Annotated in this window: 48 protein-coding genes and 1 pseudogene (2 of these 49 only partly in view); 33 read left to right on the forward strand and 16 right to left on the reverse strand. The window is 73.0% G+C overall.

Annotated features, from left to right (window positions below; genetic code table 11):
- Together ACZ7FF_RS01260 and ACZ7FF_RS01265 are read right to left on the reverse strand one after the other, a co-directional pair.
- Nucleotides 1-1,804: the 5' portion of an amylo-alpha-1,6-glucosidase gene (locus tag ACZ7FF_RS01260; RefSeq protein WP_470808463.1), read on the reverse strand. The gene continues 134 nt to the left of window position 1, outside the view; only the first 1,804 of its 1,938 coding nucleotides appear in the window; the start codon lies at nt 1,802-1,804; the stop codon falls past the left edge of the window.
- Nucleotides 1,801-3,264, reverse strand: a complete 1,464-nt coding sequence (locus tag ACZ7FF_RS01265; RefSeq protein ID WP_470808465.1) for an MGH1-like glycoside hydrolase domain-containing protein — start codon at nt 3,262-3,264, stop codon at nt 1,801-1,803. The genes ACZ7FF_RS01260 and ACZ7FF_RS01265 overlap by 4 nt, the downstream gene beginning before the upstream one ends.
- Nucleotides 3,265-3,393: 129 nt before the next feature.
- Between ACZ7FF_RS01265 and ACZ7FF_RS01270 the strand changes: the two genes are divergently transcribed.
- Both ACZ7FF_RS01270 and ppdK read left to right on the forward strand, forming a co-directional pair.
- Complete coding sequence (locus ACZ7FF_RS01270) at nt 3,394-4,614, forward strand: ROK family transcriptional regulator (RefSeq protein ID WP_470808466.1); 1,221 nt, start codon at nt 3,394-3,396, stop codon at nt 4,612-4,614.
- 406 nt (nt 4,615-5,020) lie between these two features.
- Entirely contained in the window at nt 5,021-7,741 is a 2,721-nt protein-coding gene (gene ppdK / locus ACZ7FF_RS01275; protein ID WP_470808468.1) for a pyruvate, phosphate dikinase, read from the forward strand.
- Nucleotides 7,742-7,873: 132 nt separating this feature from the next.
- Here ppdK and ACZ7FF_RS01280 read toward each other — a convergent pair whose 3' ends face one another.
- Both ACZ7FF_RS01280 and ACZ7FF_RS01285 read right to left on the reverse strand, forming a co-directional pair.
- Complete coding sequence (locus ACZ7FF_RS01280; protein WP_470808469.1) at nt 7,874-8,431, reverse strand: DUF3291 domain-containing protein; 558 nt, start codon at nt 8,429-8,431, stop codon at nt 7,874-7,876.
- A gap of 193 nt (nt 8,432-8,624) precedes the next feature.
- The gene (locus tag ACZ7FF_RS01285) at nt 8,625-9,407 is read right to left on the reverse strand and encodes a polysaccharide deacetylase family protein (protein ID WP_470808470.1); all 783 of its coding nucleotides are present in this window, start codon (nt 9,405-9,407) and stop codon (nt 8,625-8,627) included.
- A 189-nt stretch (nt 9,408-9,596) separates the two neighbouring features.
- Here ACZ7FF_RS01285 and ACZ7FF_RS01290 point away from each other — a divergent pair, with 189 nt between their 5' ends.
- From ACZ7FF_RS01290 to ACZ7FF_RS01305, 4 genes are all read left to right on the forward strand, one after another.
- Nucleotides 9,597-10,520: an oxidoreductase gene (locus tag ACZ7FF_RS01290; protein ID WP_470808472.1), complete on the forward strand. Its 924-nt coding sequence runs from the start codon at nt 9,597-9,599 to the stop codon at nt 10,518-10,520.
- Nucleotides 10,521-10,643: 123 nt separating this feature from the next.
- Nucleotides 10,644-11,900, forward strand: a complete 1,257-nt coding sequence (locus ACZ7FF_RS01295; RefSeq protein WP_470808474.1) for an ABC transporter substrate-binding protein — start codon at nt 10,644-10,646, stop codon at nt 11,898-11,900.
- A 7-nt stretch (nt 11,901-11,907) separates the two neighbouring features.
- Nucleotides 11,908-12,810 (forward strand): carbohydrate ABC transporter permease, encoded by a 903-nt coding sequence (locus ACZ7FF_RS01300; protein ID WP_470808476.1) that lies wholly within the window; start codon nt 11,908-11,910, stop codon nt 12,808-12,810.
- Nucleotides 12,803-13,636, forward strand: coding sequence for a carbohydrate ABC transporter permease (locus ACZ7FF_RS01305; RefSeq protein ID WP_470808478.1), 834 nt, complete (start codon nt 12,803-12,805; stop codon nt 13,634-13,636). Before ACZ7FF_RS01300 ends, ACZ7FF_RS01305 begins: the two co-directional genes overlap by 8 nt.
- 12 nt (nt 13,637-13,648) lie before the next feature.
- Here the strand turns inward: ACZ7FF_RS01305 and nirD are convergent, their stop codons facing one another.
- Genes nirD through ACZ7FF_RS01320 form a run of 3 tightly spaced genes read right to left on the reverse strand, consistent with a single transcriptional unit; the run spans nt 13,649 to nt 17,838 of the window.
- The gene (gene nirD, locus ACZ7FF_RS01310) at nt 13,649-14,017 is read right to left on the reverse strand and encodes a nitrite reductase small subunit NirD (protein WP_470808480.1); all 369 of its coding nucleotides are present in this window, start codon (nt 14,015-14,017) and stop codon (nt 13,649-13,651) included.
- Nucleotides 14,014-16,623 carry a nitrite reductase large subunit NirB gene (gene nirB, locus ACZ7FF_RS01315; protein ID WP_470808481.1) on the reverse strand — a complete coding sequence of 870 codons (2,610 nt, stop codon included), beginning with the start codon at nt 16,621-16,623 and terminating at the stop codon, nt 14,014-14,016. The genes nirD and nirB overlap by 4 nt, the downstream gene beginning before the upstream one ends.
- A complete protein-coding gene (locus tag ACZ7FF_RS01320) occupies nt 16,624-17,838 on the reverse strand; it encodes an NAD(P)/FAD-dependent oxidoreductase (protein WP_470808483.1) in 1,215 nt (404 codons plus the stop codon).
- Between the two features lie 161 nt (nt 17,839-17,999).
- Here ACZ7FF_RS01320 and ACZ7FF_RS01325 point away from each other — a divergent pair, with 161 nt between their 5' ends.
- Nucleotides 18,000-18,782, forward strand: a complete 783-nt coding sequence (locus ACZ7FF_RS01325; RefSeq protein ID WP_470808485.1) for a sulfite exporter TauE/SafE family protein — start codon at nt 18,000-18,002, stop codon at nt 18,780-18,782.
- Nucleotides 18,783-18,804: 22 nt separating this feature from the next.
- Here ACZ7FF_RS01325 and ACZ7FF_RS01330 read toward each other — a convergent pair whose 3' ends face one another.
- Together ACZ7FF_RS01330 and ACZ7FF_RS01335 are read right to left on the reverse strand one after the other, a co-directional pair.
- A complete protein-coding gene (locus ACZ7FF_RS01330; protein WP_470808486.1) occupies nt 18,805-19,425 on the reverse strand; it encodes a class F sortase in 621 nt (206 codons plus the stop codon).
- A gap of 211 nt (nt 19,426-19,636) precedes the next feature.
- Complete coding sequence (locus tag ACZ7FF_RS01335) at nt 19,637-20,188, reverse strand: hypothetical protein (protein ID WP_470808488.1); 552 nt, start codon at nt 20,186-20,188, stop codon at nt 19,637-19,639.
- A 521-nt stretch (nt 20,189-20,709) separates the two neighbouring features.
- Between ACZ7FF_RS01335 and ACZ7FF_RS01340 the strand changes: the two genes are divergently transcribed.
- The 20 genes from ACZ7FF_RS01340 to ACZ7FF_RS01435 are packed head-to-tail and all read left to right on the forward strand — an operon-like array spanning nt 20,710 to nt 39,935.
- On the forward strand, nt 20,710-21,936 hold the full coding sequence (locus ACZ7FF_RS01340) for an aspartate aminotransferase family protein (RefSeq protein ID WP_470808490.1): 1,227 nt from the start codon (nt 20,710-20,712) through the stop codon (nt 21,934-21,936).
- A 46-nt stretch (nt 21,937-21,982) separates the two neighbouring features.
- Nucleotides 21,983-22,678: a TauD/TfdA family dioxygenase gene (locus ACZ7FF_RS01345; RefSeq protein WP_470808491.1), complete on the forward strand. Its 696-nt coding sequence runs from the start codon at nt 21,983-21,985 to the stop codon at nt 22,676-22,678.
- Nucleotides 22,678-23,919 carry a glycosyltransferase family 4 protein gene (locus tag ACZ7FF_RS01350; RefSeq protein ID WP_470808493.1) on the forward strand — a complete coding sequence of 414 codons (1,242 nt, stop codon included), beginning with the start codon at nt 22,678-22,680 and terminating at the stop codon, nt 23,917-23,919. Before ACZ7FF_RS01345 ends, ACZ7FF_RS01350 begins: the two co-directional genes overlap by 1 nt.
- A complete protein-coding gene (locus ACZ7FF_RS01355; RefSeq protein ID WP_470808495.1) occupies nt 23,907-24,350 on the forward strand; it encodes a GNAT family N-acetyltransferase in 444 nt (147 codons plus the stop codon). Before ACZ7FF_RS01350 ends, ACZ7FF_RS01355 begins: the two co-directional genes overlap by 13 nt.
- Nucleotides 24,347-25,492 (forward strand): SIS domain-containing protein, encoded by a 1,146-nt coding sequence (locus ACZ7FF_RS01360; protein WP_470808496.1) that lies wholly within the window; start codon nt 24,347-24,349, stop codon nt 25,490-25,492. Before ACZ7FF_RS01355 ends, ACZ7FF_RS01360 begins: the two co-directional genes overlap by 4 nt.
- Nucleotides 25,489-26,352 carry an isocitrate lyase/phosphoenolpyruvate mutase family protein gene (locus ACZ7FF_RS01365; RefSeq protein WP_470808498.1) on the forward strand — a complete coding sequence of 288 codons (864 nt, stop codon included), beginning with the start codon at nt 25,489-25,491 and terminating at the stop codon, nt 26,350-26,352. Before ACZ7FF_RS01360 ends, ACZ7FF_RS01365 begins: the two co-directional genes overlap by 4 nt.
- Nucleotides 26,349-27,458 carry a phosphonopyruvate decarboxylase gene (aepY, locus tag ACZ7FF_RS01370; RefSeq protein WP_470808500.1) on the forward strand — a complete coding sequence of 370 codons (1,110 nt, stop codon included), beginning with the start codon at nt 26,349-26,351 and terminating at the stop codon, nt 27,456-27,458. The genes ACZ7FF_RS01365 and aepY overlap by 4 nt, the downstream gene beginning before the upstream one ends.
- On the forward strand, nt 27,455-28,588 hold the full coding sequence (locus ACZ7FF_RS01375; RefSeq protein WP_470808501.1) for a phosphonoacetaldehyde reductase: 1,134 nt from the start codon (nt 27,455-27,457) through the stop codon (nt 28,586-28,588). The genes aepY and ACZ7FF_RS01375 overlap by 4 nt, the downstream gene beginning before the upstream one ends.
- A 43-nt stretch (nt 28,589-28,631) precedes the next feature.
- A complete protein-coding gene (locus ACZ7FF_RS01380; protein ID WP_470808503.1) occupies nt 28,632-30,041 on the forward strand; it encodes a hypothetical protein in 1,410 nt (469 codons plus the stop codon).
- 44 nt (nt 30,042-30,085) lie between these two features.
- A complete protein-coding gene (locus ACZ7FF_RS01385) occupies nt 30,086-31,351 on the forward strand; it encodes an ATP-grasp domain-containing protein (protein ID WP_470808505.1) in 1,266 nt (421 codons plus the stop codon).
- Between the two features lie 24 nt (nt 31,352-31,375).
- Nucleotides 31,376-32,635 (forward strand): ATP-grasp domain-containing protein, encoded by a 1,260-nt coding sequence (locus ACZ7FF_RS01390; RefSeq protein WP_470808506.1) that lies wholly within the window; start codon nt 31,376-31,378, stop codon nt 32,633-32,635.
- Complete coding sequence (locus tag ACZ7FF_RS01395; RefSeq protein WP_470808508.1) at nt 32,628-33,917, forward strand: MFS transporter; 1,290 nt, start codon at nt 32,628-32,630, stop codon at nt 33,915-33,917. The genes ACZ7FF_RS01390 and ACZ7FF_RS01395 overlap by 8 nt, the downstream gene beginning before the upstream one ends.
- Before the next feature lie 50 nt (nt 33,918-33,967).
- Complete coding sequence (locus ACZ7FF_RS01400; protein ID WP_470808509.1) at nt 33,968-34,606, forward strand: hypothetical protein; 639 nt, start codon at nt 33,968-33,970, stop codon at nt 34,604-34,606.
- Nucleotides 34,587-35,288: a cupin domain-containing protein gene (locus ACZ7FF_RS01405; RefSeq protein ID WP_470808510.1), complete on the forward strand. Its 702-nt coding sequence runs from the start codon at nt 34,587-34,589 to the stop codon at nt 35,286-35,288. The genes ACZ7FF_RS01400 and ACZ7FF_RS01405 overlap by 20 nt, the downstream gene beginning before the upstream one ends.
- Nucleotides 35,285-36,052, forward strand: coding sequence for an SDR family oxidoreductase (locus tag ACZ7FF_RS01410; protein ID WP_470808511.1), 768 nt, complete (start codon nt 35,285-35,287; stop codon nt 36,050-36,052). The genes ACZ7FF_RS01405 and ACZ7FF_RS01410 overlap by 4 nt, the downstream gene beginning before the upstream one ends.
- Nucleotides 36,053-36,066: 14 nt before the next feature.
- On the forward strand, nt 36,067-36,846 hold the full coding sequence (locus ACZ7FF_RS01415; RefSeq protein ID WP_470808512.1) for an SDR family NAD(P)-dependent oxidoreductase: 780 nt from the start codon (nt 36,067-36,069) through the stop codon (nt 36,844-36,846).
- 42 nt (nt 36,847-36,888) lie between these two features.
- Nucleotides 36,889-38,193, forward strand: coding sequence for an MFS transporter (locus tag ACZ7FF_RS01420; RefSeq protein ID WP_470808513.1), 1,305 nt, complete (start codon nt 36,889-36,891; stop codon nt 38,191-38,193).
- Nucleotides 38,183-39,370: an aminotransferase class I/II-fold pyridoxal phosphate-dependent enzyme gene (locus ACZ7FF_RS01425; RefSeq protein ID WP_470808515.1), complete on the forward strand. Its 1,188-nt coding sequence runs from the start codon at nt 38,183-38,185 to the stop codon at nt 39,368-39,370. Before ACZ7FF_RS01420 ends, ACZ7FF_RS01425 begins: the two co-directional genes overlap by 11 nt.
- Nucleotides 39,367-39,645: a chorismate mutase gene (locus ACZ7FF_RS01430; RefSeq protein WP_470808517.1), complete on the forward strand. Its 279-nt coding sequence runs from the start codon at nt 39,367-39,369 to the stop codon at nt 39,643-39,645. Before ACZ7FF_RS01425 ends, ACZ7FF_RS01430 begins: the two co-directional genes overlap by 4 nt.
- On the forward strand, nt 39,642-39,935 hold the full coding sequence (locus tag ACZ7FF_RS01435; protein WP_470808518.1) for a Dabb family protein: 294 nt from the start codon (nt 39,642-39,644) through the stop codon (nt 39,933-39,935). Before ACZ7FF_RS01430 ends, ACZ7FF_RS01435 begins: the two co-directional genes overlap by 4 nt.
- Nucleotides 39,936-39,998: 63 nt before the next feature.
- On the opposite strand, the gene ACZ7FF_RS01440 is transcribed toward ACZ7FF_RS01435, so the two are convergent.
- Nucleotides 39,999-41,648: a M4 family metallopeptidase gene (locus ACZ7FF_RS01440; protein ID WP_470808520.1), complete on the reverse strand. Its 1,650-nt coding sequence runs from the start codon at nt 41,646-41,648 to the stop codon at nt 39,999-40,001.
- A 139-nt stretch (nt 41,649-41,787) separates the two neighbouring features.
- Here ACZ7FF_RS01440 and ACZ7FF_RS01445 point away from each other — a divergent pair, with 139 nt between their 5' ends.
- Complete coding sequence (locus ACZ7FF_RS01445) at nt 41,788-42,219, forward strand: gamma-glutamylcyclotransferase family protein (protein WP_470808521.1); 432 nt, start codon at nt 41,788-41,790, stop codon at nt 42,217-42,219.
- Nucleotides 42,220-42,305: 86 nt separating this feature from the next.
- Here ACZ7FF_RS01445 and ACZ7FF_RS01450 read toward each other — a convergent pair whose 3' ends face one another.
- On the reverse strand, nt 42,306-44,651 hold the full coding sequence (locus ACZ7FF_RS01450; protein WP_470808523.1) for a molybdopterin oxidoreductase family protein: 2,346 nt from the start codon (nt 44,649-44,651) through the stop codon (nt 42,306-42,308).
- 114 nt (nt 44,652-44,765) lie between these two features.
- Nucleotides 44,766-45,443 carry a SanA/YdcF family protein gene (locus ACZ7FF_RS01455; RefSeq protein ID WP_470808524.1) on the reverse strand — a complete coding sequence of 226 codons (678 nt, stop codon included), beginning with the start codon at nt 45,441-45,443 and terminating at the stop codon, nt 44,766-44,768.
- A 154-nt stretch (nt 45,444-45,597) separates the two neighbouring features.
- Here ACZ7FF_RS01455 and ACZ7FF_RS01460 point away from each other — a divergent pair, with 154 nt between their 5' ends.
- From ACZ7FF_RS01460 to dnaG, 4 genes are all read left to right on the forward strand, one after another.
- On the forward strand, nt 45,598-46,452 hold the full coding sequence (locus ACZ7FF_RS01460) for a sirohydrochlorin chelatase (RefSeq protein WP_470808525.1): 855 nt from the start codon (nt 45,598-45,600) through the stop codon (nt 46,450-46,452).
- Between the two features lie 188 nt (nt 46,453-46,640).
- A complete protein-coding gene (locus ACZ7FF_RS01465; RefSeq protein WP_470808526.1) occupies nt 46,641-47,933 on the forward strand; it encodes a deoxyguanosinetriphosphate triphosphohydrolase in 1,293 nt (430 codons plus the stop codon).
- Nucleotides 47,934-48,037: 104 nt separating this feature from the next.
- Complete coding sequence (locus ACZ7FF_RS01470; RefSeq protein WP_470808527.1) at nt 48,038-49,303, forward strand: NAD(P)/FAD-dependent oxidoreductase; 1,266 nt, start codon at nt 48,038-48,040, stop codon at nt 49,301-49,303.
- 47 nt (nt 49,304-49,350) lie between these two features.
- Nucleotides 49,351-51,264, forward strand: a complete 1,914-nt coding sequence (dnaG, locus tag ACZ7FF_RS01475; protein ID WP_470808529.1) for a DNA primase — start codon at nt 49,351-49,353, stop codon at nt 51,262-51,264.
- Here the strand turns inward: dnaG and ACZ7FF_RS01480 are convergent.
- A complete protein-coding gene (locus tag ACZ7FF_RS01480; RefSeq protein WP_470808530.1) occupies nt 51,261-52,241 on the reverse strand; it encodes a nucleotidyl transferase AbiEii/AbiGii toxin family protein in 981 nt (326 codons plus the stop codon). The genes dnaG and ACZ7FF_RS01480 overlap by 4 nt on opposite strands.
- Nucleotides 52,238-52,855, reverse strand: coding sequence for a hypothetical protein (locus ACZ7FF_RS01485; protein WP_470808532.1), 618 nt, complete (start codon nt 52,853-52,855; stop codon nt 52,238-52,240). The genes ACZ7FF_RS01480 and ACZ7FF_RS01485 overlap by 4 nt, the downstream gene beginning before the upstream one ends.
- Nucleotides 52,856-52,966: 111 nt before the next feature.
- Here ACZ7FF_RS01485 and ACZ7FF_RS01490 point away from each other — a divergent pair.
- Nucleotides 52,967-54,266: pseudogene (locus ACZ7FF_RS01490) on the forward strand (RNA polymerase sigma factor).
- Between the two features lie 34 nt (nt 54,267-54,300).
- On the opposite strand, the gene ACZ7FF_RS01495 reads toward ACZ7FF_RS01490, so the two are convergent.
- A complete protein-coding gene (locus ACZ7FF_RS01495) occupies nt 54,301-56,229 on the reverse strand; it encodes an ABC transporter ATP-binding protein (RefSeq protein WP_470808533.1) in 1,929 nt (642 codons plus the stop codon).
- On the reverse strand, nt 56,229-57,671 hold the 3' portion of the coding sequence (locus ACZ7FF_RS01500; protein ID WP_470808535.1) for an ABC transporter ATP-binding protein. 291 nt of this gene lie beyond the right edge of the window; only the last 1,443 of its 1,734 coding nucleotides appear in the window; its start codon lies beyond the right edge, outside the window; its stop codon occupies nt 56,229-56,231. The genes ACZ7FF_RS01495 and ACZ7FF_RS01500 overlap by 1 nt, the downstream gene beginning before the upstream one ends.

Genomic DNA, 57,671 nt, shown 5'->3' on the forward strand with positions numbered 1-57,671 from the left:
GGTGGCCGGCGGCCGTCGCCGCGTCGACCAGCGCGTGGGCGACCGTACGGGCCTCGTCGTGCAGGCCGTAGCGGGCCAGACCCAGCGTGATCAGCGCGTTGTCGTGCGGCCAGACCGAGCCGCGGTGGTAGGAGAGCGGGTGGTACGCCGGCTGCCCGGAGGCCAGCGTGCGTACGCCCCAGCCGGAGAAGAAGTCCGGCTCCAGCAGTCTGCGGCCCACGAGTTCGCCGTACTCCTTGTCCAGCAGCCCCGTCCACAGCAGGTGCCCGGCGTCCGAGGCCAGCGCGTCGATCCGGCGGCCCTCGCCGTCGAGCGCCAGCGCCGGGAAGCAGTGCTCCGGCATCCAGAAGTCCCGCTGGAACCGGTCGCGCAGATCGGCCGCCGCCTGTCCGAGCAGCGCCGCGTACGTCTCGTCGGCCCACACCGTGCGCGCCATCCACGCCGTCCGGCGCAGCGCGTCGTACGCGTAGCCCTGGGCGCCCGCCGCCATCACCGCCCCGGTGGGCCGGGTGCCGTCGGCGCAGCAGATCGCGCCGGGGGAGTCCTTCCAGTTCTGGTTGGCGAGGCCGCCCTCGTCGGCGCGGTAGACGAGATACCCGCGCGAGGTCAGGCCGCCGTGGTCGAGCATCCAGCCGACGGCCGCGCGGGCGTGTCCCTCCAGCCGGCCGGCCAGGGCGGTGTCCCCGGTGCGCTCCACGTACGTGCCGAGCAGCACGAGGAACAGCGGGGTGGCGTCGACCGATCCGTAGTACCGCCCGTAGGGCACCTGCCCGAAGTGCGCCAGCTCGCCGTGGCGCACCTCGTGCACGATCTTGCCGGGCTGGGCGACCCGGGACGCGCCGGCGCCGGTCGCCTGCGTGGCGGCCAGCGCGAGGAGCGTGGCGGCGGCCGGCCGGGGACGGTACGGCAGCGCGAACAGGGACGTGAGCAGGGCGTCCCGGCCGAGCAGCGTGAGGAACCAGGGGGCGCCGCCGGCCGGCACCCGCAGCTCCTCGCCGTCGGGCCCGGTGGCCGGGATCTGGAGCGCCGCGAGGTCGGCGAGGCCGCGCGCGCAGGCCGCCGCCAGTTCCGGCCAGCCGGTCGGGAAGGCCACACCTTCCACGAACTCCTCCTCCAGTAAGAGGAGTTGACGGTTCACGGCGGCCGGGTCGCGGGGCACGCGCAGGGCGCGCCGGTCGCCGTGCGGGCGGGCCATCACGCGCACCACCAGCTCGCGCGTGCCGTGCGGCGGCAGCTGCAGCGCCCAGACCAGACGGCGGGCGCCCGTGCCCGTCTCCTCCACGGCGTCGGGAGCCGGGTCGGCCGTGATGGTCGTGCAGGACCGCCATTCGGCGCGCCGGTAGGTGAACTCGATGCCGTCGTCCATGACGACGCGGGAGCGCAGGGCGCCGGCCTTGACGTAGGTGCGGTGGTCCGCGCGGAGTTCGAACTGGTCGGTGAAGTCGGCGTCGGCGGTGATGGCCAGCCGGACGGTGGTCGGCACCGGGCGGTTGCTGGTCGCGCGCACGGTCTCCACGAAGGAGCTGTCGCCGACCGCCTGCTCACGGAAGAGGGTGTGCGCGGGGGGCTCCTGCCGGCCGCCGCGCGGCACGAGGACGCAGCGCGCGGTGTCGCCGTCCGTGACCGGGGTGAGCGCCTCGGGCACCGCGCCGTCGACGGTCAGCTGCCAGCGGCTGAGATGGCGGGCGTCGCGCACGAACAACCCGTCCGGGGAGTTGCCGCCCCGCACCCCGCTGATGTCGCCCCGGTCGCCCACGGCGGCGAAGGTCGCCCCGTGCACGAGCAGATGATGCCGGTCGGTCATCCCCGGTCGCCTCCCTTGTCACTCCTGTCGAACGTGCCGGTGCCCGTCCGGGACACGCCCTCGCCCGGGCGCTTGAGAAGGTCTTGGTGCAGCTCGTGATGGAGGTCCAGCGCGAGCGCGGCCGTCCAGCCGAAGCCGGTCGCGCCGCACGCCTCGCCGGTGTACGGGTCGACGTACTCCGCGAAGCCGGTGGCGTCGGCGAGCTCCAGCGCCGCCCCGCGCAGCGCGTCGGCCCGCGCCCGCTCGCCGTGCAGGCGCAGCCCCCGCTCCACCAGCCAGGCGGTGTTGAACCAGGCCGGGCCGCGCCAGTAGCGGTGCGGGTCGAAGGCCTCGCCGAGCAGGTCGTAGCTGGGTACGAGCCGGGTGCGGCCGCCGAGTCCGAAGTGGGGGCCGCACAGGGTGCCGACGAGCGCGCCGGCGACCTCCCGGGGCAGCCCGGGCAGCAGCAGCGGGACCAGGCCGGACACCCCCCGCTCGGGGACCGGCCCCCCGCCGCGCAGGTCCCGGCACAGGAACATCCCGGCCCGCCGGTCCCACAGCCGCTCCACCAGCGCCGCCGTCAGTCGCTCGGCGCGCGCGTGCCGGGCGGTGCCGGCCGCGCCCAGCTCCCCGGCGATCCGGGCGAGCGCGTGCTCGGAGGCGATGAGCAGGGCGTTGAACGCCGGGTCCTCGACGGCGAACTCCCCGCCGCCGTCGGCGTAGCCCGCGTCCCGGTAGTCGGCGGCCAGCCGCACGTACCGCCCGTAGTCCAGATCGGTCGGCCGGTCCTCGGGCGCGCCGTGGTCGAGGTCGGCGCGGCGGAAGGAGCGGGCCGGGGCCGGGGTGATCCGGGCGAGCGGGGCGTCCCAGCAGGGGCTGTTGTCCATGCCCTGCTCCCACGGGTGCACGACGGACACCAGGCCGCCGCCGCCCAGGTCCCGCCGGTGCAGCAGATAGCGGTGCCAGGCGGCCAGCCGCGGGTACACGCGGGCCAGAAAGCCCCGGGCCCGCGACAGGCCGGGGTCGGCGAGGTGCACCAGCCAGGCCGCCAGCGCGTGCACCGGTGGCTGCACGATGCCGGAGGTCTGTACGGTGCGCGGGGCGCCGGCGGCCCGTCCCGCGGTGGCCGAGCGCCAGAAGTCGGGGCTGGGGAAGTACGCGTCGAGCGGTACGGAGGGGTTGAAGACGATGTGCGGGACGCGCCCGTCGGCCCACTGGGCCGCGAGCAGCGTCTCCAGCTCGGTCTGGGCGCGGGCCGGGCTGACGTGCCGCAGGCCGATCGCGATGAACGCCGAGTCCCAGGACCACTGGTGCGGGTACAGGTTCCGGGAGGGGACCGTCGAGGCGCCCGTCCAGTTCGCGTCGAGCACCCGTGCCGCCCTGATGTGCAGGGACGTGCCGGAGGCCGGGCCGGGGCCCGGTGGGTCGTATGCGGTCCCGGGCTCCGTGGGGCGGGTGCTGAGCTGGGCAGTGCGATCCACTCGGGGCTCCCCGAAGACGAGGACGGCGGGCCGGCCGGCCGGGTTCGGCGGCGGCTACCGTTGGTTACGTCTATTTAACACGCAAAACCCAATATGTAATGCAAACTTGAGAAGCACAAGGGGGTGCGCATGGCCGGACGTCCGGGAAGAACCGGGAAGAGCGGGAGCCAGGCAGGCGCCGGCGATCTGCTCGAACTGGTGCGCAGTGGACGGGCCGTGACCCGCGGCGCGCTCCAGGAGGCCACCGGCCTGTCCCGCGCGACCGTCGGCCAGCGCCTGGACCGGCTGTTCCGGGCCGGCTGGCTGCGCGAGGGAGCGGGCGGCCCGGTCGGCTCACCGCTCGGCGGGCGCCCCTCCATCACCCTGGAGTTCGACGACTCGCACGCGGTGGTCCTCGCCGCCGACCTGGAGACCCGGCACGCGCGCGCGGCCGTCCTGTCGCTGACCGGCGAGATCCTGGCCGAGCACTCCGGCACCCTGGTGATCGAGGACGGACCGGAGTGCGTACTGGGCGAACTCGGCCACTGGTTCGCCGAGTTGCTGGAGAAGGCCGGCCACCGGGCCGAGGAGGTCTGCGGCATCGGACTCGCGGTGCCCGGCCCCGTGGACCTCGAGACCGGCCGGGTGGTCCAGCCCCCGATCATGCCCGGCTGGGACGGCTACGACATACGGGGCCGTCTGTCCCGCGCCTTCACCGACCGCACCGGCGCCCCGGCGGTCCCGGTCCTGGTCGACAACGACGCCAACCTCATGGCCTACGGCGAGCAGCGCACCGGCCACCCCGACTGCGCCGCCTTCGTGCTGGTCAAGGTGTCCACAGGCATCGGCGCCGGGGTCGTGGTCGACGGCTCGGTGTACCGGGGGACCGACGGCGGCGCGGGCGACATCGGGCACATCCGGGTGGGTGCGGACGCGCTGTGCCGCTGCGGTTCGCGCGGCTGTCTCGCCGCCGTCGCCAGCGGGCGTGCCGTGGCCCGGCGGCTGGCCGAGTCGGGGGTGCCGGCCGCCTCCGGCTCGGACGTGCGGGACCTGCTGGCCGCCGGGCACCCCGAGGCGGCGGCGCTGGCCCGGGAGGCCGGCCGCCGGGTCGGGGACGTGCTGGCGACGGTGGTGACCCTGCTCAACCCGGGCGTGCTGATGATCGCGGGCGATCTGGCCGGAACGCCCTTCCTCACCGGCGTGCGGGAACTGCTGTACCAGCGGGCGCTGCCCCGCTCCACGGCCCATCTGGACGTCGTCACGTCCCGGCTGGGGGAGCGGGCGGGGCTCATCGGAGCGGGGGCCCTGGTCGTGGAGCATCTGTACGCGCCGCGGCGGGTGGAGGAGCGGCTGCTCGCGATGGGCGTGTGACGTCGGGGTTTCCCGTCCGCGTAGGGGTCCGCATGGTGAAATCCGGCGCGCTGTGGCAGCGTGATTCTCGCCACCCTTGATAAGGGTTGCGCTCAGATGAGCGGATCAAGCGCGGCTGCACTTCTCCAAGGGGTGGCACTCGGTGCCACCCCTTGATCGTTCATCGATCGAACTCAGCCGTGCTGGAGGCCGCTCATATGAGCGGAATACTGCATCCTATGGCGCCCATGCGTTCAAGAAGTGAAAACATAACGGCGGCTTGGCTTGCCAAGCTTTGACTTTCGATCCGCTGGCGGACGAGTGGTTACAGGCGCATGACGCGCAAGTGGACGTACCCATGTGCCTTCGATCTGGGTATGTTCCTGGCCGTCAGGGCAGCCACCGTGGCCTCAAGGAGTCGAGACCCGTGTCGGAAAACAAAGAACCCCACGTAGCGAAGTTCGTTTACGACTTCACCGAGGGCAACAAGGACCTCAAGGACCTCCTCGGCGGCAAGGGTGCCAACCTCGCCGAGATGACCAACCTGGGTCTTCCGGTCCCTCCCGGCTTCACCATCACCACCGAGGCCTGCAAGGTCTACCTGGCCAGTGGCGAGGAGCCCGCGGCACTGCGTGACGAGGTGAGTGCGCACCTCGACGCCCTCGAGGCCGGCATGGGCAAGAAGCTCGGCCAGCCCGACAACCCGCTGCTGGTGTCGGTCCGCTCGGGTGCCAAGTTCTCCATGCCCGGCATGATGGACACGGTCCTGAACATCGGCCTCTCCGACAAGTCGGTGCAGGGCCTGGCCAAGCAGGCCGGCGACGACCGCTTCGCCTGGGACTCCTACCGCCGCCTCATCCAGATGTTCGGCAAGACCGTCCTCGGCGTCGACGGCGAGCTCTTCGAGGAGGCCCTCGACGCGGCCAAGGCGGCCAAGAAGGTCACGGTCGACACGGACCTGGAGGCCGCCGACCTCAAGAAGCTGGTCACCAAGTTCAAGAAGATCGTCAAGACCGAGGCCGGCCGGGACTTCCCGCAGGACCCGCGCGAGCAGATGGACCTCGCCATCAAGGCGGTCTTCGAATCCTGGAACGGCGACCGCGCCAAGCTCTACCGCCGCCAGGAGCGCATCCCCGGCGACCTGGGCACCGCCGTCAACATCTGCTCCATGGTCTTCGGCAACCTCGGCCCCGACTCCGGCACGGGCGTCGCCTTCACCCGCGACCCCGCCTCGGGCCACCAGGGCGTCTACGGCGACTACCTGCAGAACGCCCAGGGCGAGGACGTGGTCGCGGGCATCCGCAACACCGTGCCGCTCGCCGAGCTGGAGCAGATCGACAAGAAGTCGTACGACCAGCTCATGCAGATCATGGAGACCCTGGAGAACCACTACAAGGATCTCTGCGACATCGAGTTCACCATCGAGCGCGGGCAGCTCTGGATGCTGCAGACCCGCGTCGGCAAGCGCACGGCGGGCGCGGCCTTCCGCATCGCCACGCAGCTCGTCGACCAGGGCCTGATCGACGAGACCGAGGCCCTGCAGCGCGTCACCGGCGCCCAGCTGGCCCAGCTGATGTTCCCCCGCTTCGACGACGAGGCGAAGGTCGAGCAGGTGGGCCGCGGCATCGCCGCCTCGCCGGGCGCCGCGGTCGGCAAGGCGGTCTTCGACTCGTACACCGCCGTGAAGTGGTCCCGCTCCGGCGAGAAGGTCATCCTGGTCCGCCGCGAGACCAACCCCGACGACCTGGACGGCATGATCGCCGCCGAGGGCATCCTCACCTCGCGCGGAGGCAAGACCTCCCACGCGGCCGTCGTCGCCCGCGGCATGGGCAAGACCTGTGTCTGCGGCGCCGAGGAGCTGGAGGTCGACACCAAGCGCCGCCGGATGACCGTCCCGGGCGGACACGTCGTCGAGGAGGGCGACGTCATCTCCATCGACGGCTCCAGCGGCAAGGTCTACCTGGGCGAGGTCCCGGTGGTCCCGTCCCCGGTGGTGGAGTACTTCGAGGGCCGGATGCACCCGGGCGCCGACGACGCCGACGAGCTGGTCGAGGCCGTCCACCGCATGATGGCCTTCGCCGACCGCAAGCGCCGGCTGCGCGTCCGCGCCAACGCCGACAACGCCGAGGACGCCCTGCGGGCGCGCCGCTTCGGCGCCCAGGGCATCGGCCTGTGCCGCACCGAGCACATGTTCCTCGGCGAGCGGCGCGAGATGGTCGAGAAGCTGATCCTCGCCGACACCGAGGAGGAGCGCGAGGCCGCCCTGCGGGAGCTGCTGCCCCTGCAGAAGAAGGACTTCGTCGAGCTCTTCGAGGCCATGGACGGCCTCCCGGTGACGATCCGCCTGCTCGACCCGCCGCTGCACGAGTTCCTGCCCGACATCACGGAACTCTCGGTCCGCGTGGCCCTGGCCGAGTCCCGCCAGGAGCCGCACGAGAACGAGCTGCGCCTGCTGCAGGCGGTGCACCGCCTGCACGAGCAGAACCCGATGCTCGGCCTGCGCGGCGTCCGCCTCGGCCTGGTCATCCCCGGCCTGTTCACCATGCAGGTCCGCGCGATCGCCGAGGCCGCGGCCGAGCGCAAGACCGCCAAGGGCGACCCGCGCGCCGAGATCATGATCCCGCTCGTCGGCACCGTCCAGGAGCTGGAGATCGTCCGCGAGGAGGCCGACCAGGTCATCGCCGAGGTCCAGGCGGCCACGGGCACGGAGCTCAAGCTCGCCATCGGCACGATGATCGAGCTGCCGCGCGCCGCGCTGACCGCCGGCCAGATCGCGGAGGCCGCGGAGTTCTTCTCCTTCGGCACGAACGACCTGACGCAGACGGTCTGGGGCTTCTCCCGGGACGACGTGGAGGCCTCCTTCTTCACGGCCTACCTGGAGAAGGGCATCTTCGGGGTGTCGCCCTTCGAGACGATCGACAAGGACGGCGTCGGCTCCCTGGTGAAGGCGGCCGCGGAGGCCGGCCGGCGCACCCGCCCCGACCTCAAGCTCGGCGTCTGCGGCGAGCACGGCGGCGACCCCGAGTCGGTCCACTTCTTCCACGAGGCCGGCCTGGACTACGTCTCCTGCTCCCCGTTCCGCATCCCGGTCGCCCGGCTGGAGGCGGGCCGCGCGGCCACCAACTCGGCGGGCAGCGACCACCGGTAGGCCGCACCGCCCCCCGACCCCGGAGCCGTCGTCGGTCCCCGACCCTCAGACCGATCGACGACGGCTCCGGCGCACCAAGAGAGACGGCATCCTGTGCGGGGGTGCCGTCTCTCCGCGTAGCTGCGGCGGCTGTCAGCGCGGCTGGTCGCTCTTCGGCCCGATGTCCTCGACCCTGGCCGGAGTTCCCTCCGGGGCGAACGAGTGGTGGAAGGTGAAGGCGTGCGGCGCGGGGCCGTGGTCGTGGAGGTGTTCCAGCCTGGAGACCCCGTCCTGCCAGGTGGGTGTCACGCCGTCGGAGACCCACCAGATCACGTGATTCGGGTGCCCTGTCCTCTCGAACCAGTCGTATCGCCTGTTCAGCGCCTCGCGGTGCAGACCGGTGTAGACGGCGTCGAAGGCGGGGCGCAGGCCTGTCCAGAGGGAGAGGGTCGCGGCCAGGGCGGTGGTTTCCACCGTACGGCCCTTGTCGTACCAGGCCGGTACGGCGAACTCTCCCCACGCACCCCAGTCCGCCCCGAAGAGCATGCCCCGGTCACCGTCCGCCGCTTCGGCACGCGCGAGGTACCCGGGGTGCCGGCCGATCTTCCGGTAGACGGCCTCACCACGGTCGTAGAACTCGCGCGTGAGAGGTGCGGGATCGAGGAGAGGCGACTTCAGGACGCCGAACGTGTACAGCGCGAGATGGGGCATGCGTCTCCCTGGTCGGGGGGCCCGTCGCGGGTGGCTCGGCCCCGAGGAACTCCTGCGCGACCGTGGGCGATCGCCGAGGACCAGGTGAAGGTAGCCGCCTGCGCGGGCCCTGTCGAAGTTGCGTTTTCCCTGCCCAAGTGGCCTCTCGCACCGGCCGTTGCGGTGGCCGGGGCCAGGCGGGCCGCGGGTACGGTCAGCCGGTGGGCGTGGGGAACGCGGCGGGGCCGTGGTGGTAGACCACTCCCGGGCGCAGGCCGCCCGAGAAGGCGAACAGCCGGGGGACGGTGACCAGGTCGTAGCCGCGCGACCGCAGTGCACCGACGATGGTGGGAACGGCCGGCGGGGTGGTCGCGTACCGGTCGTGCAGGACGACGATGGCGCCCGGCCGCACCAGGGCCAGCACGTGCCGCTCGACGAAGCGGGGATCGTGGTGCTTCCAGTCCTCGGCGCTGACGCTCCACATCACCACCGCCAGGCCCTCCGCACCGGCCGCCCTGCGCACCCTGGCGTTCCACGCCCCGAACGGCGGCCTGAAGAGCGTCGGCCGACGGCCGGTGATCGAGGCGATCTCCCTCGCCGCGGTGCCGAGCTCGTAGTCGATCCGGGCGCGCGGTTCGAGGGTGAGGTGCGGGTGGGTGACCGTGTGGTCGCCGAGCGCGTCGCCGTCCCGCTGCTCCCGCAGGACGATCCGCCGGTACCGCAGCGCGTGCGGCCCGATCAGGAAGAACGTGGCGACGACGTGGCGGCGCTCCAGCGTGCCGAGGACGGCCGCCGTGTACCGGGTGGGCCCGTCGTCGAAGGTCAGCGCGACGCACTTGGCGACCCGGCAGTCGACGGCGGGAGCCGACGCCGCGGCGGTGGGCACGGCCGGTGCGCGGTGGAGCGCGACGGCGGCCGGTGACGGACCCAGGACGACCGCCACGGCGCCCAGGGCCGCCGCCGTCACCACGCGTCGCCGTCCTGTCCTCGGGGTCATGGCAACCACCTCGATCACGCACGGTGGTCCTGCGCCCAGGCTCACCCGTCCGAGGGTGTCCGGCACCCCGAACGGGGTGTGAGAAACGCCAGAGGAAGGCAAGTTCTCCATAAAATGCCTGGTGGGGGAGTCGGTGTGGATCTCCGTCTCACACCGGTTCCTGTCCTTCGCCCCCGGGGAGGAGCCGTCATGACCTGGACCACCGCCGACATGCCGGACCTCGTCGGCCGCGTCGCCGTCGTCACCGGGGCCAACAGCGGACTCGGCTACGTCACCGCGCGCGAGCTGGCCCGCAAGGGGGCCCGGGTGGTGCTCGCGTGCCGCAGCGAGCCGCGCGGGAGGGAGGCCGTCGACCGGATCGGCGGCGAAGTCCCGGTGGCCCGGGTCGAGTTCGAACGGCTGGACCTCGGGGAGCTGGCATCGGTGCGCGACTTCGCGCGCCGCCTGCCGTACGACCGGCTCGACCTGCTCGTCGACAACGCCGGGGTGATGGCGCCCCCGTACGGGAGGACCGCCGACGGGTTCGAGACGCAGTTCGGGGTCAACCACCTCGGGCACTTCGCGCTCACGGGGCTGCTCCTGCCGAGACTGCTGGCCGTCCCCGGCGCCCGGATCGTCACCGTGTCCAGCATGATGCACGCCCTCGCCAACATCGACCTCCGCGATCTCGGCGGCGAGCGCCGGTACCGCCGCTGGATCGCCTACGCCCGCTCCAAGACCGCCAACCTGCTGTTCACGCACGAGCTGGCGCGCCGGCTGGTCCGGCACGACTCCGCCGTCGTGGCGGCCGCCGCGCACCCGGGGTACGCCGCCACCAACCTCCAGACCGCCGGGCCGCGGGCCGAGGGGCGGCGGGTGGCCGAGCGGATGATGGAGATCGGCAACCGGGTCCTCGCCCAGTCGGCCGAGGCCGGCGCGGGACCCATCCTGTACGCGGCGACCGCGCCCGGAGTGCGGCCCGACGCCTTCTACGGGCCGGCGTTCGCGGGCTGGCGGGGCGCGCCCGCGCCGTCCTGGCGGGCACCCTGGACGCTCGACGACAGGGCCGGTGAGCGGCTCTGGGAGGCGTCCGTGCGGCTGACCGGTGTCGCCTACGACGCCCTGAAGGTGTGACCCGCCCGGAGGCGTGACGCACCGCTTGCGGGCGATGACACACAGCCGCAGTCCCTCTTTCGTAATCGCCGCGCATGGTTGATCGTTGGGCCGTGCATCGATGACGGACGTCAGGGGGCACTGATGACGATCAGCCGTAGGGCACTGCTGGTGGCGGGGGCGGGCACCGGGCTTCTCACCGCGTGCGGTTCGAACACCGGACGCGGGGGCGGGGGCTCGGGGACCCAGCTGTCGCAGTGGTACCACCAGTACGGCGAGACAGGCACCGAGCAGGCGGTCGAGCGGTACGCCGCCGCGTACCGGAAGGCGCACGTCAAGGTCCAGTGGCGGCCGGGGAACTACGACCAGCAGACCGCCGCCGCGCTGCTCACCGGGTCCGGACCCGACGTCTTCGAGGTCAACGGGCCCACGCTCGACCAGATCCAGGGCGGGCAGGTCGTCGACCTCACCGACCTGCTGGACGGGGTCAGGGACGACTTCAACCCGGCCGTGCTCACGCCGAAGACGTACGACGGGAAGGTGTGGGGGATCCCGCAGGTCGTCGACACGCAGCTCCTCTACTACCGCAAGAGCCTGCTGAAGGACGCCGGGGTCGCACCGCCCACCACCCTCGACGCGCTCGTCGACGCGGCGGGCAGACTCACCGGCGGCACGATGAAGGGACTGTTCCTCGGCAACGACGGCGGTGCCGGCGCGCTCGGCGGAACGCCCCTGTACGCGGCCGGGCTGGCGCTCGTCACCGAGGACGGCAAGGTCGGCTTCGACGACCCCGCCGCCGCCCGCACCCTCGGCAAGCTGCACCGGCTCTACGCCGACAAGTCCCTCCTGCTCGGCGCGCCCACCGACTGGTCCGACCCGTCCGCCTTCCTCCAGGGGCTGACCGCGATGCAGTGGTCCGGGCTGTGGGCGCTGCCGCAGGTGCAGAAGGAACTGGGCGACGACTTCGGGGTGCTCCCGTTCCCGGGGGACGGCACCGGCGGGGCGCCCTCCGTCCCCGTCGGCGCGTACGGCGCCGCCGTCAGCGCGCGCAGCGGGCACAGGGAGGCCGCCAAGGACTTCGTGAAGTGGCTGTGGGTCGAACGGACCGACTACCAGGAGGACTTCGCGCTCTCCTACGGCTTCCACATCCCCGCCCGGATCTCCCTCGCGAAGAAGGCCGGCCGGCTGAGGTCGGGCGCGGCCGCCGACGCCGTCCGCTTCACCACCGACCACGGGTACGCCCAGCCGCTGCTGTGGACCCCGGCCGGCCAGACCGCCTACCAGGACGCGCTGAGCAGGATCATCCGCGGCGGGGCGAACCCCGAGAGCGAACTGCGCACCGTCGTACGGAAGGTGTCCGCCGAGCTCGCTCGCGTGAAGAACGCGAGGAAGAACTCGTGAGGACGCGGTGAGGCGGAGAGGGACCCTGTGGTTCTGGGTCTTCGTCGGGCCGTTCGCCGTCGGGCTCGCCCTGTTCACCTACGTTCCGCTGCTGTGGAGCGTGGGCCTGAGCTTCTTCGACGCGCACAACACGGTCACGCCCACGCACTTCGTCGGCCTGGACAACTACACGGCGATGCTGAGGGACGACGCGTTCGTCGGCAGCCTGAGGACGTTCCTCGTCTTCACCGCCTTCATCGTCCCCGTCACCTACGCCCTGTCCCTCGCGCTCGCCCTGATGGTCAACCGCGTCCGGCGGGCGCGCGCCTTCTTCCGGTCGGTCTTCTTCCTGCCCGCCGCGTGCAGTTACGTGGTGGCCGCGCTGATCTGGAAGATGTCCCTCTTCAGCGGGGTGCGGTTCGGGCTGGCCAACACCGTGCTGAGGTGGTTCGGCGCCGACCCCGTCGCGTGGCTGTCGGTCACCGACCCGCCCTGGTACTGGCTGGTCGTCGTGACCGTACGGCTGTGGCTGCAGGCCGGGTTCTACATGATCCTGTTCCTCGCCGGGCTCCAGCGGATCGACCCGGTGCTCTACGAGGCGGCCGCCGTGGACGGGGCCCGGCCCGGCTGGACGGTGCTGCGGCACATCACCCTGCCCCAGCTGCGCGCCACCTCGGTCGCGGTGGTGCTGCTGCTCGTCGTCAACGCCTTCCAGGCCTTCGACGAGTTCTACAACCTGCTGTCCGACGCGCGGGGCTATCCGCCGTACGCCCGGCCGCCGCTCGTCTACCTCTACTACACCGCCCTCGGGCAGGGGCAGGACCTGGGGCTCGGCAGCGCGGGCGCGGTGATCCTGGCGCTGATCATCGCGGTGGTCACGGTCGGGCAGGCGCGGTGGCTGCGGCTGGGAAGGACGGACGCCGATGGATGACGCGCTGGTGCGGGCCGGGCGGGCGCTGCGGGCGGTGCTGCTCGTCGCGCTGGCCCTGCTCTTCCTGATCCCCTTCTACCTGCTGGTGCGCAACGGACTGGCGAGCGAGCGGGACATCACCTCGCCCGGCTGGACCTTCTTCCCGGCCGGGGTGAGGTGGGGCAACGTACGGGAGCTGTTCGACGACCCGTCCGTGCCGTTCGCCCGGTCCCTGCTCAACTCCGCCCTGATCGCGGTCGCCACGACCGCCGGCACCCTGCTGCCGGCGTCCCTCGCGGGGTACGGCCTCGCCCGCATCCCCTACCGGCACGCGAACAAGGTCTTCTACGGCATCCTCGGCACCCTGCTGGTGCCGGCCGCCGTGACCTTCGTGCCGAGCTTCGTGCTGGTGTCGTCGCTGGGCTGGATCTCCACGTTGCGGGGACTGATCGTGCCGACCCTGTTCTCCGCCTTCGCCTGCTTCGTGTTCCGGCAGTACTTCCTCGGCTTCCCGAGGGAGCTGGAGGACGCGGCGCAGGTCGACGGGCTCGGGTACTGGCGGACGTACTGGCTGGTGGTCGTGCCGAACGCGCGGCCGGTGTTCGCCGCGGTCGGCACGATCGTGTTCCTCGGCGCGTGGAACTCCTTCCTGTGGCCGCTGGTGATCGGGCAGGACCGCAGCGCCTGGACGGTCCAGGTGGCGCTGTCCTCCTTCACCACCGCGCAGGTCGTCCGGCTGCACGAGCTGTTCGTCGCGGCGGCCGTGTCGGTGCTGCCGCTGCTGCTGGTGTTCCTGTGCTTCCAGCGGTGGATCGTGGCGGGGGTGGAGCGCTCGGGCATCGACTGAGCCGGCCGCGGCTCACGGACGCGGGCCGCCCCCGACACTGCGCACCTCGTACGCCGTCACCCGCACCGAGGCGTCGTCCAGGCACTGCCCGCCGGCCAGGTCGAAGCGCTGCTTGAGCAGCGGGGACGCGACGAACGGGCGGCCCTCGTGGGTGCCGGTCAGACCGCGGGAGAGGACGGCCGCGCCGGTGAAGGGGTCGCGGTTGTCGATGGCGTACAGGCGGTCGGCGCGGTCGCGGAACAGCGCCACCTGGCGGCCGTCCGGCAGCAGGGCGGCCACCCCGCGGCCCGGGGCCAGGGCATCCAGGTCGCAGGCCGTGAACCAGCCCTCCGACAGTCGCAGCTGGACCTTCGTACCTGTGGTCTCGGGAGCCAGGGTCATCGCAGGGCACTTCCTTCCAGGACGTCGTCGGCGGGCCGGACGCCGATGGACAGCAGCGGCAGGTCGGGCTTGATCTGGTCGCGCTCGGGGACGAAGGCGACCACCGGGTCGGGGGTGTCCGGCGCGTTCACGAAGGACACGAACCGGGCGAGCCGCTCGGGGTCGCCCACGGTCTCGGCCCACTCGTCGCGGTAGTGGGCGACATGGGAGGCCATCAGCGCCTCCAGCTCGTCGCAGATGCCGAGCGAGTCGTGCACCACCACGTCCCGCACGTGGTCCAGGCCGCCCGGGATCCGCTCCAGCCAGGCCGCGGTGCGCTCCAGCCGGTCGGCGGTGCGGATGTAGAACATCAGGAACCGGTCGATCAGCCGGACCAGTTCGGCGTCGGACAGGTCCTTGGCCAGCAGGTCCGCGTGGCGCGGGGTCGCGCCGCCGTTGCCGCCGACGTACAGGTTCCAGCCGCCCGCGGTGGCGATCACGCCGAAGTCCTTCGACTGGGCCTCCGCGCACTCGCGGGCGCACCCCGAGACGGCGGACTTCAGCTTGTGCGGGGACCTCAGGCCCCGGTAGCGCAGCTCCAGGTCGATCGCCATGCGGACGGAGTCCTGCACGCCGTAGCGGCACCAGGTGGAGCCGACGCAGGACTTCACCGTGCGCAGCGACTTGCCGTAGGCGTGCCCGGACTCGAAGCCGGCGTCCACCAGGCGGGTCCAGATCAGCGGGAGCTGTTCCACCCGGGCGCCGAACATGTCGATCCGCTGGCCGCCGGTGATCTTCGTGTAGAGCCCGAAGTCCCGGGCGATCTCACCGATCACGATCAGCTTCTCGGGGGCGATCTCACCGCCGGGGATGCGTGGCACCACCGAGTACGAGCCGTTCTTCTGGAGGTTGGCCAGGAAGTGGTCGTTGGTGTCCTGCAGGGCGGCCTGTTCGCCGTCCAGGACATAGCCGCTCGCGCCGATCGCCGGGGCGAGGGAGGCGATGATCGAGGCGACGGCCGGCTTGCAGGTCTCGCAGCCGTCGCCGCCGCGTGCGCCCTCGCGGCCGTGCCGGTCGAGCAGCTCCCGGTACGACGTGACGCGCAGGGCGCGGACGATCTCGTACAGCTCCTCGCGGGTCCGGTCGAAGCAGCCGCACAGGCCCTTGTCCACCTCGACGCCGGACGCCTCCAGCTCGGCGTCGACCAGCTGTCCCAGCACCTTCACGCAGCTGCCGCAGCCGGTACCGGCCCTGGTGCACTTCTTCACCTCGGGCACCGTCGTGCAGTGGTGCGCGGTGACCGCGCCGCGGATCGTGCCCTTGCTGACGTTGTGGCAGGAGCAGACGACCGCCTCGTCGGGCAGCGCGGACGGGCCCAGCCGGTCCCCCGGGCCTGCCCCGGCGGGCAGGACGAGGGACTCGGGGGAGACGGGGGGCACCGACCCGGTGAGCGCGCGCAGGGTGCCGTACGCCTCCGCGTCCCCGACCAGGACGCCGCCGAGCAGCGTGCCGTCCTCGCCGACGACCAGCTTCTTGTACAGGCCGGCGCGGGAGTCGGAGTAGACGACGTCCAGGCAGTCGTCGGTGGTGCCGTGCGCGTCGCCGAAGGAGGCCACGTCCACGCCGAGCAGCTTCAGCTTGGTCGACAGGTCGGCGCCGGTGAAGGAGGCCGCGGAGCCGGCGATGGTGGCCGCGGCCGTCTCCGCCTGCTCGTAGCCGGGCGCCACCAGTCCGTACACCCGGCCGTCGGCCGCCAGCGCGCACTCGCCGATCGCGAACACGTGCGGGTCGGTGACGGTGCGGCACCGCTCGTCCACCGTGATGCCGCCGCGCTCGCCGACCGCGAGGCCGCAGTCCCGGGCCAGCTGGTCGCGCGGGCGGACACCGGCGCTGAACACCACCATGTCGACGGCGAGTTCGCTGCCGTCGGACAGCTTCATGCCGGTCACCGCGCCGTCGTCGCCGGTGACGATCTCCTGGGTGCCGGTGCCCGTGTGCACGGTCAGGCCCATGCCCTCGACGGTGCGCAGCAGGGCCGCGCCGCCGCCGGCGTCGACCTGCACCGGCATCAGGCGGGGCGCGAACTCCACGATGTGCGTGGCCAGTCCGAGTCCCTTGAGCGCGCCGGCCGCCTCCAGGCCGAGCAGACCGCCGCCGACCACGGCGCCCGTCACCGCCCGGGACCTCGCGTACTCCTCGATGGCCAGCAGGTCCTCGACGGTCCGGTAGACGAAGCAGCCCGCGGCGTCCTTGTTCGGCACGGGCGGCACGAACGGGTAGGAGCCGGTGGCCAGGACGAGGACGTCGTAGCCGACGACGAGCCCGGAGCGGGCGGTGACCGTGCGGGCCTGCCGGTCCACGGACCCGGCCGGGTCGCCGAGGTGCAGCTCGATGCCGTGCCGCTCGATGAACGCCGGGTCCGTCAGGGACAGGTCCTCGGCTGTCCGGCCCGAGAAGTACGAGGTCAGCTGGACCCGGTCGTACGCCGGGCGGGGTTCCTCGCACAGCACGACCACGCGGTGCGTGGCGGTCAGGCCGCGCTCGGCGAGCGCTTCGAGGAAACGCTGGCCGACCATGCCGTGGCCGACGAGCACGATCGTGGGGGTGGCCCCCGGGGTGGCGGTCATTCAGGAGCCTCCGTCGTTGGTGAGCAGGTGCAGCAGGGGGCCCTCGCCGGGGAGCGGCTCCGCTCCCTCCCAGGCGCGCGCCAGCGCGCCGACGGTGCCGAGTTCGCCGACGAGGACCCCGCCGACCAGGCGGTCGTCGCGGACGACGACCTTGCGGTAGGTGCCCCGGGTGGCGTCGGCGAGCCGCACGACGTCGTCCCCGGGGAGCGGTTCGGTCTCGCCGAACGCGGCCAGGTCGAGGGGGGAGTGCGGCCCGGTGAGGGTCAGCCGGGTCAGGGAGCGGGTGCCTGCGTAACGGGCACCGGTGCCGCCCGCGAGCGCCCCGGCCAGGTGGTCGGCCTGTTCCAGGGCCGGGGCGGCCAGGCCGTACACGGTGCCGTCGTGCTGGGCGCAGTCGCCGAGGGCGTGGATGCGCGGGTCCGAGGTGCGCAGTTCGTCGTCGACGAGGATCCCCTTGCCGACGGCGAGGCCCGCCTGTTCCGCGAGGCCGGTGCGCGGGCGCACCCCGCAGGCGATCACCACGAGGTCGGCGTCGAGCGCGTAGCCGTCGGCGAGTTCCACCGAGCGGACCGCGCCGCCGGCCGAGCGCAGGTCCCGCACCCGGCACTCGGTGTGCACCTCGACGCCCAGGTCGGTCAGGTGCCGCAGCACCAGCCGGGAGGCGTCCGGGTCGAGCTGGCGTTCCATGAGCCGCTCGGCCTGCTGGGCGAGGACCACCTGCGCGCCGCGCACCGCGAGGGCACGGGCGGCGGACACCCCGAGCAGCCCGCCCCCGACGACGACCGCGCGCACCCCCGGCCGGACGGCCGCGGCCAGTGCGAGGCAGTCGTCCATCGTGCGGAACGCGTGGACGCCGTGGGGGAGCCGGCGGTCGGGGGTGAACAGGCCGCGCAGCGGTGGCAGCACCGGGTTGGAGCCGGTGGCCAGGACCAGCGTGTCGTAGGCGATCGAGGTGCCGTCGGCGCAGCCGACGGTCCGGGCGTCCCGGTCGATGCCGGTGACCCGGGCACGCAGCAGCCCGTCGGGCACCGGCAGGCCGATCACCTCGGGGGCGTACCGGCCGGCCAGCACCTCGGCGAGCAGCACCCGGTTGTACGGCGGGTGCTCCTCCTCGCCGACGAGGAGTGCGGGCACGCCCAGCTCGCCGAGCCGCCGGGCGAGCCGGACGCCCGCGAGTCCGGCGCCGATCACCACCACACGCGTATTCGAGGTCATGCGACGAGCGTGCGGGGCGGACGTTACCCGGCGGCATCACGTCTGTTTCCCGTGCGGAACGCTGCCCTCAGCGCGGGTGCGCCGGGGGTGTGAGGGTCCCGTGCGTTTCCCGGACGGGCAGTGCGCGAGGGACCGGCCGGACCCGGGTTAGGGTCCTGACCATGCCCGACATACCCGTGACCGTCGTAGCCCTGCTGTGCGTGGCCGCCCTCGCGGCCGGCTGGATCGACGCGGTGGTGGGCGGGGGAGGGCTGCTGCTCCTGCCGGCCCTGCTGCTCGGCCTGCCGGCGGCCACCCCGGCCGCGTGCGCCCTCGGCACCAACAAGGCGATCGCGATCGTCGGCACCAGCGGCGCCGCGGTGACTTACGTGCGCAAGGCGCCGGTGGACGTGGGCACGGCCGTACGCATCGGGCTGGCCGCCCTCGCCGGTTCCTCGGCGGGCGCCTTCTTCGCGGCCGGCATGAGCACGGAGGTCCTCAAGCCGGTGATCATGGTGGTGCTGCTCGCGGTCGCCGCCTTCGTGATCCTGCGTCCCGCGTTCGGCACGGCTCCCGCGGCGGGCCCGGCGACCCGGCGCCAGAAGCTCGCCGCGATCGGCCTGGCCGGCCTGGGCATCGGCTTCTACGACGGCCTGATCGGGCCCGGCACCGGCACGTTCCTGGTCCTCGCGCTCACCGCGCTGCTGCCGCTGGACCTGGTCCGCGCCTCCGCCAACGCGAAGATCGTCAACTGCTGCACCAACGCCGGCGCCCTCGCGATGTTCGCCTGGCAGGGCACGGTCCTGTGGCGCCTCGCCGCGCTGCTGGCCGTGTTCAACCTCGCGGGCGGCACCCTCGGCGCCCGGACCGCGCTGAAGAAGGGCAGCGGCTTCGTGCGGGTCGTGCTGCTGACGGTCGTCCTCGCGCTGGTGGCCGACCTGGCCTACGAACAGTGGCTGGCCTAGCGGGTGTTCCCCGGGGCGGGTCTCAGCGGCTGCCCGTCAGGTGGGCGAAGACGACCACGTTGCCCTGGTAGCCGGTGGCCTTCGAGTAGCCGCCGCCGCAGGTGATGACGCGCAGTTCGGGGCGGTGGGCGGCGCCGTACACCTTCTGGTCGGGGAAGTCGCGGGCCGCGTAGACCTCCACCGCGTCCACCGTGAAGTCGGCGACGGTGCCGTCCCGGCGGTCGATCTCGATGCGGGCGCCCCGCTTCAGCGCGCCCAGGTCGTAGAAGACGGCCGGCCCCTCGGTGTTGTCGACGTGGCCGGCGACGATCGCGGTGCCCGTCTCGCCGGGCATGGTGCCGGCCTCGTACCAGCCGGCCAGGTTCTTGTCCTTGGCGGGCGGCACGTCCAGGCTGCCGGAGCGGGTGAGGGCGAGGCCCATCAGCGGGGCGTTCACCCGGATCGACGGGATCCTGATGCGCAGCGGCGGGGACGGCGGCAGCGAGGGCGCGGCGAGCCGCTCCTCGCCGGGGTCGGGGCGGCCCTCGGCGGCCGTCGGCTGCGGGGGCGTGTGCGTCCGGCCGCCCAGCAGCCACACCCCGGAGCCGAGGGCGACGACGGTGACGGCGGCTATCGCGGCGTCCCCGACCCTGCGCGTACGCATCCCGCGCGTTCGCGTCCTGCGCATACGAACCCCTCTCCCGGGGGCGAACCCCCGAACTCGGCCCGGGACGGGCCCGGTCGGTGCGGCCACGGCCGGGCGCGGAGCCCGGCCCGGCGCGCGGCGGCCCCCTCCCCCTCCGGGCCGCGAGGGGCATCGGACCCGGAAGGGGAGGGACGTGCGGTACCGGCGGACGGACAGCGGAGGGTGTCCGTCAGATCCCGTCGCCTCTCGCCCGGCGATGCAGGAGCCAGGTACCGCCCGCGGCGGCGACGGCCAGAGCCGCCACGCCCGCCGCGGTCTGCACGGGGTCGGGGCCGAGTGCGCCGCCGACCCCCGTCTTCACACTTCCCCGCGGCTGCACCTGCTCGTGCACCGCGCTCAACGCCACCACCAGGTCGCCCGTCACCTGCCGGTCGCCCTCGGCACACCGCGCGACGATCTCGTACGTGCCGGGCTGTGCGCTCGGCGGCACCCGGAACTCGCCGATCGACTCGCCCTCGTGCGTGCTGGGCGCCAGGGTGAAGACACCGGCGCCGACCGCGCCCGCGTCCCCGGTGGCGGCCCTGTCGCCGCACGCCGCGGTGTTCACCGTGACCTGTCCGCCGGGCACCGCCGTGGAGGGGAACACGTCCAGGCTGCCGGTGGCCGAGGAGGCGTGGTAACGGGCCGGTCGCGCCGCGCCGCCGTAGGCGGGCGCCGCGGCGAGGGCCGCCGTGGCCACGGCGAGCGCGGTACCGGTCAGCACACGGGCGGTGCGTCGCATGGTGCTCCCCAGAGCTCGGGATCCGACTCGTCCAGGGGCGCGCCCCTGCTCTTCCGAGGTAAGACGCAGTCACGGAGATCCGCTTCCTGATGGAGTGTCAGGAATGCGGTGAACGGGTGGCGCCGGCGGCCCCCGCACGGGCTAGCGGTGCCGAGTTCCGGCAGGTCATGGGTGTGCGCGGGGCCGGGTGCGAAGAGCACACGATTGGCCCTCAACCCACCGGGCGCACCGGCCCGGATCGTCACCCGTTCAACGAATTCAAGAGGAAGGTTAAGGACACGTTTCCGATGTCGCAATCAAGACAGGGCGGCCGCGCGTGGCCGATTCCATCCCTTGACTTTCTCAAGATCAACAACGTTATAGTGACGCGAAGTTGCGCAAGATCATCTGTCTTGTGAACACCAGAGGAAAAGTCCTCTTGTGTGGTGCGCGTAAAGCCGTCACATGGCTCAGAAATACGACGAGGGGAACCCCACATGCCCTCAATGCAGACAACAGATCCGAGTGCCCTCTACAGTCCGGTGACCGACACCCGCATGGTGCGGGGAGAGGGCGTCTACCTCTACGACGCGGACGGCCGCGCCTATCTGGACTGCGGCGCCGGGACGTTCAACATGAGTCTCGGCTACCAGCACCCGGCCGTGGTCGCGGCGATCAAGGAGCAGGCCGACCAGCTGATCGACACGGCTGCCCGCTTTCAGACCGACCAGGTCAACCGCCTGGCGCGGCGTCTGGTCGACCTCGCTCCGGCCCGGATCGCCAAGGCCCACCTCAACGTCTCCAGCGGGTCGACCGCGAACGAGGGCGCCATCAAGATGGCGCAGCACGCGACCGGGAAGCGTGACGTCGTCACCACGTTCCGCGCACATGTCGGACAGACGATGTGGATGCTGAGCCTGTCTGGAAACGCTTTCCGTAAAGAACCTTTCCCGATGCTGATGCCGGGCGGCCTCCAGGTCCCCGACCCGTATTGCTACCGGTGTTTCTACGCCCAGGAGCCGGGCTCCTGCCGGATGCTCTGCGTCGAGCGCATCAATGATTTCCTGGAATTCGCCAGCAGTGGCAATGTGGCTGCCGTTCTCGTGGAAGCGATTTCCGGAAACGGCGGAAACATCGTGCCGCCCCCCGGTTACTTCCAGCAGTTGCGGAGCCTGTGCGACGAGCACGGCATCATGCTGATCCTGGACGAGATCCAGACCGGCATCGGCCGCACCGGCCACATGTTCGCCGCCGAGCACTTCGGCGTGGAACCGGACGCGATGACCCTGGCCAAGGGGCTCGGCGGCTCCGGCGCACAGGTCGCGGCCATCCTGGCGAGCGAGCCGATGAGCGGTCTCGCGCCGACGGAGCACTCCTTCACCTACGGCACCAACCTCATGGCGTCGGCCGCCGCGCTGGCCACCCTCGACGTGATCGACGACCCGGGCTTCCTCGCCAACGTGCGGGCCACCGGCGCGCGCATCATGGAGCGGCTGACGGAACTCCAGGCCGCCTTCCCCGTCATCGGGGACGTGCGCGGCGTGGGCCTGATGATCGGCATCGAGATCGTGGGGGCGGACCGGTCCCCGAACGTCGAGCTGGCCAACCTGCTGGCCGAGCGCGCCATGGACCACGGCCTGGTCATCCGGCCCTCGCGCTCCGGCAAGGGCAACGTCCTCAAGATCAAGCCCCCGCTGGTCCTCACGCTCGCCGAGGCCGACCTGATCTGCGACCGGCTGGAGCAGCTGTTCCGCGCCCACTGCGGCTGAGCCGCCCCGCATCCGCTCGCACGCCGCCGCCCCGAAGGATCCACGCATGACGCTCACGGCACCCCACGCGCTGCCGCACTTCATCGGTGAACTCCGCCCCGAAGGCCTCGAAGCACGCATCAAGGAGAGCGACGGACTGCTGACGTTCTCCTGCCCGGACGACGAAACCCTGCTGCGCGCCGCGCGGTCGGTCGGCGAGATCATGCTGCACCGGGACAGCGACGCCCGGGGCATCACGCCGATCCGGCTGACCGAGGGAAAGACCGACGTCGGCCTCACCACGGGCGAACTGCTCGCCCACACCGACCGCCCGGCCATCGAGGAGCCGCCGCGCTACCTCTTCCTGCGCTGCGCCCAGGCCTCCGGAGAGGGCGGGGAGACCGTGCTCTACCGGGGCGCCGACGTCGCCCGCGAGCTGGCCGAGCGCGACCGGCCGACCCTGGAGGCGCTCACCGCGCCCGACGCGGCGATCTTCCGCACCGGGGGCCACGAGTACACCGGGCCCGTCCTCGGGATCGCCGACGGCGAAGTCGTGGACGTGCGCCTGCGCTTCGACCGGTTCGTGCACTTCTCCTGGGACGTCGCCCGCGCCCTGCCGGCGTTCCGGTCCGCGCTCGACGCCGTGGCGAGAACCTTCGCGCTGCGGCCCGGCGAGGGATACGTCCTCGACAACCGGACCTGGTTCCACGGCCGGACCGCCTACACGGGCGACCGGGAACTCTCGCGGATCATGGTCGCCTGATGCGCGTCCTGCTCGCGAGCCACACCCCGCTGGACGGCTCGGGCAGTGGCATCTACCTCCGCAAGGTCGCCGAACGCCTGCTGGCGCTCGGACACGAGGTGGCCACCCTGTGCCCGGCCGGCCGTACCGTCGAGGAACTGCCCTTCCGGCAGGAGGCCATCGGCACCCCGGACCGGCCCGGACGCTGGAACCTGCCCTTCCCGTTCCCGAGCTTCAGCGGCCACCGGGACAGCTCCCTGCTCTACGAGGAGCTCTCCCCCGACGACATCGCCGTCTACGCCGACGTGTGGACCACCGCGCTCCGTGACGTGGCCGAGGACTTCGGCGCCGACGTCCTGCACGTGAACCACGCGTTCCTCATCGCGTACGCGGCCGCCCGGCTCCCGGAGCTGCCCTACGTGGTGGTCTCCCACGGGAGCGAGTTCTTCCGCGACTCCGGCGCGGCGTTCGGCGCCCACCAGCGGGCCGGACTGCGCGGCGCACGCGAACTCGTCGCCATCACACCGGGCATCGGCGCCCTGATGAGCGAGGCGGCCGGCTGCGACCCGGGCCGCGTCCACATCGTGTCCCCCGGCTTCGACCCGGACGTCTTCCGGCCCCGGGACATCGACCGGGACACGGTCCTCGGATCGTACGGACTCTCCGGCGCACGGCCCTGCGTGGCCTACGTGGGACGGCACGTCCGGTACAAACGGGTCCCGGACATGCTGGCCGCGCTGGCCGCACTGCCGGCCGCCGAGCGCCCGCAGGTGCTCGTGGTCGGGGACGGGCCCGCGCTGGCCGAGGCGAAGGAGGCGGCGCACCGGCTCGGCCTGACCGAGGCGGTGTTCGCGGGACACGTCGGGGACCCCGACCGCATCGCCCGGCTGCTCAGCGCGCTCGATCTGCTGGTGCTGCCGAGCGAGAACGACCCCTACCCGATGACGGCCATCGAGGCGCTCGCCTGCGGCACCCCCGTGCTGACCAGCGACCGCTGCGGGGTGACCGACATCGTTGCCGACGTGGCCGGTGCCGTGTACCCCACGGGCGACACCGGCGCGCTCGCCGCGCTCCTGCGCGAGGCGGTCCACGACGACTGGAAGGCGGCGCGCGGGCCCGAGGGCCCCGCACGGGTGGCGGCCAAGACCTGGGAGGCCCTCACCGCCCGGCTGCTGGACGTCTACACCCGGGCCGCCGGCCTCCCCGTCGCGAGCGGCGCGACCCCCCACCACACAGACGAGGGAAAGCAGTGCACGACATAACGGTGCGCAGGGCGGGTCCCGAGGACCTCGCCGGCATCATGGAACTGTGGCGCGCGGCCGGGCACCGCCCGAGCGCGACCGACAACACCGAGAGCCTGACCACCCTCCTCCACCACCCCTACGCGGCCCTGTTCGCCGCGTTCGACGGCGACACCCCGGTCGGCTCGGCGCTCCCCGCCTGGGACGGCTGGCGCGCGACCTTCTACCGCGTCGTGCTCCACCCCCGGTGGCAGGAGCGCGAGGACGTCGGGCGGGAACTGATCACGGCCGGTACGGCATGGCTGCGGCAGCTGGGCGCCGAGCGGATCAGCGCCCTGGCCGACGGCTCGCCCCGGGCCCACCGGCTCTGGGCGGACGCGGGCTTTCGGCCCGACCCGGCGAGCCACCGGTACGTGTGGGAGGCCGCTCCGGCGACGGAGAGCCGGTCGTGAAGCCCGCGGCCCCTCCCGGAGGTCCGCAGGACGCGGCCCCGGCCGACCCGCTGGCCCGTCCCGCGGTCGAGCGCGCCGACCCCCGGCGGATGATCGACGACGTCGTCGCGCAGCCCGCCCACCTCCGCGACGCGCTGGACCTCCTGCGCGAGGTGGAGCTGCCCCGGGGCGATTTCCCGGGCGGACTCGTGGTGTGCGGGGTCGGCGGCTCCGGTCTCGCCGGAGACGTGACCTCCGCCGTGCTCGGGTCCCGCGCCCGGCGGCCGGTCCACACGGTGCGCGGCTACCGCCCCCGGCCCTGGGTCGGCGGCGACACCCTCGTGCTGTGCCCCAGCTACTCCGGCAACACGGACATCACGCTGGAGTACTTCACCGCCGCGCAGGAGGCGGGCGCGGCGGTCGTCGCCCTGGCCGGCGGCGGCCGGCTCGCCGAACTCGCCGAGCGGCGGGGCACCCCGCTGGTCCGGGTGCCGGCCGGGTACCAGCCGCGGGCGGTGACGTCGTACGCGATCGTGACCGCGCTCGCCTGCGCCGCCGCGGCCGGAGCCGGTCCGGACCTGCGCGAGGAGGTCGCCGACGCCGCCGGCTTCCTGGAGGAACTGGTCGAGGAGTGGGGGCCGCAGTCGCCGCCCGACTCCCTCGCCAAGCGGCTCGCCCGCGACCTGACCGGCACCACGGCACTCGTCTACGGCACCGGCCCCACCGCCGCGGTCGCGCACCGCTGGAAGACCCAGCTCAACGAGACCGGCAAGCAGACGGCCTTCGCCTCGGAGGTCATCGAGGCCGACCACCACGAGCTGTGCGTCTGGGACCACCTGGACCCGGCCCGCTGGTCGGCCGTCTTCCTGGCGGACCCGGCGGACCAGCATCCGCGTGCGCTGCACCGGCTGGAGCTCACCGCCCGGCTCGTCGCCGGCACCGGAGCGGCCACCCACTGGATCCCCGCCCGGGGCGGGACGCCCACCCGGCGCGTCCTCTCCCTCGTGCTGCTCGCCGACTTCGTCAGCGTGTACGCCGCGGCGCTGACCGGCGTGGACCCCTCCGACATTCCCCTGATCTCACGGCTGAACCAGCTGGTCGGGAGCTACCGCCCCCGGCACGGCGAGGAGGCCGGGCCATCCCAGAAAGCAGGACAAGAGTGATAAGGCGCAGGACCTACCCCTCGTTCCGCACCGTCCTCTCCCAGAACCACCCCGTGCGGGTCGCCGGCGCCCATGACGCGCTCGGCGCCAAACTCGCCGAGCAGGCCGGCTTCCAGGCCGTGTGGTCCTCCAGCCTGGAGGTGTCCGCCGCGCGCTGCCTGCCCGACGCGAGCCTGCTCAGCATGACCGAGTACCTCCAGGCCGCGGCCCACATGCAGAGCGCCATCGGCATCCCGGTGGTGGCCGACTGCGACACCGGCTACGGCAACACGCTGAACGTCGTGCACATGGTGCACGAGTACGAGGCCGCCGGGATCACCGCCGTCTGCATGGAGGACAAGCTCTTCCCGAAGATGAACAGCTTCGCGGAGGCGGCCCACGACCTGCTGAGCGTCGCCGACTTCACCGGCAAGCTCGAAGCCGCCAAGAAGGCGCAGAGCACCGAGGACTTCTTCGTCATCGCCCGCACCGAGGCCCTGATCAGCGGTCTCGGGGTCGACGAGGCGGTGACCCGGTGCACCGCCTACGCCGACGCCGGGGCCGACGCCGTACTGGTGCACTCCAAGCGGCCGACCAACGGCCAGGTGCTGGAGTTCCTGGAGCGCTGGGACGGGCGGGTGCCGGTCGTGATCGTGCCGACCACCTACCCGGACTGGTCCGTGGACGACGCCGCCGCCGCGGGCGTCTCCGTCGTCATCTACGCCAACCAGGGCATGCGCGCCACCGTCACCGCCCTGCGGGACACCTTCAACACCATCTACCAGCACGGCAGTTCGCAGCCGATCGAGGACGAGGTGGTGCCCGTCAAGGAGATCTTCTCGCTGCAGCGGCTGGCCGAGTGGACGGCGATAGGCGCGTGATCACCGCCCAGCGCTTCTGCGACGAACTGCACGAGCACGGCGTCGACTTCGTCACCGGGGTCCCCTGCTCCTTCTTCTCCGGCCCGATCACCCGGCTCACCCGCGAGGGCCGCTACGTCCCCGCGCCCAACGAGGGCTCCGCGCTCGCCCTGGCCGCCGGGGCCGCGGCGGCCGGCCACCGAACCGCCGTCGTCGCCCAGAACTCGGGCCTCGGCAACCAGATCAATCCGCTGACGTCGCTGAACATGACGTACCGGATCCCGACCCTGGTCTTCATGAGCCTGCGCGGCTGGCCCGACCCGGCGGGCGACGAGCCGCAGCACGAGGTGATGGGCGCGACGACCCTGCCGATCCTGGCCACCCTCGGGGTGCGGCACCGGGTGCTGACCTCCGACGAGACCAGCCTGAAGGACGTCCTCGCCGCCTCGCTCGACGCCGTCGACAAGGGCCGACCCGCGTTCGTGCTCGTCCAGCGCGGCGCCATCGGCCCGGAACCCGGCGAGGCGGCGGCCGACGACGACGCGCCGCCCACCCGGAGCGAGGTGCTGCGGCGGGTGATGCCCCGGCTCAGGGGGCTGCCGCTGGTCGCCACGACCGGCTACACCTCCCGCGACCTCTTCGCGGCCGGCGACGCCGACACCCACTTCTACATGCAGGGCTCGATGGGCCACGCCCTCGCCTTCGGGCTCGGCGTGGCCCGGGACCAGCCCGCAGGCCGGCCCGTCGTGGTCCTGGACGGGGACGGCGCCGCCCTCATGCACATGGGGTCGATGTCGATGGTGGGCGCGTCCGCCCCCACCCCGCTCGTCCACCTCGTCTTCGACAACCGGGCCTACGAGTCCACCGGCTGCCAGCTGACCACCTCGGGCACCACCGACTTCGCCGGGGTCGCCCGCGCCTGCGGCTACGCCACGGCGGCCCACTGCCGTACCGCGGACGAGGTCGACGCGGCGCTCGCCGCCGCCCTGGAGAGCCCCGGGCCGCACTTCGTCGTGGCCGATGTCGGGCCCAACCGCGGCGCCGCCCCGCCCCGGGCGACCTCCGCCGTCGGCGCGCCCGAGATCTTCCGGCGGTTCGCCGGCGCGCTGAACGGCGGACCCCGGTGACCGTGCCCGGGCCGGCGGCCACCGCGACCCCGGGCACGACCGCGCTGCACCTGGGCCCGGGGGCGATCGGCCGCCTGGGCGCGGTGCTCGACGGCCACGGCGCGCGCCGCGTTCTGGTCGTCGCCACGCCCCGGGCGCTGCGCTCGGTCCGGGTGGACACCCTGCTCGACGGCGTGGCCTGGCTGCCGTTCTCCGCGTTCACCCCGAACCCGCGGCTGACGGACGTCCTCGCCGGCTGCCGGGTGCGCGACGAGTGGCGGCCGGACCTGGTCCTCGGCATCGGCGGTGGCAGCGCGATGGACGTCGCGAAGGCGGTACGGGTGCTCCCGGCCGACGAGCCGGGCGCCCTCGCCGCCCTGCGCGGCGACCTCGCCGAACCGCCCGGCTCCGGCGTGCCGTTGGTGCTGGTCCCCACCACCGCCGGCAGCGGCAGCGAGGCCACCACCTTCGCGACGGTCTACGCCGGCGGACGCAAGCACTCCCTGGACCACCCTCGGGTCCGGGCCTCGGTGGCGCTCGTCGACCCGGAGCTGGCCGCGTCCTGCCCGCCCGAGGTCACCACCAGCTGCGCGTTCGACGCGCTCAGTCACGCGATCGAGTCGTACTGGAGCCGGCGGGCCACCGACGCCTCCCGCCGACTGGCGCGCGAGGCACTGGAGATCCTGGTCCCGCTGGTGCACGGCGACCTGACCGACCCCTCCCCGCAGGACCGCGAGCGGCTGGCGCTGGGCGCGCTGCGGGCGGGCCAGGCCATCGACCTCACGCGCACCACCGCGGCGCACGCCTTCGCCTACGAGCTGACGATCCGCCACGGTGTGCCGCACGGTGTCGCCTGCCTGCTCCAGCTGTGCTGGCTCTTCGACCACAACCGGGAACGGGCGGGCGCTGCGGGCCCGCGGATCGCGGAGCTGGCCCGGCTGCTCGAGGTCGAACACCGGCCCGCGGCCGAGTTGTTCACGGAACTTCTGCGGCGGCACGGCTGGTCCCCCCGGCTGCGTGACCACGGGGTGACGGCCGCCGGCCTCGACCCGCTCGTCCGGGCCGGCCTCGGCGCCGGCGCCCGCGCATGCAACAACCCGGTCGCCCTCGACCCGGACGCCGTCCGGGACGCCCTGGCCCAGGTCCTGTAGCGCGCAGGCAGCGCACACGACCATCCCGCAGAAAGGAGATCCCGTGGCCACTGACCAGCCCGAGCCGCGCCCCGTCGACGAGGACGGCTTCCGCGCCCGCGGCGGCGCCCTGCTCCGCAGCGCCGCCAACGACCTGAAACGCAACACCGAGGCGGCCGCCGCGGACCTCGGCCTGCCCGTGGACACCTACCTCGACCAGGTGGCGGGCAGGCGCCCGTTCTCCATGGACCTCGCGCACCGGGCGGCGGCCGTGTGGCCGCTGAACGAGCGCGACCTGATCCCGGTCCGCAACGACTGCCCCGACGGCGTCCGCGTCCACCGCGCCAAGGACTCCGTGGCCTCCGCCCGGATCTTCCGGCGCGGCGGCATGGACTACTACGAGTACCGGGACACCGCCATGTCCCGTCTCGCGTCCTTCCGCCCCGAGTGGATCAGAATGCTCTCGGTGGTGGACGACGACGACCCGCGCCACCCGAACGTGCACTGGAACAGCGGGCATCTGCTGTACCAGTTCACGTACTTCGTCGGCCCCGTCAACTACTACTACCGCTGGGCCGGCCGGGATCACGTCCTGCGCATGAACACCGGCGACTCGATCTGGGGCCTGCCCTTCTCCCCGCACACCTTCACCTCGCGCGACGCCGGCCAGGACGCCTACATCCTCGCCCTGACCTACGGCGGTGAGCTGATGGGCGACGCCCAGCACGAACTGTCGGCGCTCGGCAGCGAGGCGGCGGAGCGGTTCGCGACGGGCACGGCCGACCCCCGGGCCGCGCACGCGGCCCTCCTCGCGGCCGCACTCGACGCGGCGGCCCTCCCGGCCGACCGGCTCGCCGCCGACGCCGGCCTCGACCCGGTCCGCGTACGGGACCTGCTGGCCGGGCGGGACCTGCCGGGCGGGCAGGAGATCGAGGCGATGGCCGCGGCCCTGGGCGTCTCGCCGCGCGATCTGCTGCCGGTCGTCGACGACACCCGCGACGGCGTCCGCCACTGCCCGGCCGAGGGCTCCCGGCAGTGGTCGTACCCGGGCGGCGGGCGCGAGTCGTACCGGATCAGGGAACTCGCGGGCAGCAGGCTGCACCCGCACTCCCGGGCCCTGGAGATCACCCCGGGCGCCGGGCCCGCACCGGAACCCCTGCGCACGTACCAGCACCAGTACCTGTACAACGTCGGGGCCGGTCCCGTCGTGATGACCTGGCGCCGCGGCGACGAGGCGTTCGAGGCGGTGCTGGAGCCGGGCGACTCGGCCTATGTCACCCCGTTCGTCGAGACCGCCTTCACCCAGCGGGACCCGGAGGGCGAACCGGGCCGCGTCCTCGCGCTGCGCATCGGCGGACGCGTCACCCCGGAGGGCCGGGCCGCGCTCGGCGCCATGTACCCGGGGAGCCTGCGCCGGTACCTGAACGAGGACCGCCAGTGGTACGAGGAGCGCGGGTCCGCCGCCGGTCGCTGAATCCCCCGTACGACACCGCCACTTCCTACCTGCGAGGTTGTCCCATGTCCTCTGCCTCCCACCCGGTGCGGGTGCTGACCGTCGGCTGGAAACCGGACGCGGCCGCGACCGCGCTGCACGCGCACGGCGCGGAGGTCACCTGCGCGGCGGCGCCGGGCGACCTGGCCGCGGCCCGGGCGCACCCCGCCGTGCGGCGGGTCGTCCCGGTCGGGGACCCCACGGACCTGGAGAGCGTGCTGGCCGGCCTCGGCCGCGCCGGGCTCGCGCCCTCCTCGTTCGACGTGGTCTGCAGCGCGGGCGAGTTCGAGATGGTCACGGCGAGCGCGCTCGGGGAGCTGGCCGGACGGGCGGCCCTGCCGCTCGGCACGGCGGTGGCGCTGCGCGACAAGTTCGTGCAGAAGCGCCGCGTCCGGGCGGCAGGGCTGCCGGTGACCGACTGCCGGGTCGTCGAGGGCCTGGCGGCCGTCGCCGGCCTGTCCGACGCCTTCCCCTGCGTGATCAAGCCGCTGGCCGGTGCCGGGACCATGGACACGCACCGCGTCGACTCCGCCGCCGCTCTCGCGGACCTGATGGCGGCGCCGGGCACCTCCGGCGACGGGCTGTGGCTGGTGGAACGATTCGTCAGCGGCACGGAACTGCACGTCGACGGAGTGGTCCGGGACGGCCGGGTCCTCGGACTCGGCGTCGGCCAGTACCTGCACAACCTGATCGAGTTCCAGACCGGTGCGCTCGTCGGCTCGTTCACCCTCGACCCGGCCGGCCACGCCGGTCTCCACGAGGCCGCGCACCGGCTCACGGAGGCGGTGCTGGCCGCGCTGGACCACCGCGACGGCGTGTTCCACCTGGAGATGTTCCGCCAGGCCGACGGCGACCTCGTGTTCAGCGAGTGCGCGGGACGGGTCGGCGGCGGCAGGATCGCCGCGATGCTGCACCGGCAGTCCGGCATCGACCTGCACGACGAGTGGGCGAGAAGCGTGCTGTCGCTGCCCTCCGCGCTCCAAGGCCCCCCGCGCGAGGGCGGCGCGTCCGGTGGCAGCCACGGGTTCATCCACCTCATGGCACCCGCCGGCCGAGTGCACGACGTACCGACGCGGGAGGAACTGCTGGCGCGGCCCGGCGTGGTGGCCGCCGAGGTCGACCTCGCGGTGGGCCAGGTGGCACCCGAGGTCCGCGCCACCTCCCAGCGGGCCGCACGCGCCCTCGTCCGGGGCGCCGACGCGACCGAGACCGAGGCCCGGCTGCGGGCGCTCGCCGCGTGGTTCGCGGCCGCCGTGACCACCGCGCCCTCCCACCACCCCCAGCCCGTCTGACCCCCCGGCAGAACAGAGGTGACAGTGAATCCGAGCGAGAACCCGGCCGCGCCGGGCGGGCACCCGCGGGTGCTCCTGGTGGGCTGGCGGCCCAGGGCGGTCGCCGCACTGCACGCGCACGGCGCCGACGTGACGTGCGTGCACCGGCCCGGCGAGGACCGTGCCGCCCCGGCGCCCGCCGGCGCCTACAGGTCCGTGCCGGTGCCCGATCCGCGGGCCGTCGAGGACGTCCTCGCGGGGCTGCTGCGCGAGGGGCGGGTGCCGGGCGACTACGACATCGTGTGCAGCCAGCACGAGTTCACCCTGGTGACCGCGGCCGTGGCCGGTGGCGCGTCCCGCTGGATGGACCCCTCGACCGCGGTCCGGCTCCGTGACAAGGCCGTGCAGAAGGGGACCGTGCGGCGGGCCGGCGTACCGGTGGCGCGCTGCCGGGTGATCGGCGGCATCGGCGAACTCCCCGGCGCCGCCGAGCTGCCCGCCGTCGTCAAACCCCTCGCGGGAGCGGCGACCCGGCACACCTACGTCCTGGACTCGCCCGGGTCCGTCGAGCGCGCCGTACGCGCCGTCGAGGAGGAGGGCGTCGGCGGGCCCTGGCTCGTCGAGGAGTTCGTCTCCGGGGACGAGCTGATGCTGGACGGCGTGGTCCGCGAGGGCAAGGTCGTCTTCCTCTCCGTCTCGCGCTACCTGCACAACGCCATCCGCGTGCGCTCGGGCGCGATCGTGGGCGCCGTCGCCCTCGACCCCGACGTGCACGAGGACCTCTACGCCCGCGCGACGGACCTGTGCGACACCGCTCTCGGCGCGCTCGGCCACCGGGAGGGCGTCTTCCACCTGGAGGCGTTCCACCAGGCCGACGGCCGCCTCGTGTTCAGCGAGTGCGGGGGCCGGGTCAGCGGCGGCAAGGCCTTCGTCGTCATCCGCGAGAAGTTCGGCGTCGACCTGCACGACGAGTGGGCGCGAGCCGTCCTGGGCCTGCCCTCGCAGGCGCCGACCGCCGAGCGCTCGCCGCGCGACTACGGGCACGTGTTCCTCGCGGTGCCGGGCGGCGGCCGGCTCGTCTCGCTGCCGGACGCGGACCAGGTGACGGCCCGCGACGGGGTCGTCCTGGTGGACCTCGCCGCCCGTCCCGGCGACGTGCTGGCCGACCCCAGGCGCGCCTCGGACAGCGGCGCGGGCGCGGCGGTGGTGGCCGGCGCCGACGAGGAGGAGGTCGCCCGCCGGCTCACCGGACTCGCGCGCTGGTTCGCGGGCGCGGTGGCCGTGGAGGCCGGCGGGGATGCGTAGCCGGCTGCGGGCGCTGCTGCCCGAGACGCGCCCGGGCCGGCTCCTGGCGGGCGGCATCGGGGTCAGCGCGGCGGGCAGCGGCGCCTTCCTGGCGAGTTCCACCCTCTACTTCGTCGGCCAGGTCGGCATGCGGCCCGCGCAGGTGGGCCTGGCCCTGTCGCTGGCCGCGGTCTGCGGCATCCTCAGCCCGCTGCCGGTCGGCAGGCTCGCCGACCGGTTCGGGGCACCCCGCCTGTACCTGGCCCTGATGGTGGTGCGCGCGGTCGGCTACGCGGGGTTCGTGCTCGTCGGCAGCTTCCCGGCCTACCTCCTGCTGGCGGGCCTGGTGACGGCGGCGGACCGGGCCTGCTCGCCCCTGCAGCAGGCGGTCGTGGCCCTGGTGGAGGCGCCGGAGCGGCGGACCCGTGCGCTCGCGTCCGTCAACGCGATCCGCAACGCCGGCATGTCGCTCGGGCTGGTGCTGGCCGGCGCGGTCCTCACGCTGCCGGGACGGGGCGGCTTCGTCGCGCTGTTCCTCTTCAACGCGGCCTCGTTCCTCGTGGTGGCCGAGACCGCGCGCCGTGCGCTGCGGCTCGCGCCGGCCGCGCCCGCCCGGCAACGGCCCGCCGTCCCGCCCGGGTCACCGGAACCGCCCCCGGGCACACCGCTCGCCGGGCCGGCGGCTGAGGCCGGGCCGGGCAGCCCGTGGCGCGACCGCCGCTACCTCGCGCTCACCGCGGGCAACGCCCTGCTCGCCCTGCACGACTCCGTGCTCCAGGTGCTGGTCCCGGCCCAGGTGGCGACCCGGCCGGGCGCCCCGGCGAGCCTGGTGCCGGTCCTGCTCGGCGTCAACACCCTGATGACGATCTTCCTCCAGGTGCCGTTCGCGGGGCTGGCGGCGGACACCGCACGGGCCCGGCGCACCCTCGGCCTGGCGCTCGTCCCGCTGGTCCTGGCGTGCCTCGCCCTCATGGGGGCCGGCGGCCTGCCCGTCGCGTCGGCCGCCGCCCTGACCGCGGCCGGCGTGGTGCTGCTGACGCTCGGCGAGAACCTGCACGCGGTGGCCGGGTACGAGCTGTCGTACACCTTGTCCGCCGAAGCCCAACGGGGCCGCTATCTCGCCCTGTTCCAGGTCGGGCAGAGCGCCCAGCTGGTGATGGGCCCCGTGCTGATGACCGCCGTGGTCATGCCCGCCGGCGCACCGGGCTGGGCCTTTCTCATCGTTCTTCTCTGCCTCGGTGCATTTCTCGCCCGGGGCGGCGCAGCCGCGGAACGGAATCAGCGAATTCCCGTTGCGCATTGACCCGGGCAACCCGCCCGATGGATCATTGGAACCACTCAGAAGGACAGCGCGTGGAGATACTCCAGATACCCGACATGGAGAGGCGAGCGCTCAACGCGCTCATTCCCGCGGAATCCGCAGGATCCATCACACTCGGCACACTGGGACCGGAGGGAACCAGTAGCGAGTACGTCGCCCAGGCGGTGTCCCGGGCGCTCGGCGACCGCGGAGGATTCCGGATCCTCCTGGAGAACACGTACGAGCAGTGTGTGGCGTCCCTCACCGAAAAGCGCGTCGATCTCGTGCTGGTGGCGCACGCGTACCCCGGTATCAACGCCTTCTACATGAACCCGGAACTGAAACCCGCGATCGTGTTCCGGGGCAGCACACCGGAGTACGGCCTGGCCACCCGAACGGATTTCGCCTATCACGAGGAACTCCTCTACAGCGACACCGTCGTATCGCATCCGGCGCCCATTCCGCTGCTCCACCACCATTTCCAGCGGCCGGTGAAACTCGTCACCGCGACCTCCACGAGCAAGGCCGCCGGCGATGTCGCCGACGGGCGGTACAACATCGCCATCACGAACGAGGAGGCGGTGAAGCAGCACAACCTGAAGTTCGTCTACAAGTTCGCACGCATTCCCATGACATGGACTGTTTTCTCCCGCAGGAAGGACCGCGACCTCAATGACCGCGCACACGGCTGAACGGCTCTACTTCCCGTCCCCCGACCTCGTCCTCCACGACGACGGCATCCGCTTCGAGTCCTACCGGCGCGACGACACCGAGGTCCGGGTCACCTATCTGCCGCCCGGCGCGGCCCTCGCCGCCCACACCCGTGACGAGGCGCAGGTCGGCATGGTCGTGCGCGGTGAACTGACCGCGACCGTGGGCGAGGTGACGAAGCGGATGCGGGCCGAGCACGACGTCTACGTCGTCCCGCCCGGTGTCGCGCTCTCGGTCGAGAACCCGTCCGCGCAGGAGACCGTCGTCCTCGAGATCAGGCGGAACAAGCCGGGCGAGGCGTACCCGGCGCCCAGCGGCTACTTCCTCGAACCGATCGAGTCGCGGAAGTTCGTGAAGATGGACGTGACATTCTTCCTCGCCGACTGGATCGAGTTGATGATCGCCGACATTCCCGGCGGCGGCGAGATGCCCTACCACAAGCACTCCCACGAGCAGATCGGGATATGCCTCGAAGGGCGCTACGAGATGACCGTCGAGGAGACCCGCCACGAACTGCGGTTCGGCGGCACGTACTTCTGCGCCGGCCAGGAGGGACACGGCGCGGCCAACCCGAACCCGGACCTGGCCCGTTCCCTCAACATCTTCATCCCGCCCCGCTACCACCGGGTCCCGAAGCCGGGGCAGAACCAGGAGGACGAGTGACCCGGGTCGCCCTCGTCCTGGGCGCGGGCCGGGGAATAGGGCGCGCGGCCGCGCTGCGCCTGGGCGCACGGGGACACACCACGGTCCTCTGCGCCCGCACCCGAGACGACCTGGAGGAGGTCGCCCGGGAATCCGGTGGCGGGAACACCACGCACATCGTCCCGGGCGACATCACGGAACCCGGGTTCCGGGCGGAGCTGGTCGCCGGCGTGGAAAGCCGGTTCGGCAGGATCGACGTGCTCGTCAACAACGCGCCCGGCCCGCCGCCCGGCCCCTTCGACAGCGTCGGGCCCGGCGATGTGACCGCCGCGATGGAGCAGAAGCTCGTCCCGTACCTGGACCTCGTGAAATCCGTCGCGCCGGTGATGGTGCGCAACGAGTTCGGCCGGATCGTCAACGTCGTCGGCAACATCGGCAAGGAACCGGCCCCCGGCATGTTCCTGTCCGGCCTGGTCAACGCGGCCGTCGCCAACGCCGCCAAGTACCTGGCGGGCCAGTACGCCCGGCACAACGTGACGGTCAACTGCGTGCACCCCGGAACCATCCGCACCGACCGCTACGAACGGGCCGTGGAGCATCTGAGCCGGACCGGCGGAATCTCCCCGCGGGAGGCGGAGGACCGGCTGCGCCGGGCGATCCCCATGGACCGGCCGGGCAGCGCCGACGAGGTCGCCGCCGTCATCGCCTTCCTGGCGTCCGACGAGGCGTCGTACCTGACCGGCCAGCAGATCTCGGTCGACGGCGGACAACTGACATGCGTGTGAAAGGAGCAGTACCCGTGTCCGAGGAACACCTCACGGGCGGCACCGACTTCCAGGACAGGGTGGCCGTGGTCACCGGCGGCGCGTCCGGGATCGGCAGGCGCACCGCCGTCGAGTTCGCCCGGCAGGCCGCGGCGGTCGTCGTCGCCGACATCGACGAGCGGCGCGGCACCGAACTCGTCACCGCCCTGCGCGGCGACGGCCACGAGGCGCTGTTCGTGCGCACCGACCTGACGAGCGAGCCGGACTGCGAGAACCTCGTCGCCGCCGCCACGAAGACGTTCGGGCGCCTCGACGTCCTGGTGAACAACGCCGGCATCGAGATATCCACGCCCGTGCACGAGATGCCGGTGCACGAGTGGGACCGGCTGGTCGACACCAACCTGAAGAGCATGTTCCTGTGCTCGAAGCACGCGCTGCGCGAGATGATCCCGGCCAGGGCCGGGGCGATCGTGAACGTCTGCTCGGTGAGCGGGCTGGTGGCCTGGCCCGGCATCGCCGCCTACAACGCCACCAAGGGCGGCGTCATGATGCTGACCAAGTCCCTCGCCGTGGACTACGCGCAGTACGGGATCAGGGCGAACTGCGTCTGCCCCAGCATCATCGACACCCCCATGACGGATGCCTCGATCGGCCACGACCCCGCCGTCAAGGAGGAGAAGGCGAAGCTGAGCCCGCTCGGCCGGCTGGGCACGCCCGAGGACGTCGCCAACGCGATCCTCTTCCTGGCGTCCGGCAGGTCGTCCTTCGTCACGGGCGCCGCGCTCACCGTCGACGGCGGCTACACGGCCCTGTAGGGCCCGCCGTCACCTCCCCGCACCGAGAGAAAGGCAGACCGAGTGTCGGACCGTTGGAACGGCGACGACGACGCGGGCGGGTTCCCCCTGCTCACCGTCCTCGCCCTGATGGCGGGGATCTTCGCCGTCGGCTCTGAGGAGCTGGTGGTCTCGCCGCTGCTCGTGGACATGGCCCGGTCGTTCGACACGTCGGTGGCCGTGATGGCGCTCTCGGTGAGCACCTACGGCATCGGCACGGCCGTCGGCGCCCTGCTCTTCGCCCCGCTCGGGGACCGGGTGTCGCGCCGGCTGTGCCTGGTGGCCGGCATGGCGGCGTTCGTCCTGGGGACCGTGCTGGGCGCGAGTGCCGGCGGGCCCGGCGTGTTCTTCACGGGGCGGGCGGTGGCGGGCCTGGCCACCGGTGCCTTCGTGCCGACCGCGTACGCCTTCGTCGGCGACCAGATCCCCTACCGCCACCGCGCCCGGGCCATGGGCGTCCTGGTGTCGAGCTGGTCGCTCTCGCTCGTGCTGGGGGTGCCGCTCGGCTCCTTCGTCGGGCAGTGGTCGGGCTGGCGCTGGACCTTCGGGATGCTGGCGGTGCTGGGCGTGCTCGTGGCCTGCGTGCTGATCCGGGCCGGCGGCGGGCGCGGTGCGGCTCCCGGGGCATCGGCAGGACCCGCCGGGTCCGTGCCGGAGTCCGAGGAGACGGCCGGGGCGGCCGGCGGCCGCGGCTCGGCCGTCCGGGCCCTCCTCGCCCCGAAGGTCCCCGTGTACATCCTGGCGACCTTCCTGAACATGCTGGGCTTCTACGGCATGTACACCTACCTGGGCAGCGCCCTGCAGTACCGGTTCGGCACCGGCAGCTCGCTGACCGGCCTCATGATCCTGGTGTACGGCCTCGGGTTCTCGACGAGCTTCGTCACCGGCCGGTGGGCCGACGAACGCGGCAAGGAGCGGGTGCTCGTCGACCTGCTCGCCGGGCTGGTCCCGGCGCTGGTGGTGATCCCGCAGGTCACCCGGTGGACCGTGCCGCTGGCCTGCTGCCTGTTCCTGTGGGGCGCGATGCAGAGCCTGGTCGTCACCCTGCTCAGCACCCTGCTCAGCGAGTGCTCCCCGCGGCACCGCGGGACCGTCCTCGCCTTCTACAGCCTCGCCACGAACCTCGCGGTGGCGCTGGGGGCGGCCGTGCTCGGCCCGCTGTTCTCGGCGTACGGGTTCGGCGCCGTCGGCTGGGTGTGCGCCGCGATCACGGTCGTCGCGTGCGCCCTGGGCGGATGGTCCGGCCTGCGGGGCGGCCGTCCGGCCAAGGCCCCCGAACGCGGTCCCGCCGGGGCCCTGGAGACGAAGGCGGCCGCACATGAGGACTGAGTACGCACGCAGGCTCCTCGAACTGCCGAGGAGTTCGTTCGCGACGACCGTCGCCCGCATCGACGGGCTGGTCCGCGCGGGCGAGGACGTCGTCAACCTGTGCCAGGGCAACCCCGACCTGCCGACCCCGCCGCACATCGTCGAGGCGCTGCGCCGGGAGGTGCTGGATCCGGCCACGCACCGGTACACGTCCTTCTCCGGGCTGTTCGAGCTCAAGGCCGCGGTCGCCCAGTGGTACGCGACGCACCACGGCGTCACGCTGGACCCCGAGACCGAGGTCGCGATCCTGTTCGGCGCGAAGGCCGGCCTGGTGGAGATCAGCCAGTGCTTCCTGAACCCGGGGGACGTCTGCCTGATGCCGGACCCGGCCTTCCCCGACTACTGGGCGGGCGTGGTCCTCGCCCGGGCCCGGATGCACCCCCTGCCGCTACTGCGGGAGAACGGGTTCCTGCCCGACTACGGCGCCCTGGACCCGGCCGTGCTCGAACGGGCCAGGCTGATGTTCCTCAACTACCCCAACAACCCCACCGCCGTGACGGCCCCCCTCGGGTTCTACGAGGACACGGTCCGGTTCGCCGCCGAGCACGAGGTGATCGTGGCCTCCGACTTCGCCTACGGCGGCCTGGGCTTCGACGCGCAGACGCCGGTCTCCTTCCTGCGGGCGGAGGGCGCCAAGGAGGTGGGCGTCGAGTTCGTCTCGCTGTCGAAGATGTTCAACATGGCGGGCTGGCGGGTCGGCGCCGTCGTCGGCAACCGCGAGGTCGTCGCCGCGATCAACCTGATCCAGGAGCACTACTACGTCTCGCTGCCGCCGTTCATCCAGCGCGCGGCGGCCGAGGCGCTGACCGGCCCGCAGACCTGCGTCCAGGAGCTGACGGCGACCTACGAGCGCCGCAGGGACGTCTTCGTGGCCGGGGTCCGGGACATCGGGTGGGACATCGACCCGCCCCGCTCCGTCTTCGCCTGGCTGCCGATCCCCGGCGGCGGTGACTCCGCGGCCTTCGCCGACGAGCTGCTGACCCGTGCCCGGGTGGCGGTGGCTCCCGGCCGCTGGTTCGGGAAGCACGGCGAGGGCTATGTGCGGGTGAGCCTGCTGGCCCCGGAGGACCGGCTGGAGGAGGCCGTCGCCCGACTGGCCGACTTCTGGAACGACAAGAAAAGGAACTCTCGATCATGACAGACACGACCACGGCCGGCCCGGCCGGCGCCGGGGGCCGTATCGAAGCGGACCGCGGCGCGATCGACGCCCTCGACGGGCGCATCATCGAGCTGCTCACCGAACGGGCCGAGGTCTCCGCCCGGATCCAGCGCACCCGCGTCGGCTCCGGCGGCCCGCGCACGGTGTTCGCCCGGGAGATGGACATCCTGGCCCGCTACCGCGACGGTCTCGGCGCGGACGGCACCCGGATCGCGATGGACGTCCTCAAGCTGTGCAGGGGGGAGAGCCGGTGATACGCCATGTCGTGCTCTTCAAGTTCAAGCCCGGGGTCGACTGGCAGGACCCCCGCGCCCGGGCGGCGGAACACACCGCCGCCCAGGTCGGGCGCGAGGTGCCCGAGCTGCGCGAGTGGCGCTACGGCCGCAACGTGTCCCCGCGGGAGATCGCCTACGACTTCCTCGTCGAGGGCCTCCTGGACGACATGGACAAGGTCGACCGCTACCTCGTCCACCCCTACCACCAGCAGGCCATCCAGCAGTGGCGGGAGATCAGCGACTGGGTCGTGGTCGACGTCGAGGTGTGACCGGACGCCGGACGGCCGCCCCGGCGACCTCGCCGGGGCGGCCGTACCGTCGTGCGGCCGGGCTCAGTTCACGTTGACCGCGCTCCAGGCCGCGGCCACCGTGTTGTACTCCGTGCTGCCCGCGCCGTAGAGGTCCTTGGCCGCGTTCAGGGTCGCGGTGCGGGCGCCCGCGTAGTTCGTCGAGGACGTCATGTAGACCGTCAGCGCCCGGTACCAGATCTTCCCGACCTTGTCCCGGCCGATGCCGGTGACCGTGGAGCCGTTGTACGTCGGCGAGTTGTAGCTGACGCCGTTGACGGTCTTCGGCCCGCTGCCCTCCGCCAGCAGATAGGCGAAGTGGTTGGCGACTCCCGAGGAGTAGTGGACGTCGAGATTGCCGACGGACGAGCTCCAGTAGTCCGCGGAGCTGCCGTCCTTGGACGGCTGGTCCATGTAGCGCAGGGCGGTCTTGCCGAAGCCGGGCTTCACGATCTTCTCGCCGATGAGGTAGTCACCGGGGTCCGAGGGGCTGTTGGCGTACCACTCGACCATCGTGCCGAGGATGTCGGAGGTGGCCTCGTTCAGCCCGCCGGACTCGCCCGAGTAGGTCAGCGCGGCCGTCTTGGACGTCACGCCGTGCGTCATCTCGTGCCCGGCCACGTCCAGCGCCACCAGCGGCCCGAAGGTCGTGCCGTCGCCGTCGCCGTACGTCATGCAGAAGCAGCTGTCGTCCCAGAAGGCGTTGTTGTAGTTGCTGCCGTAGTGGACGCGGTTGTACGACCCCTTGCCGTCGCCCCCGATTCCGTTGCGGCCCTGGACGTTCTTGTAGTAGTCCCAGGTCTCGTTGGTTCCGTACTGGGCGTCGACGGCGGCCGAGGAGCGGTCGGAGTTGCTGCCGGTGCCCCAGTGGTTGTCGGCGTCCGTGAACAGGGTGGCGGGTGCCCGGCTGAAGCAGATGCCGAGGAAGCACAGGTCGGTCTTGTTGGCGGCGTCACCGGTGTAGGTGTTGCCCCGCGTCGGGTCCTTGAGCTGGTACGACGAGCCGGACTGGGTCGTCTCCAGCGGCACCGTCCCGCTGTAGAGCGACTGGCCGTCACCGGCGGCCGTCTCGATGCTGTCCCAGGCGTCGATCTGGGTGCCGGTGCGGGCGTCGGTCAGCACGGTGCGGGCGACCGGGTTGCCGAGCGAGTCCAGGGCGACGGCGTTGGTGCGCCAGGCCAGCCTGGGGGCGCCGTGCAGCGCGTCGACGATCAGCTGCGGCTTGGCCTTGACCTGCTGCAGCCGGTCGCCGAGGTTGGCCGCGCGCAGCGCGTTCACCGCGAGGTCGGCGGCCTTCGGGGCGAGCACCCTCGGGGCGATCGAGGTCAGGGATATCGCGCCCCGGGTGGCCCGGTCGGCGCTGCGGTAGCCGCCGTTCGGGGCGAGGTGGACGACGAAGTCGCCGCCCAGCACCGGGAGTCCGTGGTAGGTGCGGTCGTAGCGGACGTGCTGGGTGCCGTCCTTGTCCACGATCACGTCACGGACGCTGGTGTCCTGCGCGGAGGTGAGGCCCAGGCTCGCCGCGTGGGCCAGGAGCGCCGACGCCGCGTGCTCGATCGCGGTGGCACGGGTGGGTCTGGTGGCGGCGTGGGCGGCGGGGGAGAGGGTGACGGCCAGCAGGGTCGCGGTGGTGACGGCGACACCGGCGGTGGCGAGACGACGGGATCCTCGGACGTGCTGCCGTATCCGGCTCATCTGTCTCCTCGGGGAGGCGCCAGGCTAGGCGTGGGGAAGGCGCTGGATGTCCCTGAGATTTAAGAGGCCATGACATGTCATGTCCATAGCTCGTTCATGGAGATGTGTGAGGGGGCGGAGGGGGACCAGAATCGTTTCCGTGATCGCCACGGAACCCCGGGACCCGCTGCCCTTCTTCGTCTACGGCACCCTGCGCCCCGGCGAGCCGAACCACGAACTGTTCCTGCGCGGACGCACCCTCGCCGAGGAACCCGGACGCCTCCCGGACGCCGTGCTCTACGACGGCCCCGGCTACCCCTACGCCGTCGAGCAGCCGGGCGGCGAGGTGCGCGGAGAAGTGGTGACCGCCCGCCCCGACGCCTACGGCGAACTCCTCGCCGCCCTCGACCGGTTGGAGGAGTACGCGCCGGGAGACCCGCACAACCTCTACGAACGCGTCGCCCGCCCCGTCCTGCGGGCCGACGGCGGCACCGTCCGCGCCTGGGTCTATCTGGCCGCCCCAGGCGTCGCCGCCCGGCTGCGCGCCACCGGCACCCGCATCGGGGACGGCGACTGGCTCTCCCGCCGCTGACTCAGCCCAGCAGCGTCAGCCCCTCGGGCACGGCGATGCCGCCGCGCCTCCCCGTCCCCGCCTCGGCCCAGGGATGGGAACCCGGCCTACACCCGCGGATCGAGGACCTCCACCCGCACCGCGCACGACTTGAACTCCGGCATGCGGGAGACGGGGTCGAGGGCCGGGTTGGTGAGGGTGTTGGCGCGGCCCTCGCCCGGCCAGTGGAAGGGCATGAAGACGGTGTCGGGGCGGATGGCGGTGGTGATGCGGGCGGGCGCCACCGCGCGGCCGCGGCGCGAGATCACCGCGAGCGGATCGCCCTCGGCCGCGCCGAGCCGGGCCGCGAGGCGCGGGTGCAGCTCGACGAAGGGTCCCGGCGCGGCCGCGTTCAGCTCCGCCACCCGCCGGGTCTGCGCGCCCGACTGGTACTGCGCCACCACCCGGCCGGTGGTCAGCAGCAGCGGATACTCGCCGTCCGGCTCCTCCGCCGTCCCCCGGTGCCCCACCGCGACGAACCGTCCCCGCCCGTCCCCCGTCGCGAACCGCTCCAGAAAAAGCCGCGGCGTGCCGGGATGCCCACCACCCCGGGAGGCCCCCTCCGGCCCGGCCGCCGCACGTGGAGCACCGGCCGCGGTTCCCTCCGCGGTTGCCGGCGACGTGGCCCCTGCCGCTCCTCCCGGCCCGGTCGCCATGCGTGTGGCCCCTGTCGTGGCCTCGTCCGCCGGCGCCGGCGCCGTGGCCCCTGCCGCTCCTCCCGGCCCGGCCGTCACTCCCGCCCCCGTGGTGCCGGCCGTCGCCCGCGGTGGGTCCGCCGGTGCCTCGGCCGTCCCCGGCGCCCCGTCCGTGTCTCCCGGGCACGGCCAGAACAGGCCGTTCTCGGAGTCGAGCCGGGCGTACGTGATGCCGGAGTAGTCGGCCGGGCCGCCCGCGCTGGCCCGGCGGAGTTCCTCGAAGACCTGCTCGGGGTCGGTGGGGAAGCCCTTCTCCCAGCCGAGGCGGGCGGCGAGTTCGTGGAGGACGTACAGGTCGCTGCGGACGCCGGGCGGGGGCGCGAGCGCGCGGCGGCGGAGCAGGACCCGGCCCTCCAGGCTGGTCGTCGTGCCCGTCTCCTCCGCCCACTGGGTGACCGGCAGCACGACGTCCGCCAGCTCGGCCGTCTCGGACAGGACCACGTCGGCGACCGCCAGGAAGTCCAGCGAGCGCAGCCGCTCCTCGACGTGGGCCGCGCGCGGCGCCGACACCACCGGGTTGGAGCCCATCAGCAGCAGCGCCCGGACGTCCGTGCCGAGCGCGTCGAGGAGTTCGTAGGCGCTGCGCCCGGGGCCGGGCAGCGCGTCCGGGTCCACGCCCCACACCCCCGCCACGTGCCGCCGCGCCGCCGGATCGTCCAGCTTGCGGTACCCCGGCAACTGGTCGGCCTTCTGGCCGTGTTCGCGCCCGCCCTGCCCGTTGCCCTGCCCGGTCAGGCAGCCGTACCCGGACAGCGGGCGCCCCGCCCGGCCGGTCGCCAGGCACAGGTTGATCCACGCGCCCACCGTGTCCGTGCCCTTGGACTGCTGCTCGGGGCCGCGCGCGGTGAGCACCATCGCCGCCTCGGGCTCGCAGAACAGCCGTACCGCCTCCCGCAGCAGCGGCACGGACACCCCCGTGATCCGCTCCACGTACTCCGGCCAGTGCGCCATCGCCACGGCCCGCGCCTCCTCCCAGCCGCTGGTGCGCCCGGCGATGTACGCCTCGTCGGTCCGGCCCTCCGCCACCACCAGGTGCAACAGGCCGAGCGCCAGGGCGAGATCGGTGCCGGGACGCGGGGCGAGGTGCAGGTCGGCCTGCTCGGCCGTCCGCGTCCGGCGCGGGTCGACGACGACCAGCGTGCCGCCGTTCTCCCGCAGTTCCGTGAGGAACCGCAGCGCGGGCGGCATCGTCTCGGCGAGATTGGAGCCGACCAGGATCACGCACCCGGTCCGCGGGATGTCCTCCAGCGGGAACGGCAGCCCCCGGTCGAGCCCGAACGCCTTGGTCCCCGCCGCGGCGGCCGACGACATGCAGAAGCGGCCGTTGTAGTCGATCTGCGAGGTGCCGAGCGCCACCCGCGCGAACTTGCCCAGCGCGTACGCCTTCTCGTTCGTCAGGCCGCCCCCGCCGAACACCCCGAGCGCGTCCGGACCGTACCGCTCCCGCGTCGCCCCGAGCCGCCCGGCGATCCGGTCCAGCGCCTCCGCCCAGCCCGCCTCGACCAGCCGGCCGCCGGACCGCACCAGCGGCGAGGTCAGCCGCACCGCGGGCGACAGCACCTCGGCGGCGGTGCGGCCCTTGCCGCACAGCGCGCCCCGGTTGACCGGGAAGTCCGCCCGCCCGGTCACCTCGGCGCCGCCCTGCGGCAGCGGCGTGACGTTCATCCCGCACTGCAGGGCGCAGTACGGGCAGTGGGTGGGCGTCGAGGTGCTGTCCATGGGGCCCAGCGTGCCGCGGACGTGTTACGTCCCCGGCCGCCACCGGTTACGCGCCCGGCACGGCGGCCTCCCCGCGCGCCACCGGACGCCGTGAGGGCGCCGTGCCGGCGCCGGTCACCGCCCGGCGGCCAGCGCCCGCGCGACCCCGGTCTCCTTCGGCCCCAGGAACTGCGGGTCCGGCCGGAACACCATGTCCAGCACCGCCTTGCCCGCCGCGAACACCTCCCGCGTGCCGCCGTAGTACCAGGTCACGTCGTGCTTGTCGGCCACTCCGACGCCGTACGAGTCCACGCCCGCCGCCTGGCACAGCGCCACCGCCCGCCGGATGTGGAAGCCCTGGCTGACCAGCACGGCCCGGTCCACACCGAAGATCTTCCGGGCCCGCACACAGGAGTCCCAGGTGTCGAACCCGGCGTAGTCGCGGACGATCCGCCCGCCCGGCACCCCGTGCCTCGTCAGGTACGCGCGCATGGCGTCGGGCTCGTCGTAGTCCTTGCGGCTGTTGTCGCCGGTGACCAGGACGGCACGGATCCGCCCCGACCGGTACAGCCGCGCCGCCGCGTCCAGCCGGTGCGCGAGGTAGGGCGACGGCTTCCCGTCGAACAGCCCGGCCCCGAACACGACCGCGACCGGTGCGTGCGGCGCGTCCGCCGTGGTGCGCAGCCGGTCCGCCGTGGACACGTACAGCCAGGTGGCCGGCAGCAGCGCCAGCACGCAGACGGCCATCACGCCCTGCACCAGCCGCCGCTGCCCGGCGCGGGTGCGCGGCCAACGCGGTCGACGGATCCTCATGCGGCCCCCCAAGCGATCGCTTCCGTCCCTGGAGGACGCAGGCGGCGGCGATCCGGTTCGCCTCACATCGTGCATCCGTACGACGTGAAGCGGCGGAAAACCCCTGTGACGGCCCGGCAACGACGCCGCAACCTCGCACCGCCAGGATCGCTCCATGACGGCGTCGCATCCACCCGGCCCAGAGTCCCGCCCCCACCTCGACAGCACGGCGCACCTCATGAACAGCATCGGCACCCAGCTCGCCGGCCGGCTCCGGCTCCTCCCGCCGCCCGGCCGCCGCCCGGCCCCGCCCGCCCTGGTCCTCGTCGCCCACGGCAGCCGGGACCCGCGCGCGCTCGTCACCGTGCGGGCCCTCGCCGAGCGGGTCCGCGAGCTGCGTCCCGCCCTGCCCGTCCACCTGGGTCACATCGAGCTGAACGAGCCGCTGCTCCCGGACACCCTGTCCGCGCTCGGCGACGCCCCCGCCGTGCTCGTACCGCTGCTCCTGGGCCGCGGCCACCACGTCAAGCGGGACATCCCCGAGGCGGCGGCCGCGGCGCCCCGGGCGCGCGTGGCCGCCGCGCTCGGCCCGCATCCGCTGCTCGCGGAGACCCTGTACGACCGCCTGGTCGAGGCCGGCTGGCCCGCGGCCCCGGACCCCGCCGTCCGCCGCGCCGGCGCCGTCGTGCTGGCCGCCGCGGGGTCCCGCGACCCCGACTCCGCCGCCGACACCCGCCGCGCGGCCCGCCTGCTCGCCGAGCGCCTGGGCGTGCCGGTCGTCCCCGCGTACGCGTCGGCGGCCGCCCCGGACGTCCCCACGGTGCTGCGCGCCCTGGCGGCCCGCGGCCGGCACCGGGTGGCGATCGCCTCGTACTTCACCGCGCCGGGCCGGTTCGCCACGCAGTGCGCGCACCGGGCGCCGTGGATCGCCGCGGCCCCGCTGGGCGCCCACCCGGCGATGGCCCGCCTGGTCCTGCACCGCTACGACCAGGCACGCGCCACGACCGGGACGGAGCGGGCCTCGGCCTAGGGCCTGTCTGACAACGCGCGTCGTCGCCCGAAGCGCGGCAGACGGGAATGGTCAGACGGGGCCTGGCGGCGCACGGGCGCGGGAGGAGCGGGGGAGAGGACCCGGGAGACCCACGCGACCGGCGCGCCCGGCGGACGGCACGGCGCCCCCACCCGTCCTTTGTCACCGCCGACGCTTACTGTCGAATCATGGAAGGCACCGCAGGCACCCAGAGCGAGACCCTCACCGGCTACGACCCGTCGTCGGCGGCCCGTTGGGCCCCCGAACCGGACAAACGACCGGGCCGGACCGCCTTCCAGCGCGACCGCGCCCGCATCCTGCACTCGGCCGCCCTGCGCCGCCTCGCCGGCAAGACCCAGGTCGTCACGCCGGGCCAGCGCAGCGCCCGCGCCTGGGACGCCAGCCCCAGAACCCGGCTCACCCACTCCCTGGAGTGCGCCCAGGTCGGCCGCGAGCTGGGCGCGGCCCTCGGCTGCGACCCCGACCTGGTCGAGGCGGCCTGCCTCTCCCACGACCTCGGCCACCCGCCCTTCGGCCACAACGGCGAACACGCGCTGAACGAGTTCGCGGACGACTGCGGCGGCTTCGAGGGCAACGCCCAGTCCCTGCGGCTCCTCACCCGGATCGAGCCCAAGCGGTTCACGGCCGAGGGCTCCGTCGGCCTCAACCTCACCCGCGCCACCCTCGACGCCGCCACCAAGTACCCCTGGCCGCGCGGCGCCCACCCCAGCGACCCGGCCTCCCCGAAGTTCGGCGTGTACGAGGACGACCGCCCGGTGTTCGACTGGGTCCGCGAGGCCGCCCCCGGCACCCGCACCTGCTTCGAGGCACAGGTCATGGACTGGTCGGACGACGTGGCCTACTCGGTGCACGACGTCGAGGACGGCCTGCACGCCGGCCACGTCGACCCCAACTGCCTGCACGCCGAGCCCGAGCGGCAGGCGGTGTTCGAGGTGGCCGTCGGCCGGTACGTGCCCGCGGACACCGACCCGGCGGAGCTCGCCGCCGCCCTCGACCGCCTCCAGGACGAGGAGTGGTGGCCACACGGCTACGACGGCACGGCCGTCGCGCAGGCCCGGCTGAAGGACGCCACCAGCCAGCTCATCGGCCGGTTCTGCCTGGCCGCCGAGGGCGCGACCCGCGCCGCGTACGGCAACGGCCGGCTCACCCGCTACGGCGCCGCACTCGTCGTACCCCGGGCGACCCGGATGGAGTGCGCGGTGCTCAAGGCGGTCGCCGACCGGTACGTGATGCAGCGGGCCGAGCAGGAGCGGCTGCGCGCCGACCAGCGGGTGATCGTGGCGGAACTGGCGGAGGCGCTCACCGCCCGCGCGCCGGACGGTCTGGACCCGCAGTTTCGGGCACTGTTCGACGGGGCAGACGACGACCACACGCGCAAGCGGGTGATCGTCGACCAGATCGCCTCCCTCACCGACGCCTCCGCGCTCTCCCTGCACGCGAGACTGACGGGGCATATGTGAGGGGAAAGTGACCCCGGGTGGCCTGATCGGGTCACTCCCTCTTCCCGCAGCACGCCGCGTGCGGGACGCTCGCATGTGGCGGCACCCTTACGAGGAGGCATCAAGTGGTCGACGCGGATCAGACATTCGTCATCGTCGGAGGCGGCCTCGCCGGAGCGAAAGCGGCCGAGACGCTCCGCGCGGAGGGCTTCACCGGGCGGGTGATACTGATCTGCGACGAACGCGACCATCCCTACGAGCGCCCGCCCCTGTCCAAGGGCTACCTGCTCGGCAAGGAGGAGCGGGACAGCGTCTTCGTGCACGAGCCCGCGTGGTACGCGCAGAACGACATCGAGCTGCACCTCGGCCAGACCGTCGACCGCATCGACCGCACGGCGAAGACGGTCCGCTTCGGTGACGACGGCACCCTCGTCCGCTACGACAAGCTGCTGCTCGTCACCGGCGCCGAACCCCGCCGCCTCGACATCCCCGGCACCGACCTGGCCGGCGTCCACCACCTGCGCCGCCTCGCGCACGCCGAGCGGCTCAGGAACGTGCTGACCTCGCTCGGCCGGGACAACGGGCACATCGTGATCGCGGGCGCCGGCTGGATCGGCCTGGAGGTCGCGGCGGCCGCCCGCGAGTACGGCGCCGAGGTGACGGTGATCGAGCCGGCGCCCACCCCGCTGCACGGAGTCCTCGGCCCCGAGCTGGGCAACGTCTTCGCGCAGCTGCACCGCGAGCACGGCGTCCGCTTCCACTTCGGGCGGCGGCTCACCGAGATCGTCGGCCAGGACGGCATGGTCCTCGCGGCCCGCACCGACGACGGCGAGGAGCACCCGGCGCACGACGTCCTCGCGGCGATCGGCGCGGCGCCGCGCACCGGCCTGGCCGAGGCGGCGGGGCTGGAGCTGGCCGACCGGGCGCACGGCGGGGGCATCGTGGTGGACGAGCGGCTGCGCACCTCCGACCCGGACATCTACGCGGCCGGTGACGTGGCCTCCTTCCCGCTCTCCCTGTTCGACAGCCGGCTGCGGGTGGAGCACTGGGCGAACGCGCTCAACGGCGGCCCGGTGGCCGCCCGCGCCATGCTGGGCCAGGACGTCGTCTACGACCGCGTGCCCTACTTCTTCACCGACCAGTACGACCTGGGCATGGAGTACAGCGGCTGGGCGCCGCCGGGGTCGTACGACGAGGTGGTGATCAGGGGCGACGCCGGCAAGCGGGAGTTCATCGCGTTCTGGGTGCGGGAGGGACGCGTGCTCGCCGGGATGAACGTGAACGTGTGGGATGTCACAGAGCCCATCCAGCGGCTCATCCGTTCCCGGGCCCAGGTGAACGTCGAGGCGCTCTCCGACCCGCACGTACCGCTGGACAGTCTCATCTCCTGACGTCCGCGGACGCCGGAACTGTCACAGCGCCCCCGTAGAATTCATCCGTGGCAGGACGGATCAACGACGAGGACGTGAAGGCGGTACGGGACGCGGTCCCGATCGACGCCGTGGTCTCCGAGTACCTCCAGCTGCGCAACGCGGGCGGCGGCAACCTCAAGGGCCTGTGCCCGTTCCACGACGAGAAGTCGCCGTCCTTCCAGGTCAGCCCGAGCAAGGGACTCTTCCACTGCTTCGGCTGCCAGGAGGGCGGCGACACCATCACCTTCGTGATGAAGGTGGACCACCTCTCCTTCTCGGAGGCGGTCGAGCGGCTCGCCGCCCAGGCCGGCATCACCCTGCGCTACGAGGAGGGCGGGTACAACCCGGCCCACCAGCGCGGCGAGCGCATCCGCCTGGTCGAGGCGCACAAGATCGCCGCCCAGTGGTACGCCGAGCAGCTCGCCACCGGCCCCGAGGCCGAGACCGGCCGGGTCTTCCTCGCCGAGCGCGGCTTCGACCAGGCCGCCGCCGTCCACTTCGGCGTCGGCTACAGCCCTCAGGGCTGGGACCACCTCACCCGCTATCTGCGCGGCAAGGGCTTCACCGACAAGGAACTGCTCCTGTCCGGCCTCTCCCAGGAGGGCCGCCGGGGCCCCATCGACCGCTTCCGGGGCCGCCTGATGTGGCCCATCCGGGACATCGGCGGCGAGGTCGTCGGCTTCGGCGCCCGCAAGCTGTACGAGGCGGACAACGGCCCGAAGTACCTGAACACCCCCGACACGGCGATCTACAAGAAGAGCCAGGTGCTGTACGGCATCGACCTGGCGAAGAAGGACATCGCCAAGGTCAGCCGGGCGGTCGTCGTCGAGGGCTACACCGACGTCATGGCCTGCCACCTGGCCGGGGTGACCACGGCCATCGCGACCTGCGGCACGGCCTTCGGCGGCGAGCACATCAAGATCCTGCGCCGGCTGCTGATGGACAACGGCTCGGCCCGGGTGATCTTCACCTTCGACGGCGACGCGGCCGGTCAGAAGGCGGCCCTGCGCGCCTTCGAGGACGACCAGAAGTTCGCCGCGGAGACCTACATCGCGATCGCGCCCGACGGCATGGACCCCTGCGAGCTGCGCCTGGCCAAGGGCGACGAGGCCGTCGCCGACCTGGTCGAACCGCGCACCCCGCTGTTCGAGTTCGCGCTCCGCCAGATCGTCCTCCGCTACGACCTGGACACCCCGGCCGGCCGCGCCGCCGCCCTGGACGAGGCCGCCCCGATCGTCGCCCGCATCAAGAACAGCGGCGCGCAGCACGAGGTCGCCGTCGAGCTGGCCGGCATGCTCGGCATCCTCGACACCCAGTTCGTGGTCCGGCGGGTGGCCCAGCTGGCCCGCTGGGCCCGGGACCGCGGCGGCAAGGGCCCGCAGCAGGGCCCCGGCCCTGCCCGCCCGGCGGACCAGCAGTGGGCCGCGGCCCCGCGCCCCGGAACCTCGGGCCCGGCGCTGACCCTGCGCAATCCCGTCCACGCCGCCGAACGCGAACTGCTCAAGCTCGCCCTGCAGCGGCCCGAGCTGGTCTCCCCGGCCTTCGACGCCTACGGCGTGGACGAGTTCACCGCCCCGCCGTACGCGGCCGTGCGCCGGGCGATCGCCGAGGCGGGCGGCGCCGAGTACGGCCTGCCCGACCCGCAGGAGTACCTGGTCCGCGTCCGCGAGGCCGCACCCGACGACACCGTCCGCGCGATGGTCACCGAGCTGGCCGTCGAGCCGATCCTGCGCCGTACGGTGGACGAGACCTACGCGGGCACGGTCCTGGTGCAGATCCGCCGCCGTGCGGTGGAGCGCCGCATCCGCGACATCCAGTCCCAGATGACCCGGCTGTCCTCCGGCGGCGACCCGGCCCAGCTGGCCGCCGTGCAGAACGAGCTGTGGGTCCTCCAGCAGTACGACCAGACGCTGCGCGTACGGGGCGCGGAGGCGCTCTAGCCGGCAGCGGGCGGGAAGCCCGGTGTCACCGCCCGCACCAGCCGGTCCGTGAACTCCCGCTCGCGGCCGGCGAACCGGGGGTACTCGGTGACGAAGTGGTCCCACTCGACGTACTCGATCCCCGCCACCAGGTCCTCCAGCAGGACGCGCTCCCGGTTCGGGTCGGGCCATTCGCCCGACAGCCGGAACACCTCCTGCAGCAGCCCGTGGGGGAGCGGCTGCCGCTCGGCGAGCAGCACGGCGTCGTAGAGGTCCTTGCCCTGGGCGTGCACGTCGTTGACCAGCCACATGAGCTTCCAGGCCAGCGAGAGCGCGGGCGTCGCGCCGGACAGCACCGCCCCGCCGGGCAGCTCCACCGGCTCGGGCGCCTCGGGCAGCCGCTCGTTGAAGACGAAGTCGAGCTGCACCTGCCCGCCGGGCAGCCCGGGCGCCGACCAGGGCAGCACCATGCGCCGGCCGGGCACCCGGTCGTAGGTCCAGATGTCCTCCACGACCGCGTCCCGCGCCGAGAAGCGGATCGGGCCGCCGGCTTCCCCGGCCGCCCGCGCGATCCCTTCGAGCATCCGGCCGGTCCGCTCCTCCTCGATCCCCCAGTCGGCCGGTACGACGACGAAGTCCAGGTCGCCGGGCTCGCGGGCGGCCTCCCCGAACCACATCGACATCAGCACGCTGCCCCGCAGCACCAGCGCCCCGGCCCACTCCGAGCCGGCGATCGCCGCCGGCACCGTGAACAGGGCGTCGCGCCGGGCCCGGTGCCAGGCCGCACCGCGCTCCGGGTCGGCGAAGACGGGGTCGGTGGCCCGATAGGCGTTGCGGTACTGCTTGAGGGCCGGCTCGAACACCGGCCGCTGCGTGACGTCGTCGCCGGGCACCCGGTCCAGGGTGCGCGGCAGATCGTGCGCCCGCCGGGTCGCCTCGTCCAGCGGCCCGTCGGGGAACCGCCCGGCGCGCCACAGGGTCCCCCAGGTCTCGCTCATGCGGACACCTCCCGCTCGTCCAGCCATCCGTCGTCCACCGACTCGTCGCTGTCGTGGAGCACGAACTCCCGTTCCGCGGACAGCACTTCGATCCCCGTCAGGTCCCCCAGCAGCCGGGTCAGCGCCCGCCCGGCGGCCGCGCCCGCCACCCCTCGGCAGCGCTGCGTCACGAACCGCTCGTGCCGCCCGCCGCCGCGCACCCGCCGCGCGTTCCACGACAGATGGGCGCCGTGCGGCACGACCCGGGCGGCCAGCGCGCCGAGATCGGCGTCCGCGTCCAGCAGCAGCTTCACGTGGTGTTCGAAGTACTGCCCGCCGCCGCAGGGCCCCTCCGGCACCTCCGGCGCCCACGGCACCGACTCGGTCTTCACCCGCACCGGTTCGAAGCCGTCCGCCCGCAGCGCCGCCACGGTCCCGGCCGCCCGCACCGACTGCTCGGCCCAGGAGGCCGAGCCGGCGAGCGTCAGCATCGGCTGGTCCCGCATCCGGCCCCGGGCCAGCACGATGTGCGTGAGCTTCACGCCGGCCGTACCGGCCCAGTCGCGCAGCCGTTCGGCCTCATCCTGACCGGCACAGCGGACGGTGACATGGGTTTCGTACAGAAGTCCGGACACCGAGGGATCCTCCCAGATCAGCGCGGGGTCCGGCCCCTGGTTTTCCGGTCCCCGTCACCAGCGGGTCACGGACCGGACGCAAAAAGTCACCGCACGCCCCTCGTGGCGGGGATGTGTCTTACTCCACACTGTTGGCGGTGCCCGAGTCCTCGGAGCGCAGGCCGTCGACTCTCCGCTCCCGAAGTACCGCTGCCGCACACCTTCAGCAGCGATCATCCTGGAGGTCGCCCCCGTGCAGACCCAGACCCTCACCCAGTCCGACAGCAGCACCAGCGCCAGCCCGGAGGAGCCGGACGCGGAGACGGACGTACTCGTGGCCGTGCCCCCGCAGAGCCGTGGCCCCCTGCACCCGGAGACGGCGGACGCGACGTCCGCCGAGCCGGCGGAACCGTCCGCCGAGGCCCTCGCGGCGCAGTCCGAGGAGACCGCCGAGCCCGCCGAGAGCGAGGAGCCGGCCGAGCGCGCCGAGGCACGGGCGGCCGCCCGGGCCGACACCGGCGGCCCCTCGGCCGACCTGTTCCGCCAGTACCTGCGCGAGATCGGCCGCATCCCGCTGCTCACCGCAGCCGAGGAGGTCGAACTCGCCCGCCGGGTCGAGGCCGGCCTGTTCGCCGAGGAGAAGCTGGGCAACACCCCCGACCTGGACAGCCGGTTGGCCCATGACCTGGACCGGCTGGTCGTCATGGGCCGGATGGCCAAGCGCCGGCTGATCGAGGCCAACCTGCGGCTCGTGGTGTCGGTCGCCAAACGGTACGTCGGCCGCGGCCTGACCATGCTCGACCTCGTCCAGGAGGGCAACCTCGGGCTCATCCGGGCCGTGGAGAAGTTCGACTACGCCCGCGGCTACAAGTTCTCCACCTACGCCACCTGGTGGATCCGCCAGGCCATGTCCCGCGCCCTCGCCGACCAGGCGCGCACCATCCGGGTCCCGGTGCACGTCGTGGAGCTGATCAACCGCGTGGTCCGGGTGCAGCGCCGCATGCTCCAGGAGCGCGGGTACGAGCCCACCCCGGACGAGGTCGCGGCCCATCTCGAACTGCCGCCCGAGCGGGTCGGCGAGGTGCTGCGCCTCGCCCAGGAACCGGTGTCGCTGCACGCGCCCGTCGGCGAGGAGGACGACGTGGCCCTCGGCGACCTCATCGAGGACGGCGACGCGGCGAGCCCCGTGGAGTCCGCCGCGTTCCTGCTGCTCAGGCAGCACCTGGAGGCGGTCCTGTCCACGCTCGGCGAGCGCGAGCGCAAGGTGGTGCAGCTCCGCTACGGCCTGGCCGACGGCCGCCCCCGCACCCTGGAGGAGATCGGCCGCATCTTCGGCGTGACCCGCGAGCGGATACGGCAGATCGAGTCCAAGACCCTCAACAAGCTCAGGGACCACGCCTTCGCGGACCAGCTGAGGGGCTACCTGGACTGAGCGGGGGCCGCCGGTGCGGCGGCCCCCGGTGCGGCTAGTCCACCTCGGCCACGGCCTGTGCGAACTGGGCCTTGTACAGCCTGGCGTACGCGCCGTCCGCGGCCAGCAGCTCGGTGTGCGCGCCCTGTTCCACGATCGACCCGTTCTCCATCACGAGAATCGTGTCGGCGTCGCGGATCGTCGACAACCGGTGCGCGATGACGAACGAGGTCCGGCCCGCCGCCAGCTTGGCCATCGCCTTCTGGATCAGCACCTCGGTCCGGGTGTCGACGGAGCTCGTCGCCTCGTCGAGCACCAGGATCACCGGGTCGGACAGGAAGGCCCGCGCGATGGTGATGAGCTGCTTCTCACCCGCGCTGACGCCTGTGCCCTCGTCGTCGATCACGGTGTCGTAGCCCTCGGGCAGGGTCCGGACGAACCGGTCGGCGTGCGCGGCCCGCGCGGCCTCCTCGATCTCGCCCCGGGTGACCTCGCGCGAGGCGCCGTACGCGATGTTCTCCGCGATGGTGCCGCCGAAGAGCCAGGTGTCCTGGAGCACCATGCCGATGCCGGACCGCAGTTCGTCGCGGGACATCCGGCGGACGTCCACCCCGTCGAGGGTGATCCGGCCGCCGGAGACGTCGTAGAACCGCATCAGCAGGTTGACCAGCGTGGTCTTGCCGGCGCCCGTGGGGCCGACGATGGCCACCGTGTGCCCCGGCTCCACCTTGAGCGAGAGGTCCTCGATCAGCGGCTTCTCGGGGTCGTACCGGAACGACACGTGCTCCAGCTCCACCCGTCCGCGCAGCTCGGCCGGCCGCTCGCCGGGCACCGGATCCGCCTCCTGCTCCTCCGCGTCCAGGAGTTCGAAGACCCGCTCCGCCGAGGCGACACCGGACTGCACCAGGTTCGCCATCGACGCGACCTGCGTCAGGGGCATCGAGAACTGCCGCGAGTACTGGATGAAGGCCTGCACGTCACCGATGGACAGCGCGCCGGACGCGACCCGCAGGCCGCCGACGACCGCCACCAGCACGTAGTTCAGGTTGGACACGAACATCATCAGCGGCTGCATGACACCGCTGTTGAACTGGGCCTTGAACGAGGCCTCGTAGAGCGCTTCGTTCTGCTCGGCGAACTGCTTCGCCGACTCCTCCTGCCGCCCGAACACCTTCACCAGGGTGTGCCCGGTGTACATCTCCTCCACGTGCGCGTTCAGCTTGCCGGTGGAGCGCCACTGCTGCACGAAGTGCGGCTGCGAGCGCTTGCCGACGCGGGTGGCGACGACGAACGACAGCGGGACGGTGACGAGGGCGACCAGCGCCAGGATCCAGGAGACGTAGAACATCATCGCGAGCACGCCGACGATGGTGAGCACGGAGTTGATCAGCTGCCCCATCGACTGCTGGAGCGTCTGCCCGATGTTGTCGATGTCGTTGGTGGCCCGCGAGAGGACCTCACCGCGCTGGCGCTTGTCGAAGTACGACAGCGGCAGCCGGGACAGCTTCGCCTGCACGGCCTCCCGCATCCGGTACATCGTGCGGTTCACGGCCCGGTTGACCAGCCGGGTCGCGACGGCCATCAGCAGACCGGCGACCAGGAAGGTGCCGAGGGCGAGCAGCAGGACGTTCCCGACGGCGTCGAAGTCGATGCCCTTGCCGGGGGTGAAGTCGGTGCTCTTCAGCATGTCCGCGATGGCACCCTGGCCGTGCGCGTGCATCTGAGCGAGCACCTGGTCCTTGGTGGCCCCGGCGGGCATCCGCCGGCCGATGATGCCGGAGAAGACCAGGTCGGTGGCCTTGCCGAGGATCTTCGGGCCGATCACGTTCAGGGTCACGCTGATGACCACGCACAGCAGCAGCCCGTAGATGGTGACCCGTTCGGGCCTGAACTGGGAGACGAGCCGCTTGCCCGACCCCTTGAAGTCCATCGAGCGCTGGTCGGGGCCGCTCCCGGCCATCATGCGTCCCATGGGCCCGGCCATCAGGCGGCCTCCGCTTCCGTCAGCTGGGAGAGCACGATCTCCCGGTAGGTCTCGTTGCCCGCCATCAGCTCGTGGTGCCGGCCGCAGCCGACGACCAGGCCCTCGTCCAGCACGATGATCCGGTCGGCGTCCCGGATCGTCGCCACCCGCTGGGCGACGATGACGACGGTCGCCTCGGCGGTCTCGCGGCCGAGCGCGGCGCGCAGGGCCGCGTCGGTGGCATAGTCGAGCGCCGAGAAGGAGTCGTCGAAGAGGTAGATCTCCGGGCGCTGGACCAGGGTGCGGGCGATGGCCAGGCGCTGGCGCTGACCGCCGGAGACGTTGGTGCCGCCCTGGGCGATCGGCGCGTCCAGGCCGCCCTCCAGCCTGCTCACGAACTCCTTGGCCTGCGCCACCTCCAGCGCGTGCCACAGCTCCTCGTCGGTGGCGTCCGGATTGCCGTAGCGCAGGTTGGTGGCGACCGTCCCCGCGAACAGGTACGGCTTCTGCGGCACCAGACCGACCGTCTTCGCCAGCAGCTGCGGCTCGACCTCCTGGACGTTCACACCGTCCACCAGGACCTCGCCCTCGGTGGCGTCGAACAGCCGGGGGACCAGTCCCAGCAGGGTCGACTTGCCGCTGCCGGTGGAGCCGATCACGGCGGTCGTCTCGCCCGGCCGCGCGACCAGCTCGACGGACCGCAACACCGGCTCCTCGGCACCCGGATAGCGGAAGCCGGCCCCGCGGATCTCCAGGTGCCCGTGCCGGCGCAGCTCGGTGACCGGCGCGAGCGGCGGCACCACGCTGGAGTCGGTCCCGAGGACCTCGTCGATGCGCTCGGCGCAGACCTCCGCGCGGGGCACCATCATGAACATGAAGGTGGCCATCATCACGGACATGACGATCTGCATCAGATAGGCGAGGAAGGCGGTCAGGTCGCCGATCCGCATCCCGCCGCTGTCGATGCGGTGCGCGCCGAACCACACCACCGCGATGGACGACAGGTTCACGACCGTCATGACCATCGGGAACATCAGCGCGAGCATCCGGCCGGTGGCCAGCTGCATGTCGGTCAGCTCGCCGTTGGCCTTCCCGAACCGGCCCTGCTCGTACTCGTCGCGGACGAAGGCGCGGATCACCCGGTTGCCGCTGATCTGCTCGCGCAGCACCCGGTTCACCGTGTCGAGCCGGACCTGCATGGAGCGGAACAGCGGCCGCAGCCGGCGCACGATCAGCGTCACGCAGATGCCGAGCACCGGGACGACCGCGACGAGCACCCCGGACAGCGGCACGTCCAGGCCGAGTGCCAGCACGATGCCGCCGACGCACATGATGGGCGCCGACACCATCAGGGTGAACGTCATCAGGACCAGCATCTGGACCTGCTGTACGTCGTTGGTCGTACGGGTGATGAGCGTGGGCGCCCCGAAGTGGCCCATCTCACGGGCGGAGAAGGACTGGAC

It is taken from the genome of Streptomyces sp. NPDC037126 (assembly GCF_055605965.1).

What these genes read in the sequence shown, in the direction of transcription:
- ACZ7FF_RS01270 (WP_470808466.1), top strand. Translation starts at nt 3,394, where the DNA reads ATGGCCGGACGTCCGGGAAGAACCGGGAAGAGCGGGAGCCAGGCAGGC.
- ACZ7FF_RS01280 (WP_470808469.1), bottom strand. Translation starts at nt 8,431, where the DNA reads ATGCCCCATCTCGCGCTGTACACGTTCGGCGTCCTGAAGTCGCCTCTC.
- ACZ7FF_RS01285 (WP_470808470.1), bottom strand. Translation starts at nt 9,407, where the DNA reads ATGACCCCGAGGACAGGACGGCGACGCGTGGTGACGGCGGCGGCCCTG.
- ACZ7FF_RS01290 (WP_470808472.1), top strand. Translation starts at nt 9,597, where the DNA reads ATGACCTGGACCACCGCCGACATGCCGGACCTCGTCGGCCGCGTCGCC.
- ACZ7FF_RS01295 (WP_470808474.1), top strand. Translation starts at nt 10,644, where the DNA reads ATGACGATCAGCCGTAGGGCACTGCTGGTGGCGGGGGCGGGCACCGGG.
- ACZ7FF_RS01305 (WP_470808478.1), top strand. Translation starts at nt 12,803, where the DNA reads ATGGATGACGCGCTGGTGCGGGCCGGGCGGGCGCTGCGGGCGGTGCTG.
- nirD (WP_470808480.1), bottom strand. Translation starts at nt 14,017, where the DNA reads ATGACCCTGGCTCCCGAGACCACAGGTACGAAGGTCCAGCTGCGACTG.
- nirB (WP_470808481.1), bottom strand. Translation starts at nt 16,623, where the DNA reads ATGACCGCCACCCCGGGGGCCACCCCCACGATCGTGCTCGTCGGCCAC.
- ACZ7FF_RS01320 (WP_470808483.1), bottom strand. Translation starts at nt 17,838, where the DNA reads ATGACCTCGAATACGCGTGTGGTGGTGATCGGCGCCGGACTCGCGGGC.
- ACZ7FF_RS01325 (WP_470808485.1), top strand. Translation starts at nt 18,000, where the DNA reads ATGCCCGACATACCCGTGACCGTCGTAGCCCTGCTGTGCGTGGCCGCC.
- ACZ7FF_RS01330 (WP_470808486.1), bottom strand. Translation starts at nt 19,425, where the DNA reads ATGCGTACGCGCAGGGTCGGGGACGCCGCGATAGCCGCCGTCACCGTC.
- ACZ7FF_RS01335 (WP_470808488.1), bottom strand. Translation starts at nt 20,188, where the DNA reads ATGCGACGCACCGCCCGTGTGCTGACCGGTACCGCGCTCGCCGTGGCC.
- ACZ7FF_RS01345 (WP_470808491.1), top strand. Translation starts at nt 21,983, where the DNA reads ATGACGCTCACGGCACCCCACGCGCTGCCGCACTTCATCGGTGAACTC.
- ACZ7FF_RS01350 (WP_470808493.1), top strand. Translation starts at nt 22,678, where the DNA reads ATGCGCGTCCTGCTCGCGAGCCACACCCCGCTGGACGGCTCGGGCAGT.
- ACZ7FF_RS01385 (WP_470808505.1), top strand. Translation starts at nt 30,086, where the DNA reads ATGTCCTCTGCCTCCCACCCGGTGCGGGTGCTGACCGTCGGCTGGAAA.
- ACZ7FF_RS01395 (WP_470808508.1), top strand. Translation starts at nt 32,628, where the DNA reads ATGCGTAGCCGGCTGCGGGCGCTGCTGCCCGAGACGCGCCCGGGCCGG.
- ACZ7FF_RS01405 (WP_470808510.1), top strand. Translation starts at nt 34,587, where the DNA reads ATGACCGCGCACACGGCTGAACGGCTCTACTTCCCGTCCCCCGACCTC.
- ACZ7FF_RS01425 (WP_470808515.1), top strand. Translation starts at nt 38,183, where the DNA reads ATGAGGACTGAGTACGCACGCAGGCTCCTCGAACTGCCGAGGAGTTCG.
- ACZ7FF_RS01430 (WP_470808517.1), top strand. Translation starts at nt 39,367, where the DNA reads ATGACAGACACGACCACGGCCGGCCCGGCCGGCGCCGGGGGCCGTATC.
- ACZ7FF_RS01440 (WP_470808520.1), bottom strand. Translation starts at nt 41,648, where the DNA reads ATGAGCCGGATACGGCAGCACGTCCGAGGATCCCGTCGTCTCGCCACC.
- ACZ7FF_RS01450 (WP_470808523.1), bottom strand. Translation starts at nt 44,651, where the DNA reads ATGGACAGCACCTCGACGCCCACCCACTGCCCGTACTGCGCCCTGCAG.
- ACZ7FF_RS01455 (WP_470808524.1), bottom strand. Translation starts at nt 45,443, where the DNA reads ATGAGGATCCGTCGACCGCGTTGGCCGCGCACCCGCGCCGGGCAGCGG.
- ACZ7FF_RS01460 (WP_470808525.1), top strand. Translation starts at nt 45,598, where the DNA reads ATGACGGCGTCGCATCCACCCGGCCCAGAGTCCCGCCCCCACCTCGAC.
- ACZ7FF_RS01465 (WP_470808526.1), top strand. Translation starts at nt 46,641, where the DNA reads ATGGAAGGCACCGCAGGCACCCAGAGCGAGACCCTCACCGGCTACGAC.
- ACZ7FF_RS01480 (WP_470808530.1), bottom strand. Translation starts at nt 52,241, where the DNA reads ATGAGCGAGACCTGGGGGACCCTGTGGCGCGCCGGGCGGTTCCCCGAC.
- ACZ7FF_RS01495 (WP_470808533.1), bottom strand. Translation starts at nt 56,229, where the DNA reads ATGGCCGGGCCCATGGGACGCATGATGGCCGGGAGCGGCCCCGACCAG.